The sequence below is a fragment of the Tepidicella baoligensis genome, assembly GCF_013432195.1.
In the GTDB taxonomy this organism is placed as follows: domain Bacteria; phylum Pseudomonadota; class Gammaproteobacteria; order Burkholderiales; family Burkholderiaceae_C; genus Tepidicella; species Tepidicella baoligensis.
On the sequence record NZ_JACCDB010000003.1, the window covers coordinates 111821 to 166147 of the forward strand.

The following is a 54327-nucleotide window of genomic DNA, read 5'->3' on the forward strand; positions in this document are numbered from 1 at the left end:
CCACGCACCCCGAATTCCTGGTGTGTGACGAACCCACCTCCGCGCTGGACGTGAGCGTTCAGGCCCAGGTGCTCAACATCATGAAGGACTTGCAGCGCGAGCAAGGGCTGACGTATCTGTTCATCAGCCACAACCTGGCGGTGGTGCGGCATGTGAGCGACCAAGTGGGGGTGATGTACCTGGGCCGGCTGGTGGAGCTGGCCGACAAGGCCACGCTGTTCAGCCGGCCCAGGCATCCTTATACCCGCATGCTGCTCGATGCCATTCCCAAGTTGCACGACACGGGCCGTGCGCGCACGCCGGTGCAGGGCGAGGTGCCCAACCCGCTGAACCCGCCGAGCGGTTGCGCTTTCCACCCGCGCTGCCCGCACGCCCATGCGAGGTGCAAGGCCGAGCGCCCGGTCATGCAGGATGTCCAGGGCATTCGCGTGGCGTGCCATGCGGTGGAGGAAGGGCGGATCTGATACGCGCCTCAGCGTGGTATGCGCGTCAGCTTCACACCCATGGGTCCCTGGATGGAACCATCGTCCAGCAGGGTCATCACCACCCGGCCCTCGGGCGTGCCCACCTTGATCTTGTCGCCGTCCTTCTCGTAGGTCATCTCGACCTCGGTGCCCATCAGCCGTATGAGCACCTTGCCGTTCGACTGGAAGGTGTAGCGTGTTACGCCCATCGGGTCCTCATAGCTGCCTTCCAGCCCCGAACTGCAGGCCACCAGCCCCGCCGACATGACGGCCGCCAGTGTGCCCACCAGGGCGCGGATGAAACGATGGCGCCGCTCAGTCATTGGCCACCACTTTGCCATCCACGATCTTGACCGGCTGACCGATCTTCAGGGCGGGGTCTTCGGCATGCCGCACGGTTTGCACCGTGCCGTTGTGCAGCCGAACGGTCACGTCGTAGCGGGTTTCCTTCTTGATGGTTTTCTCGATTTCCCGTCCGGCGTAGGCACCGCCCACGGTACCGAGAATTTGGGCCGCAGTGCGGCCACTGCCCTTGCCCACCTGGCTGCCGAGCACGGCCCCGGCCACGCCGCCCGCGACCATGCCGGTCAGTCCGGCTTCGCCTTCGACCTCCACGGTGTTGATGGCCTGCACCACACCGCGGGGATAGCAGTTCTGATGCCGGGCCAGCGTGGGCTGCACAGGGGGGGCGCCGACAGCCTTGTCCACCTTGACGGTCTTGCCGGCGAGCGCCAGCGTGACACTGGCCATGCTGCGCTCGTTCAGCGTGTCGCGCGTGCGGATGGTGTAGGTGGTGGTGTATTCACCGGGTTTGATCTCCTTGAGGACAGGTCGGACGTCGGTGCCGGTCAGGGTGGCCGTGGCTTGGGCCCCTGGCGTGCCGCGCACGGTCAGGGTGATTTCGTGACCACCGGTCCAGCCGGAGGCCTGGGATGCAAAGTAGTCGATGACCGGGGTGGGCGTGGCGGCGGCCACGGCACGCTGGTGCGCGGTGGCGGTCAGCAGGGTCTGGCCGAGCACGGCCTGGGTTTCCGCACTGCCCATACGCATGGTGGCACGCACGGGGCTGTTGTACTTGACCTGGTCACGCAGGCTCAGGGTGTAACTGCCTTCGTAACGGCCGGCACGGGTTTCACGCAAGGTCAGGGCGTTGGCGCTGCCTTCCAGGGTCACGGTCACCGTGGCACCGGCGGTGTCATGGACCTGGAACACGAGTTCGGTGCCGGGCACCAGTTCGGTGACCTGCTGCACCGTGAAGGTCTGGATGGTTGGCTGGGTCTGGGCAGCGGTTTGCTGGGCCCCCAGCAGGGCGGTGAAGGCCAGCAGGCCCGCGATCAGGTAGCGTTGAAGAGTCATGGTGTGTCCATCAAAGGCTCCGGCACAGTTGCCAGATGATCATGCTTATCAAATTAACACTGTGCGTGAGTCGGCTCAAGTGCCGGATCGAGAAAAAAGGCGGGTGGTTACTGGTGTTACATGTGGCTACACCGCAGCGCGTGCAGGGTGCAGGCCGTCCATGGTATCGAGCGCCAGGCAGAGGTCGGCCCAGGCTTTGCCTTTTTCAGCGGGGCTGCGCAGCAGGTAAGCCGGGTGGTAGGTGACCACCACGGGCAAGGACAGCCCGCCCAGGGTGACCCGATGGACCTGACCACGCAACTTGCCCAGGGGCCATTGACGCGCCGCTTCGGGAGACAGGGCGCCGCCCTCGGCGAGCACGGTCTGCGCCGCAAAGCGGCCCATGGCGATGATGACCTTGGGCTGCAACAGCTCCACCTGGCGCAGCAGGTAGGGGCTGCACTGCGCGATTTCCAGCGGGTCGGGGTTGCGGTTCAGGGGCGGGCGACATTTGATCACGTTGGCGATGTAGACCCGATGCTCACGGGTCAGCCCCATGGCCGCCAGCATGCGGTCCAGCAATTGGCCGGCCCGGCCGACGAAGGGCAGGCCTTGGCGGTCTTCTTCCTCGCCGGGCGCTTCGCCAATGATGAGCCAGTCGGGCCGGGGATCGCCCATGCCAGGGACGGCCCGCTGGCGCCGCTGCGCGAGGCCGCATCGCGAGCAGTCGTGAACGGCAGCTTCCAGGGCGGCCAGGTTGGGCAACCAACGGGCCGGGTGGTCAAGGGCGGCGCCAGGTGCGGACGTGGGCACGGGGTGGTTGGGCGGTGGGCGCGTGGGCTCGACGGGTCGGCAGACCGGGTCTGGTACCGCTGTGGCACGACGTTCGTCCTTGGTGGCCGGATCGGATGGGGCTGCGGCGCCCGTACCCACGGCATCTGCGGCGGTTGGCCACCAGATGGGGACGCCCATTTCCTGCAACATCGCCCGGTGGCGGTCGCTCAGCCGGGGCAGGAGCGGCAGGGTGGGGACAGGAGCAGACATGCGGTCAGTGTAATGCGTCGACGTGGCCGCGCATGACGATGGCGTCCTCGCGCCGCGCGCCGTGGTCGGGGTAGTAGCCCTTGCGCACGCCTACGGCTTCAAAGCCGCTCGAGGCGTAGAGGGCCTGTGCGGCCTGGTTGCTGGCCCGGACCTCCAGCCATACAGCGTGTGCCCCGAGGCTGCGGGCCCAGTCGCCCAGCGCGGCCAGCATGCGGCGCGCCCAGCCCTGGCGCTGGTGCAACGGCACGGTGGTGAGGTTGAGCAGGTGGACCTCGCCCACCCCCTGCATGGCGACGAGGTAACCGAGCAGCCAGCGGCCGTCGGGCAGCACCGGGGCGCAAGCCCACGATGGGGGGTCGCTCCGCGGGTCTGGGGTCAGGGCCAGCATCTGCATGGCATGCCCACTCTCCAGGGAGTCGGCGAAGTGGCGCCGGCTCCAGGGGTGGGCGTAGGCGGTCTTGTCCACCTCGGCCACGAGGTCCAGGACCTCGGCGGTCATGGGGGCAAAGCCGGCCCGCTGATAGGGGGCGGGCAGGGCGGCGGGCCAGGGGGTCATGGCGCGTGGGTTCCTGTCGCCGGGTCCCGGGTCTTGAGGGCTTGGAGCCGTTCACGCTCCTGCGTCGTCTGGGCTACCTTGTCGCGTACGTACAGCGGTTGCGCATCGGCGGCCTGCACCGCCGCGCCTTCGGCCCACAGGGCGCCGCTGAGGCGCAACACCGCGGCGGCGGTGGGCCATGCAAGGATCTGAGGCACGCCACGCCAGCCCGTGGGCCAGCGCTCGGCATAGAGGGGGGCGGCATTGCCCGCGAGACAGACGGGGGGAGAGCCACCGCCCATGGGCCAGCCCTCGCCAGTGGCCAGGGCCTCGGGGGCGTACAGGGCAGCGGGGCGGATCAGTTTCAGCGCGCATGAATCGTCCCCACCGGCCATGGGCTCGACGGCCACGTCCGCCACGTACATCTCGTCCATGCGGGCGTCGAGGGCAATGGTGATGAAACCGCCGGGCCACGGGCCCTTGGTCTGCTGCCATTGGGTGAGCGCTGCCTGGGCCACGGCCAGCAGGGTGTGCACCGGGATCACGGGTATGCCCCCCGGTCGCCCGGCCACGGCCAGGCCTTGCACCACCGCGCAGGCCGTGCGCAGGCCAGTGAAGGCCCCCGGGCCGCAGCCGAAGGCGATGGCATCCAGCTCGGCGAGGCGCCAGCCCAGTGCCGCCAGGAGTCGGCGCACGGTGGGCAGGAGCGTGGCCGATGCCCGTGCGCCGCCTTCGGCTTCATGCAGCGCCAGGGGAGGCTGGCCTGCCGCTCCCAGGGCGATGCTCATGCGCTCGGTGCTGGTGTCCAGGGCCAGCACTTTCTGAGGAAGGGTGGAGGTGGGCAGGGTCATGACGGCCGGGTAGGGGGTGGGGCGGAGGTAGCGGCGGACGTAGAGGCAAACGTAGAAGGTGGCGTGGTCGCCGTGACCGATTGGCGTACGGCCGCGTGCACGCCAAAGACGATGCCGACGGTCACCAGGGCCAGTCCAGCCAGCAGGTTGGCGTGCATGGGTTCTCCCAGAAACACCACGGCCCCCAGCGCCGACAGGCCAGGAACCAGCGAGGTGATCATGGTGGAGCGCACCGGGCCGAAGTGGCGCACCATCTGCGTGAAGGTGATGCCCGAAATGACGACGGAACCGATGCCCTGGAAGCCCGCCTGGAACAACAGCTCGCGCCAGGGCGCATGCGCCAGGTGGCTCTGGATCCAGCCCAGAGCGGCCAGCAGACCATACACCGGCACGTAGGTGAGGAAGGCGAACACCGAGATTGCCACCGTGGCTTCCACCGCGGGCAGGCCGTGCTTGCGCGCAATGATGGTGTAGTTGGCCCAGGTGAAGGCGGTCAGCAGGAACAGCAGGTCACCCTTCCACACGTCGCCACCGTCGAAGGCGCTGAGCAGACTGGCGCCGCCGACCAGCAGGTCGCCCGCAACGATCAAGGCCAGTCCCACAGCCCTGGTGGGCGTGATGTGTTCGCGCAGCACCCAGGCCGCCAGCAGCGTGGTCCACAGGGGTAGGCTGCCCGGCATGAGCACCGAGGCGTGGGAGGCGGGCGCAAAGTAAAAGCCGCTGTAGGCCACGCAGGCATAGACCACGCCACCGACCATGCCCACCCCGGCCGTGAGCCGGAAACCCAGCGGTGACAAACCCAGCCAACTGCCGGCGTGGGGTGCGCGCAGGCGCTGCTGCCGCACCATCCACCAGCCGACGGGCAGCAACACCGCACCCGCCCCGACGAAGCGCATGAAAGCGATGTCGAAGGAGGTGAGGGTCTGGTGAGCGGTGGCCCGGGCCACCACGATGAAGGAGGTCCAGATGAGCACCGTGACCACGGCGGCCATCCAGCCCACCGCCCGGGGGCTTAGGCGCTGAAATCCGAAAAACATGCCGCGATTATCGGGTGCCGGGATAATCACCGCATGCCTTCCTCGTTTGCTTGCTTTGTGCGTTGGAAATGGGTTGCGGTCATCGGTTTCTGGCTGGGTGGCTGGCTGAGTCCGTCCTGGGCGTCTGGCCTGCCTCCCGAGGTGCTGGCTGCCTTGCAGCGGGCGCCATTGCCGGCAGAGAGTGTGGCGGTGGTGGTGGCACCTGCCGTGCCCGGGTCGGCACCCTGGATACATCACCGTGCCGATGAAGCGGTGAACCCGGCGTCGGTCATGAAGCTGGTGACCACCTTCGCGGCGCTCGATCTGCTGGGGCCGGCCCATGTCTGGCGCACCACGGTGCATACCGATGCCCCGGTGCGTGATGGCGTGCTCCAGGGGCACCTTTACCTCAAGGGTGGCGGTGACCCGAAACTGGTGTCGGAAAAGCTCTGGCTGCTGATGAGGCGGGTGCAGGCCCTGGGGATTGCACGCGTGGCGGGCGACATCGTGATCGACCGCAGCACCTTTGACGTGCCGGCCGTGGACCCTGGGGCTTTCGACGGTGAGCCGCTGCGGCCCTACAACGCCACGCCCGACGCCTTGCTGGTGAACTTCAAGGCGCAGGTCTTCCAGTTCGTGCCCGACCCCGTGGCCGGCGTGGCGCGCGTGGGCATGGAGCCCCCGTTGGCCGGTGTTCAGGTGCCCGCGTCAGTGCCGCTGACCGGCGGGCCTTGCAACGACTGGCGCGCCGGTCTGCGCGCGGATTTCAGCGACGCCACGCGCCCGCGTTTCGCCGGCGCCTATCCCGCCTCGTGCGGGGAGCGCATCTGGCCGCTGGCCCATCCGGAACCCGATCGGATGACCGCGCGGGCGGTGCAGGGCATGTGGGCAGCCGTGGGTGGCCGGCTCGATGGCCAGGTGCGCACCGGTGTGACACCCCCCGAGGCGGTGGAGCGTCTGGCGCTGGAGTCGCCGCCGCTGACGGAGGTGGTGCGGGACGTGAACAAATTCAGCAACAACGTGATGGCCCAACACCTGCTGCTGGCGCTGGCCCAAGGCCCCGATCGCCCGGCCACCTTCGAGGCGGCGCGTGATCGGATCGCCCAGTGGTGGGTCCAGCGGCTGGGACCCACGGTACCTGCACCCCGGATCGACAACGGTGCCGGTCTCAGCCGGGACGCCCGGATCACCGCGGCGGCACTGGCTCGATTGCTGCAGGTGGCCTACGTCTCACCCATGATGCCGGAGCTGATGTCGTCCCTGCCCGCCAGCGGGCTCGATGGCACGCTGCGGCGCAGCGCCATGGGCGAGGGGCTGGCCCATCTGAAAACCGGCAGTCTGCGCGACGTGCAGGCCCTGGCCGGTTACGTGCACCGCCCGGACGGTCAGCGGCTGGTGCTGGTGGCCATTGTCAACCACCCCAACGCCCGTGCCGCACGTCCCGCCCTCGACGCTCTGGTGCAGTGGGCCGCTCAGCGCTGAACCCACTCCAGGCTCACGCCTGTGGGGCGGGTTCTATGGCCAGGCGGTTGGGTCCTTCGGCCACGGTGGCCTCCAGGGCGCGCTGTGCGCCCACCACCATGTCGGCCGCCAGCCCGTGCAAGGCTTGCGTGGCAGATGGCGTGCGTCCATGTATGCCGATGCTGACGGTCACCCCCGGCGATGCGCAGGTTTGGGCCAAGGTGCGCAGGTCTTCGGCCAGCACGAGCGCGCTGGCCACATCGGCATCGGGCAGTACCGCCACGAACTGGCCACGGGCCCAGTGTGCCAGCACGTCATGGACGCGCATCCGGCCCACCAGCTGACGAGCCAGCGTCCGTTCCATCGTGTCTGCTCGCTCCGGTGCCTGCGCGCGGTGATGCTCGTGTCCGTCGATTTCAATGAACAGCACAGTGACCGGATGTTGCAGCCGGGCGGCCATTGACAGCGTGCGGCCGAGCGCCTCCAACACCGCCGCGCGGCTCAGCAGTCCCGAGGCCGGGTCGTAGAGCGGTACGCCGTCCGCCAGGGCGGGTGCAGGGGGCGTGGCGTTCATGTTTCCATTGTCACCGGCTCACTCGGCGGGGCCGATGTGCAAACTGACCTCGGCAATGCCTTCGACACGTCCGGTGAGTCTGTCACCAGCGACCACCGGGCCCACCCCTTCGGGGGTGCCGGTGTAGATCAGGTCGCCCGGCTGGAGGTGGTAATAGGTGGACAGGTCGGCGATGATTTCGCGGATGTTCCAGATCAGCTTGTCCACGTTGGAGGACTGCTTGGTCACGCCATTGACTTCCAGAGTGATCGCTCCCTGGCTCATCACCACGCCTTCCATGGGCACGATGTCCGTGCACACGGCGCCGTTCTCGATGTCCTTGCCGGTGTCCCAGGGGCGGCCCTTGTCGCGTGCCACCAGTTGCAGGTCGCGTCGGGTCATGTCCAGGCCAGCCGCGTAACCGTAGATCAGCTCATGGGCCTGGTCTTCGCGCACGCGGAAACCGGGCTTGCCGATCGCCAGCACCAGTTCCATTTCGTAATGGTAGTTCTGGGTGCGCGGCGGGTACGGGATGGTGGCCCCGCTTTCCACCAGTGAGCTGGGCGATTTGGTGAAGTAGAAGGGGTTTTCGGTGCTTTTATCGACGGGACGCCCCATTTCGACGGCGTGCGCGTGGTAGTTGCGTCCCACGAAGAACAGGCGGTTGATGGGGAAGCGTTGCGCTGTGCCGCGAATGGGCAGGGATCGAACGGGGGGCGGGGGGAACAGGTAGTGGTTCATGGCGTCAGGGGTTGGACACATGGATGGACGGGCGAACTTCATAGACCCCGAGCTTGCGGTGCAGCGGAGACTCGTCGGCCATGAAGAGGAAGGCGGGTTGATCGGCGCTCAGGTTGCGGAGCGTGACGGCGGTGTAACCCGGGGCGCAGCAGGTGTCGGCCTCCATCAGGGTGAAGGTCTGGCCGGCTCCGTCCACCGTGACTTCGGCGCGGCCTTCGATCTGGTGGAACACCTGGGCCGGCGAGCGTGCGGGCAGGCGCAGCGTCTGTCCGGGTTTGAGCATCAGCGCGTAGAAGCCCAGGATGTTCTCCGCGTCGTCACCCGTTTCGGGGTTGACGTAGGTGACCTGCACGCACTCCTGCTCAGGCTGGTCGGCCGCCAGCGACAACAGCGCGGCGCGGGTATCGGCCCAGGGGTAGCGCAGCATGGGGTAGCGCTTGTCGCTGCGCTGGAACACGGGGGTGGGGACGACGCCGGCGCGCGTCCAGGCGCGGTCGCCGCGGCCGGGCTTGACCTGCTGGCGCTCGCCGTTGACGTGGTAGCTCACTTCCAGGTAATAGGCCAGTGGCAGGTCCAGCACGTCCAGCCAGATCACGGGTTCGTTGCCGTCGTGCCCGTGCTCGTGCCACAGGCCGGTGGGGGTGAGGATGAGATCGCCTCGGCTCATGGGGCACTTCTCGCCGTCCACGGTGGTGTAGGCGCCCTCGCCTTCGACGATCATGCGCACGGCGTTGGGGGTGTGGCGGTGGCTGGGCGCCCACTCGCCAGGCAGCAGCAATTGCATGCCCAGGTACATCGCGGCGCTGGCCTGCATCTTCTCCAGACCGTGGCCGGGGTTGGCGAGCACCAGCACGCGGCGCTCGGCCTTTTCGATCGGGGTCAACTCACCGGCCTTCAGCAGCAAGGGCTTGAGGCTGGCGTAGGGCCAGTGGGTGGCGCGCGTCTGGCGCGTGGGCACGTTCGGGGGCAGTACGCTGCGCAGGCTGGGCCACAGGGGCACCAGGTTCAGCGCCTCGAGTGCGTCGCGGTAGTCCTGCGGCAGGTCTTCCAGTCGGCCAAGTTCTCGCATGTTCGTCTCCGTCGTTTCAGCCCTGTTGCAGGCAGTTGCTCACATTCCAGCCATACAGCCATTCCAACGCATCATAAAAGCGTTCCTGCGGACGGTTTTTCCACATCTGGTTGCGGATCAGGCGCTCCACCCCGGTGGCGTGGTAAATGCGGCCCATTTCGCGGCTGCTCAGCACGATGCGCCCGGTGCGCGGGACGCGGTTCTTCTGGTACAGGGCCAGCGCGGCGGCCCAGTCCTTCCCGGTCACGCGCAGGGCTTCGCCCAGGGTCACGGCGTCTTCCATGGCCATGCAGGCGCCCTGCGCCATGTACTGCGTGGTGGGGTGCGCGGCATCGCCCAGAATGGTCACGCGGCCGAACACCCAGTTTTCGATCGGATCCTTGTCCGCCGTGGCCCAGCGCTTCCAGCTCTTGGGCAACTCGATGAGCTGACGGGCCTTGGGGCTGATGCCCTGGAAATAGCTTTCCACCTCTTCCTTGGAGCCTTCGGTCACGCCCCACTGCTCCTGCTGGCGGCTGTGGAAGGTCACGACCACGTTGTACTGCTCGCCGCCGCGCAGCGGGTAGTGCACCAGGTGGCACTTGGGGCCGGCCCACAGGCTGGCGGCGTTCCACTTCAGCTCGTCGGGAAAGTCGGCCTTGTCCACCACGGCCCGGTAGACCACATGGCCGGTCACGCGGTGCGGGTCGTTCACGTACTGCTGCCGCACCACGGATTTCACGCCATCGGCGCCGATCAAGGCCTGGCCGACCCAGCGCTTGCCGTTCTGGTCGATGGCCGTGACCGTTCCGGCGGCCTCGTCCTGCTCGATGGTTTCGATGTGCGTGTCGGTGAAAAACGCCACCTGCCCGCTGGCCTGTGCGCCTTCCAGCAGCGACAGATGCACGTCGGCCCGGTGGATCACGGCGTAGGGGTTGCCGAAGCGTTGACGAAAGGCTTCACCGGTCTCGATCTTGCCCACCAGGGATTCATCGACGGCGTCGTGCATGACCATGTAGTCGGTGTAGACCGCACGGGCACGCGCCTGTGGCCCCACGCCCAGCGCGTCGAAGGCATGAAAGGCGTTGGGGCCGAGCTGGATACCGGCGCCGATCTCACCGATTGCCGGCGCCTGCTCAAACACCTGTACCTGGAAGCCCTGGTTCACCAGGGCGAGGGCGGCGGCCAGCCCGCCGATGCCGCCGCCGGCGATCAGCACGGGGAGTTCACTGCTCGATGGGCTCATGCGTCGTCTCCTGAGAATCTGTCAAAATATCAGTACACTGACGATTAGTGTAGTAACTATTTGGGGCTTGTGCAAGTGTTTTTGGGTCTTGATTCGAGGTGCAGGCTCTTGCCTGGCATGCCCTAGACTGATGCCTCATGAGCGAGTCCTTGCCTTCTGCCATGCCCGGTTTGAACCACCTGCCTGGTCATGCGATCCGGCGTCTGCACCAGATTTCTGTGGGCATCTTCCACCAGGAGGTGGAAAAACTCAACCTCACGCCGCTACAGTACGGCGCGCTGGTGACCGTGCGCGACCAGCCGGGCGTGGACCAGCGCACCCTGGCGCGTCTGATCGCCCTCGACACCTCGACCACCGCCGGCGTGGTGGACCGGCTCGAAGCACGGGGCTTGCTGGAACGCCAGCTGTCGCCACAAGACCGGCGCGTGCGACGGCTGTTCATCACGAGCCGTGGCATCGATCTGCTCGTGCAGGCCGAGCCGGCCGTTGCGCGTGCACAGGCGCTCATCCTGGCGCCATTGACCCCTGCACAACAGCGTACCTTCATGCGGCTGCTGCAGCGGCTGGTGGAGGAGAACAACGCGTTCAGTCGGGCGCCGAGTGAAGGGGCGGGGTGAGGGAGGTGGGGATTCGAGTGGTCCTCAGCCAGGACTGACCGCCGCATCTGCACGTCAGGCCCGTGCTGTCTTTATCGGTGCGAAAATCCGGGCATGAACGCCCTGAACACCGTTGAATTGATGAACGCCCTGGGTCGGCAGGCCAGGGTCGCTTCGGCGCAGATGGCCAAGGCCGGTGCCGCCTCCAAGGCTGCCGCCCTGCGCGGGTTGGCTTCGCTGCTGCGCGCCAACGTCGCTCAGCTCCAGGTCGAGAACGCCAAGGACCTGGAGCGCGCCCGCGCCGCCGGCCTGGCCGAGCCTATGGTGGACCGGCTCAAGCTCACCCCCAAGGTGCTGGAAACCTGCGCCGAAGGCTGTGAACAGCTCGCTGCCATGCCCGACATCATCGGCGAGATCATGGGCATGAAGCAGCAACCCAGTGGTATCCGCGTGGGCCAGATGCGCGTGCCCATCGGCGTGTTCGGCATGATCTACGAGAGCCGACCCAACGTCACCATCGAAGCCGCCTCCCTGTCCATCAAGAGCGGCAATGCCTGCATCCTGCGTGGCGGCTCCGAGGCCATCGACAGCAACCGCGCCCTGGCCGCGCTGGTGCAGCAGGCGCTGGTGCAGGCGGGCCTGCCGGCCGACGCGGTGCAGCTGGTGCCCACCACCGACCGCGAAGCCGTGGGCCAGCTGATCGCCATGCCGGCTTATGTGGACGTGATCATCCCGCGCGGCGGCAAGGGCCTGATCGAGCGCATCAGCCGCGACGCCAAGGTGCCCGTGATCAAGCACCTGGACGGCAATTGCCACACCTACGTGGACGACCCCTGCGACATCGCCATGGCGGTGAAGGTGGCCGACAACGCCAAGACGCAGAAATACAGCCCCTGCAACGCGACCGAGAGCCTGCTCGTGGCCCGCGGGGTGGCGGCGGCATTTTTGCCGCAGATCGGGGCCATTTACGCGCAGAAGGGTGTGGAAATGCGCTGTTGCCCCGAAGCCAAGGCACTGTTGGCCAGCGTGCCCGGTGCCAACCTGAAGGACGCCACCGAGCAGGACTGGTCAGAAGAATACCTGGCACCGGTGATCAGTGTGAAGGTGGTGGCCGGGGTGGACGAGGCCATTGCCCACATCAACCGCTATTCCAGCCACCATACCGAGGCCATCCTCACCACCGACCACGTGCACGCACAGCGCTTCCTGCGCGAAGTGGATTCGGCGAGCGTGATGGTCAATGCCAGCACGCGCTTTGCGGACGGCTTCGAGTACGGCCTGGGCGCCGAAATCGGCATCTCGACCGACAAGTTCCACGCCCGCGGGCCGGTGGGGGTGGAGGGGCTGACCTCGCTCAAGTACGTGGTGCTGGGTGAGGGCGAGGTGCGCGGCTGAGCCGAGTCAAGCGGGCTTGCCCGCCTGGGTTCGTGCCCATTGCAGCCTCCACTGCGACCCCTGCGCCAGCCCCGTCGCCAGCCATCCAAGGCCGTGGCGTCATGGTGCGTCGGGTCCGAACACGGCATCGAGCCGTTGCAGGAAAGCGGCAGGCACCTGCGCCACCTTCTTGACCTCACGCTGCACGAACACGATGCCCACCTTGCCCCGCGCCACGTCCCGCCCAGTGGCTTTTTCGCGCATCTGGAACGCCAGGTCGAAGCCGTACCGGTTGAAATCTGTCGGCTCCATGGACACGCACATCACCTCGCCATGAAAGCCCTCGGACTGGTACTGCGCGCCGATATCGCCCACCACGATGGGGTGGCCGGCCACATCGCCTTCGCTGTAGCCGAGCGCCTTGAAGAAGCGCACGCGTGCCTCGGACACCAGTGTCAGCAACTGGGCGTTGTCCAGGTGGCCGCCCTGGTTCACATGGCTGATATAGATCTGGATGTCGGTGGTGAAGCGAAAACGCTCCGGCGGCGTGAAGTGCAGGCGAGGCATTTGGTGATGTTGCAAAACGATATCGAAACCGCCATTGTCCTGCAAGGGCATGCCCGCCATATGAAAATCGGCTCATGAACAAGACCCTGAACTCCATCGCCCTGTCCATGCTGGACCTGGTGGCCGTGCGCGAAGGCGGCACCGTGGCCGACGCCTTGCAGATCGCGTTTCGCACCGCACAGCACGCCGAGCGCCTGGGTTTCCAGCGCTACTGGCTGGCCGAGCACCACAACATGGCGGGGATTGCCAGTTCGGCCACCGCCGTGCTGGTGGGATACATCGCGGGCGGGACCCAACGCATCCGCGTCGGCTCGGGCGGGGTGATGCTGCCCAACCATGCGCCATTGGTGGTGGCCGAGGCCTTCGGGACCCTGGCCGAACTCTACCCCGGCCGCATCGACCTGGGGCTGGGCCGCGCGCCCGGCACCGACGGCCTGACCATGCGTGCCCTGCGCCGCGAGCGGGTGGAAACCGAAGACGACTTCCCGCGCGACGTGGCCGAACTGCAGCGACTGCTGGACGACCCGCAACCCGGCCAGCGGCTGATTGCCATGCCTGGTGCCGGGACCAAGGTGCCCATCTGGCTGTTGGGTTCCAGCCTGTTTTCGGCGCAGTTGGCGGCAGAACGCGGCCTGCCGTATGCCTTTGCCTCTCATTTCGCACCACGGTTGCTGCTGCAGGCCCTGGAGCTGTACCGCAGCCGCTTCCGCCCGTCGGCCACGCTCCAGCGGCCTTACGCGGCCATCGGGGTGCCGCTGATTGCCGCGCCCACCGACGACGAGGCCGAGTTCCTGGCCAGCAGCACCTACCAGCGCGTGCTGGGCATCCTGACCGGCGACCGGCGGCGCCTGCAACCCCCCATTCCCCATTTCTGGCAACAGGTGGATGACCGGGCCCGTGCCGCAATCGGCGACTTTCTGGCCGCTGCGGTCATCGGCGGGCCCGACACCGTTCGGGATGGCCTGCAACGCCTGGCCGACCTGACCGAGGCCGACGAGTTCATTCTGGTCAGCGATGTGTACGACCCGGCACTGCGGCTGCGCTCGCTGGACATCGCCGCCAGCGCCATGCGCCCTTGCGCCGATCGGCCTGCGGCGGTCGTCAACGGTTGAGGACGCCGGGAAACGGCGCCCCCCGCTGTGGGGGTTGCCATAATCAAGGGTTTTGCCGTCCGGCCGATGTCGAGACCCTCTCATGATCCAGACACCGTACTACCTCATCGACAAAAACCGCCTGCTGCCCAACCTGGAAAAGATGGCCTGGCTGCGCCAGACCTCGGGCGCCAAGTCCCTGCTCGCCCTCAAGTGTTTTGCCACCTGGGCGGTGTTCGACTTCATGGCCCAGTACATGGACGGCACCACCAGCTCCTCGCTCTATGAAGTACGCCTGGGCCGCGAGAAGTTTCCCGGCGAAACCCACGCCTACTCCGTGGCCTGGGCCGACCACGAGATCGACGAGGTCGTCGGCCATTGCGACAAGATCATCTTCAACACCCTGGGTCAGCTCCGCCGCTTCGATGCGGCCTCGCGCGCCAAGGTGCGCGGGTTGCGGGTGAACCCAGGGGTCAGCTCCTCCAGCTACGATCTGGCCGACCCGGCCAGGCCGTTTTCCCGCTTGGGTGAGCACGATCCGCGCGCCATCGAGCGCGCACTGGGTGAGATCGGTGGCATCAGCGGCTTCATGTTCCACAACAACTGCGAAAACGGCCGGCTGGAGAGGTTCGGTGAATTGCTGGACCATATCGAGCAACGCTTCGGCCACCTCATCCGGCGTATGGACTGGATCAGCTTGGGTGGCGGCATCGCCTTCACCCACCCCGACTACCCGCTGGCGGCGTTCGCCGAGCGGCTCAAGCGCTTTGCTGGCGAGTACGGCGTGCAGGTGTACCTGGAGCCGGGCGAGGCAGCGGTGGCCAACTCCACCACGCTGGAGGTGACCGTGCTCGACACCCTGTACAACGGCAAGAATCTGGCCATCGTGGACAGCTCGATCGAGGCTCACATGCTGGACCTGCTGGTCTATCGCTACAGCGGCCGCATCGAACCCAACCAAGGCGCGCACGAATGGATGGTGTGCGGCAAGTCCTGCCTGGCCGGCGACATCTTCGGTGAATTCCGTTTTGCGCAACCCCTGCAAGTCGGCGACCGTTTGTCCATCGAGGACGCTGCCGCCTACACCATGGTCAAGAAGAACTGGTTCAATGGCGTGAAGATGCCGGCGATTGCGGTGCGCGAACTCGATGGCCAGGTGCGTTTGGTGCGCGATTTCGGCTATGAGGACTTCGCTGCGGCGCTGTCCTGAATCTGCAACCCCTCCGACGAAAGGAACTCGACGACATGAAGCGCAACGTTCTCATCATCGGCGCCGGTGGCGTGGCTCAAGTGGCGGCGCACAAATGCGCCCAGAACAACGACGTGCTGGGCGACATCCACATCGCCTCACGCAAGATCGCCAAGTGCGAGGCCATCATCGCTTCCATCCATGCCAAAGGCAACCTGAAGGTGCCGGGCGTGCTGCAGGCCCACACCATCGACGCCATGGACACCCCTGCCGTGGCCGAACTGATCCGGCGCACCGGCGCGCAGATCGTCATCAACCTGGGCAGCGCCTTCGTGAACATGTCGGTGCTGGAGGCTTGTATCGCCACCGGCGCGGCCTACATGGACACCGCCATTCACGAAGACCCGCTGAAGATTTGCGAAACCCCGCCCTGGTACGCCAACCACGAGTGGAAGCGGCGTGAGCGCTGCGCCGCGGCCGGTGTCACCGCCATTCTGGGCGTGGGCTTCGACCCCGGTGTGGTCAACGCCTATGCCCGCCTGGCCGAAGACCGCTTCTTCGACACCATTCGCAGCATCGACATCATCGACATCAACGCCGGCCGGCATGACCGCTGGTTCGCCACCAACTTCGACCCGGAGGTCAACTTCCGCGAATTCACCGGTACGGTGTATTCCTGGCAGAACGGGCAATGGACCGCAAACCAGATGTTCGAGGTCAGCCAGATGTGGGATCTGCCCGTGGTGGGCCCGCAAAAAGCCTACCTGACAGGCCACGACGAACTGCACTCGCTGGCCAGTCGTTACCCCAAGGCCGATTTGCGCTTCTGGATGGGCTTTGGCGATCACTACATCAACGTGTTCACCGTGCTGAAGAATCTGGGTCTGCTGTCGGAGCAACCGGTGAAAACCGCCGAGGGCTTGGAGGTGGTGCCGCTGAAGGTGGTCAAGGCTGTGCTGCCCGACCCGGCCAGCCTGGCGCCGAGCTACACCGGAAAGACCTGCATCGGTGACTGGGTCAAGGGCAGCAAGGATGGCCAAGAGACCGAAGTGTTCATCTACAACGTGGCCGACCACGCCGAAGCCTACGCCGAAGTAGGCAGCCAGGGTATCTCGTACACCGCGGGCGTGCCGCCGGTGGCCGCCGCACTGCTGATCGCCAACGGCACCTGGGACACGCGCACCATGGTCAACGTCGAAGAACTGGATCCGGTGCCCTTCCTGCGCCTGCTGGACCGCATGGGCCTGCCCACCCGGGTACGCGATGCGCGCGGGGACCGGGCCTGGGATGCCTGAGGGGATAATCCCTCCATGTCAAGCAAACACCGAGTCGTCGTCGGCCTGTCCGGCGGCGTGGATTCCGCCGTCAGTGCCTGGTTGCTCAAGCAGCAGGGTCACGAGGTCATCGGCATCTTCATGAAAAACTGGGAAGATGACGACGACAGCGAATACTGCTCCAGTCGCCAGGACTGGCTGGACGCCGCCAGCGTGGCCGACGTGATCGGCATCGACATCGAGCACGTCAATTTCGCCGCCGAGTACAAGGACCGCGTGTTTGCCGAGTTTCTGCGCGAATACCAAGCCGGCCGCACGCCCAACCCCGACATCCTCTGCAACGCCGAAATCAAGTTCAAGGCCTTCCTGGACCATGCCATGCGCCTGGGGGCCGAGAAGATCGCCACCGGCCATTACGCCCGCGTGCGTCACAACCCAGCAACCGGACTGCACGAGTTGCTCAAGGGCCTGGACCCGCTGAAAGACCAGAGCTACTTCCTGCACCGCCTCAGCCAGGCCCAATTGGCCCGGACGATGTTTCCGGTGGGAGAGCTGCTCAAGACGGAGGTGCGCCGCATCGCCACCGAGATCGGTCTGCCCAACGCCAAGAAGAAGGACTCCACCGGCATTTGCTTCATCGGCGAGCGGCCCTTCCGGGAGTTCCTCAACCGCTACATCCAGAAAGCCCCTGGTCCCATTCGCGACGACCGGGGCCGCGAGATCGGCCAGCATGTGGGGCTGAGCTTTTACACCCTGGGCCAACGCCAGGGCCTGGGCATTGGCGGGGTGAAGGAAGTAGGCGCGGCCAAGGGAGGTGGCGAACATGCCCCCTGGTTCGTGGCCCGCAAGGACGTGCCCGGCAATACGCTGTGGGTGGTCCAGGGCCACGACCACCCCTGGTTGCTCTCGCCCGAACTGGAGGCGCAGGATGCGAGCTGGGTGGCCGGCGAGCCCCCCGCCCCTGGCGTCTACGCGGCCAAGACCCGATACCGCCAGGCCGACGCCGCCTGCACGCTCGTCACAGCCGGTCCCAGCGGCTTCGCCCTCACTTTCGAAGAGCCTCAGTGGGCCGTCACGCCGGGGCAAAGCGCCGTGCTCTACGACGGCGAGGTCTGTCTGGGGGGAGGGGTGATCCACGGAGCCTCCGCCACCCGGCAGCCCGTGCCGAGTGTTCCCCCGGTGGCGATGCGCCGCGGGCGCCGCCGGGTCGTGCCATCTTCCAACGCCTGAGCCGGGTTGCGTCCATGGCCGGCGGTGGCAAGGAGGGGGTGGGTGTCCTCCCGCAGGCGTAAGCCGCCACCCCCCGGTGCTTACTCGATCGCCTTGGTCATGTCCTCCACGACCTTCTTGGCATCGCCGAACACCATCATGGTCTTGTCCATGTAGAACAGCTCGTTGTCCAGTCCGGCGTAGCCCGCGGCCATGGAACGCTTGTTCACGATCACGGTCTTGGCCTTGTAAGCTTCCAGGATGGGCATGCCGTAGATGGGGGAGCCCTTTTGCAGCGCCGCGGGGTTCACCACGTCGTTGGCGCCCAGGATGATGGCCACGTCGGCTTGCCCGAATTCGGAGTTGATGTCCTCCATCTCGAACACCTGGTCGTAGGGCACCTCGGCTTCGGCCAGCAGCACGTTCATGTGGCCGGGCATGCGGCCCGCGACCGGGTGGATGGCGTACTTCACCGTGATGCCTTTTTCGGTCAGTTTGTGCGCCAGCTCCTTGACGGCGTGTTGGGCGCGGGCCACGGCCAGGCCGTAGCCGGGCACGATGATGACCGTCTCGGCATTGCTCAGGATGAAGGCCGCGTCTTCGGCGCTGCCACTTTTGACCGTGCGTTGTACGCCGCCACCAGACGCGGCTGCACCCGCTTCGCCCCCAAAGCCGCCCAGAATCACGCTGAAGAAGCTGCGGTTCATGGCCTTGCACATGATGTAGCTCAGGATCGCACCCGACGAACCCACCAGCGAGCCGGCGATGATCAGCATGGAATTGTTCAGGCTGAAGCCGATGCCCGCGGCCGCCCAGCCCGAATAGCTGTTGAGCATGGACACCACCACCGGCATGTCGGCGCCGCCAATCGGGATGATGATCAGCACCCCCAGCACGAAGCTGATCGCGGTCAGCACGAAAAACGCTGTCCAGTTGCCGGTGAAGGCATAGAAAATACCCAGTGCCAGCACCGCCAGGCCCAGCACCAGGTTGAGCATGTGCTGACCGGCAAACGTGACGGGTGCGCCCTGGAACAGGCGGAACTTGTACTTGCCGCTGAGCTTGCCGAAAGCGATCACCGAGCCGCTGAACGTGATCGCCCCGATGGCCGAACCCAGGAACAGCTCGATCTTGTTGCCGATCGGCATCTCGCCGCCTTTGTCCGCGAGGTTGAAGGCCCAAGGCTCTTCCACCACCGCGAAAGCGATGAACACCGCCGCCAGACCGACCATGCTGTGCATGAAGGCCACCAGCTCCGGCATCTTCGTCATTTCCACGCGACGGGCCAGCACCGTGCCGAAAGCGCCACCGGCCACGAGGCCCAGCACGATCCAGCCCAGCCCGGAGACCGCGTCCACCGACATGGCCTGCGCCAGCGTGACGATCAACCCCACGGTGGTGAGGATGGCAATCCCCATGCCGGTCATGCCGAACATGACACCACGGATCGAGGAGGTGGGGTGGCTCAGGCCCTTGAGTGCCTGGATGAAGCACACCGAGGCCACCAGGTACAACAGAACGACGAGGTTCATGCTCATTGGGCGGCTCCTTCAGCAGCGGGGGCCTTGCGTTCCTTCTTCTTGAACATCTCGAGCATGCGCCGCGTCACCAGGAAGCCGCCGAACACGTTCACCGCCGCGAGCGCCACGGCGAGCACGCCCATGGTCTTGCCCAGGCCCGTTTCGGTCAGCGCAGCGGCCAGCATGGCCCCCACGATCACGATGGCGGAAATGGCGTTGGTCACGGCCATGAGCGGCGTGTGCAGCGCTGGTGTGACGTTCCAGACCACGTGGTAGCCCACGTAGATGGCCAACACGAAGATGATGAGGTTGAAAACGATGGGAGAAATGGCATCCATGGGTAAGCTCCTCGGTTAGCTGCGCTTGACTTCGCCGCCCTGGGTCATCAGGCAGGCCACCACGATGTCGTCATCCATCGGCACCTGGACGGTGGTGGCGCCCTTGGGGCATATGAGTTTCAGAAAGTCCAGCACGTTGCGGGCGTACAGCGCCGAGCTGTCGGCGGCCACCAGGGCGGGAAGATTGGTTTCACCGATGATGAACACCCCGTGCTTGCGCACCGTCTGGCCGGCTTCGGTCAGCGGGCAGTTGCCGTCGGTGCCGTTGGGCCCTTTGCCGGCCGCGATGTCCACGATCACCGAGCCCGGCTTCATGCTCTTGACCATGTCCTCGGTGATGAGCACCGGCGCGGGCCGGCCCGGGATGAGCGCGGTGGAGATGACCACGTCGGCCTGCGCCACGCGCTTGGCCACCTCGGCTTTCTGACGGTCCAGCCAGCTTTGCGGCATGGGGCGCGCGTAACCGCCCACACCCTCGGCGGCTTCCTTCTCTTCGGCTGTTTCGTAAGGCACGTCGATGAACTTGGCGCCCAGCGACTCCACCTGTTCCTTGACCGATGGACGCACGTCAGAGGCTTCGATCACGGCGCCCAGACGCTTGGCGGTGGCAATCGCTTGCAAGCCCGCCACGCCCACGCCGAGCACGACGACGCGTGCGGCCTTGATGGTGCCTGCCGCCGTCATGAGCATAGGAAACAGGCGCGGGTACTGGTTGGCTGCCAACATCACCGCTTTGTAGCCGGCGATGTTGGCCTGGCTGGACAGCACGTCCATGCTCTGCGCGCGCGTGGTGCGGGGGGCGGCTTCCAAGGCAAAGCTGGTCAGGCCGGCCTGGGCCAGCGCGGCGAGGCCCTGGGCATCGAAGGGGTTGAGCATGCCCACCAGGGTGGCGCCAGGCTTCATCAGCGCCAGCTCGTTGGCTTGGGGTGAACGGACTTTGAGCACCAGCTCACAGCCCAGAGCGGTGGCTGCATCCACCACCTCGGCCCCTGCGGCGCGGTAGGCCTCGTCGGTGGCGCTGGCGGCCAGCCCGGCACCGGACTGTACAAGCACTCGATGCCCTTGCGCCACCAGCTTCTTGGCCGTCTCGGGTGTCACAGCCACACGGGTTTCACCCGCCATGGTTTCGGCGGGAACGCCTATCTGCATATGAGTCTCCTCACTCGCTGAAATGTCAACAACCTGACTTCGCCCCGAGCGTAACCGCTTTTTCGACGGCTGTGCTGTCAGCGCCACGACATCTGCTGCGCAAACGAAGCCCGACTTGTATCAGCCATCGATGATATGTGGGTGTTTTCCGATGCAGCCAGTCCTCGCGATAATCCCCGACATGCAAGAACGTTGGAAACCCAGTGTCACCGTGGCCGCCCTGATCGAGCGCGAGGGGCGTTACCTGCTGGTGGAGGAGCATACCCCCGAAGGACTGCGGCTGAACAATCCCGCCGGGCATCTGGATCCGGGCGAGGGTCCGCTGGAGGGTTGCGTGCGCGAGGTGCTCGAGGAAACCGCCCATCGCTTCACGCCCACGGCTTTGCTGGGCATCTATCTTTCGCGATTTCAGCGTCCCGCCACCGGCGAGGACATCACCTATGTGCGCTTTGCCTTCTGCGGCACGGTGGGTGAGCCGGTGCCTGGCCGCGCGCTCGACACGGGCATCGTGCGTACCGTGTGGCTGACCCCCGACGAGATCCGGGCCAGCCGCGAGCGGCATCGCAGCCCGCTGGTGCTGCGGTGCATGGAAGATCACCTGGCCGGGCGGCGTTACCCGCTCGAGCTGATCCACACCGACCCTTCCGTTCTGGCCTTGCGCTGATCGCCACCCAGAGACCCGCATGGCCCTCAAATCCACCATCTTCAAGGCCAACCTGCAGGTGGCCGACATCGACCACAACTACTACGCCGACCATGTGCTGACGCTGGCCCGCCACCCCAGCGAGACCGACGAACGCTTGATGGTGCGGCTGGCCGCGCTGGCGCTGAACGCGCACGAACTGCAGGACACCTGCGGGGGCGACGGTACGCTGGCCTTTGGCGCCGGGCTGTCCGACCCTGACGACCCGGACGCCCACCTGAGCGACTTCACCGGCCGCAAGCGGCTGTGGATCGAGGTCGGTCAACCCGAGGACAAGCCCCTGGCCAAAGCCTGTAGCCAAGCCGATGCCGTGCGCGTGTATGCGTTTCACCACGCCGCCGAGGTGTGGTGGAAAGGCATCGAAACCAGGCTGACGAGGCTGGACAAGCTGCAGGTGTGGCGCTTGCCCACCGAGGCCGCCCAGGCGCTGGCCGGTCTGGCCGAACGCAGCATGCAGCTGCAGGCCACCGTGCTTGACGGGGTGTTGACAATGAGCAGCAACCGGGGCAGCGTGGCACTGGAGCCGCTGCGCTGGAAGTAGGCGACGGAACCCGGTTCAGGACAGGGCTCGGACCAGCGCGGCCAGCGCCGCGGTCTCGGCGCGCAACACACGGGGCCCCAAGCTGACTGGGACGAAGCCCGTGGCCCGTAGCGTTTGCTCCTCGGCCGGGCCCAGTCCACCCTCCGGCCCATGAACCAGACACAGTGCGACGGCAGGGTCGCGGGGGATGGCCTGTGAAAGTGGCCGACTGTCTGCGGCCAGCGACAGCACGCCCCGCCACACCCCAGGAGCGGGCGGCGCCTGGCGCAGCCAGTCGTCCAGCGTGCGCACCGGATGGATGGTGGGCACCCGGTTGCCGCCGCATTGCTCGCAGGCGCTCACCGCCACCGCCTGCCAGTGGGCCTGTTTCTTGTCGGCCCGCTCACCCTTGAGGCGCAGCACGGTGCGCTCAGTCATCAGCGGCTGGATACCGGCCACGCCCAGCTCGGTCGCCTTTTCCACCAGCCAGTCCATGCGCTCGTTGGCGGGCATACCAACGGCCAGCTGGACGGTTCGTAACGGTTCTCGCTCCACGGCCTGATGGGCCTGCACCTGCACCTCCACACGGCTGCGGCCCATGCGCAGCACGATGGCCGTCCATTCGCCCCCCGCCACCGGGTCGCCGAACAGGGTGAGCGCATCGCCAGGCTGCAGGCGCAGCACCTGCACGTGGCGTGCGCCCTCGGGCGTGAGGGTCAGCACTTGGCCAGGGTGCAAGGCTTCGGGGTGGTGGATGCGGGGCATGCTCTGTTTTACACGCGACCGTAGGCGAAGCCGCTGGCGGCCTCCCAGCCTTCGATCTGATCGATCAGTCGCAGCAAGGGCGTGAGTTCGCGGTAGCGCGCCGCCGTGTTGCGGATGTAGAGCAGGAAGCGCGGTGCGTCGGCCAGGTACTGGGGCTTGCCGTCGCGCAGCGTCAGGCGCGCGAAGATGCCCGCCACCTTGAGGTGGCGTTGCAGCGCCATCCAGTCCACGGCCCGGTAAAAGCTGCCGAAGTCCTCGCTCCAACCGTCGAAGTCCAGCAGGCCGGTTTTACGTGCCTGTTCCCAGTAGCGGATGGTCACGTCCAGCACCATGTCCTCCTCCCAGGTGAGGAAGGCGTCACGCATCAGGCAGGCGATGTCGTAGGTCACCGGGCCGTAGACCGCGTCCTGGAAATCCAGCACCCCCAGTCGCCGGGCCGGATCGGAGGGGTCGAAGCCCTCACGTGGCAGCATCAGGTTGCGGGGCATGAAGTCGCGGTGCACGAACACGCTGGGCGCGGCCAGGTTGCGCTCGACGATGCGGGCAAAGGTCTGGCTCAGCAAGGAGCGGGTGGCGTCGTCGAGGCGGCGGCCTTTGTGCTGTACCAGATACCAGTCCGGGAAGAGTTGTAGCTCGCGCTGCAGCAAGGCGGCGTCGTAGGGCGGTAGCACGCCGGGTCGGGAGGCACGCTGCCAGGTCAGCAAGGCCGCGACAGCGTCTTGGAAGTAGGGCAGGGCTGCGGCTGGTTGCTCCGGGTTCAGCGCGGCCAGCAGGGGCTGGTCGCCCAGATCGGTCAGCAGCATGAAGCCCAGGGATTCGTCCCAGGCCAGTACGTGCGGTGCCCGCACGCCCGCCTCCTGCATCAGGCGGGCAACCTGTACAAAGGGGCGGCAGTCTTCCTTCTCGGGTGGGGCGTCCATGATGATGTGGCTGCCGGGTGCGTCGGTGCGGTCCACGCGCAAGTAGCGCCGAAAACTCGCGTCAGCCGAGGCCAGGCGCACGGTGGCTGGGTCGATGGCGTGCTTCGGGGCGATGCCAGTCAGCCAGTGGCTGAATGCGGCGGCGCGCTCCGCGTCATTCCAGCTCACGGTCCGGGCGGTGGCAGAAGAGGGGTGGGTCATGGCAGTGAACGCCTGTGGGGGCTCGTGGATAATTGCCGGTAATTCTACGGAGGCCATCGTCTCGCGCCCCGAGTTCAGAACCGCATTTGTCCATGCCTGCTGCTTCGCCCGCCGCGCGTCCGATCGCTTTACAATGCCTGCCCTCCGTGTCCCGCTGGGTGTTGGCCGCCTGTGGCTGTCTGCTGTTGAGCTGGGGCGGGCTGGCTCAGGGACAGGGTCTGACGCTGCAACTGAGCGATCGACTGCAGGAAACCCTGCCCGAGGCCGTGCGCGAACAGACGCCGGTGTTCGTATCGGGTCAGCGCATCCATGGCCGGACCGATGAGCGGGTCGTCGTCGAGGGTGAGGCCGAATGGCGCCGCCACGATCTGGTGATTCGTGCCGACCGGCTGGAGCACCAGCGCGAGGACAACAAGGCCATCGCCACCGGCAATGTGCGCATCAACCGCGCAGGGGACGTGTTCGAGGGACCGGCGCTGGAGCTTCAGCTCGACACCTACCAGGGAGTTTTCGATCGGCCCCGCTTTTCCTTTCTGCTCACGGGCGGGCAGGGTGATGCCGAGCAGGCGGAGTTTCTGGGCAAGGACCGGATGGTCGCGCACCGGGTTCGCTACACCACGTGTCCCCGCCCGGCAGCAGAGGCCTGGGAGCCGGACTGGTATGTCAGCGCCAGCCGCATCGAGTTCGACCAGGCCGAGGAGACGGCTACCGCCACCAACGGCGTGCTGCGTTTCAAGGGGGTGCCGTTGCTGGGCTCGCCCTGGGTCAGTTTTCCGTTGTCGGACCGGCGCAAGTCCGGCGTCCTGCCGCCGACCATCAACCTCGACAACCGCAGCGGCCTGGAAGTCACGGCGCCCTACTACCTGAACCTGGCCCCGAACCGCGACGCCACGCTCTACCCCACGGTGATGAGCCGGCGCGGCTTGGACTTGGGAGGTGAATACCGCTATCTGGAGCGCAGCCACGCCGGCATCGCTCGTGCCAGCTACATGCCGAACGACCGGCTGCGCCAGGAAGACCGCTGGGCCGTGTCGCTCAAGCATGAGCACCGGCTCCCCGTCGGCGGCCCGCTGGGGACGGTCGGCTTGCGGATCGACCACAACCGCGTGAGCGATGACAACTACTGGCGCGACTTTCCGCGCAGCAGCACCTCACTGACCGAACGCCTCCTGCCCAGCGACGTCGTGCTGACTGGTGGCCGGGGCGACTGGTCCTTCAGCGCCGGGGCCTATCGTTGGCAGACCCTGCAGGATCCGGATGCCCCGATCGTCGCACCCTACGACCGGTTGCCTTCGCTGGCCGTGGCCTACCGGCCCATGGGCCAGCAGTGGGGCGGTGCCGACGGCTGGTCTTGGGCTTTCCTGGGAGATGTCACGCATTTCCGCACCGACCGGGCCGCCACGATCGGCGATCGGAATCGGGTGACCGATGTGAACGGGACGCGCTGGCTGGGGACGGTCCAGATCGACAAAACCTGGCAGACCCCTGGGTGGTACCTGCGTCCGGGCCTGCGGGTGCATGCACGCCAGTACCGCTTCGATGAAGCGGTGGGGCCGCTGGGGGCGCGTGAGCGCAGCCAAGGTTATGTGATCCCGACGGTCTCGCTCGACGGGGGACTTTTTTTCGAGCGTGATGCCTCCGTCTTCGGCCGAGAGGTGCTGCAGACGCTGGAGCCGCGCCTGTTCTACACCGCCACGCCCTACCGCGAGCAGGGCTACCTGCCGGTGTACGACAGCTCGGCGCTGGACTTCAACCTGGCGACGATCTTCACCTCCAACGCCTTTGGTGGTGACGACCGGGTGGCCGACCTCAACGCCCTGACGCTCGGTGTGACCTCCCGCCTGCTGAGTCCACAGACGGGAGCCGAATGGCTGAGTTTCGGGGTTGCCCAACGCATCCGCCTGCGTGACCAGCGTGTGGTGCTGCCCGACCAGGAGCCGATCAGCGAACGGCTCAGCGACGTGCTGTTCGGTGGCTCCCTCAACTGGACGCCCGAATGGTCCTTCGGCGGTACCGTGCAGTACAACCCCAAGAACCGTGAGTCGGTGCGGACCACGCTCAGCGGGCGTTACAACCCAGGCAACTATCGCGTGGTGAGCGCCGCTTACCGCCTGCAGCGTGGCGAGAGCGAGCAGCTCGATCTGGGTTGGCAGTGGCCGCTGCGCGACTTGCTGGGAGGGCCGCGTGCCCTCGATCTCGGGGCCGGCCGCGGGCTGGGCCCTGGCCACTGGTACAGCGTCGGCCGACTCAATTACAGCCTGGAGGATCGCCGCATCGTGGATCTGATCGCGGGCTTCGAATACGACGCCGGCTGCTGGATCGGCCGCATCGTGCTGGAGCGCCTGCAACAAAGCTTCAGCAGCGCGAACCAACGCATCCTGTTCCAACTCGAATTCTCGGGGTTTTCGCGCATCGGCTCCAGTCCCTTGCAGACGCTGCGTGAGAACATCCCGCGTTACCAATACCTGCGCGAGCAGATCAATCCGCCGAGCCGTTTCGAGCGTTATGACTAAGTCACATCAGCAATCCATGTTGCGCCGCGCGTCGCGCCTAGCCACTCTGGGCGCCGTCTTGTCCAGTGCGCTGGTCACTGGTTTCGCCTTCGCGCAGGCCGCAGCGCCTGCGGTGCGGGAGGTGGACCGCATCGTCGCGCTGGTCAATTCCGAGCCCATCACCAGCGGTGACGTGCGTAACCGCATGGCCCGCATCGAGGCCCCCCCCGGCGAGGCACTGCCTCCCCCGGACGAACTGGAGCGGCAGGTGTTGGAGCGCCTGATCCTCGAACGCACCCAGATCCAGTGGGCGACGGAGATCGGTATCCGGGTCGATGAGGCGACCTTGAACGATGCCGAAGCGTCGGTGGCCCGCCAAAACGGACTGACCGTGCCGCAACTGCATGAACGCCTCGCCGCCATCGGCATGACGCCGGCGAGCTTCCGGGCCAATCTGCGCAACGACATCCTGTTGCAGCGGGTGCGCGAGCGTGAAGTGGAGAGGCAGGTTCGGGTGACCGAACTCGAGATCGATAACTACCTGCGTGAGCAAACGGCCACTCGCGCGCTCGAGCAGACGGCCCTGCATCTGGCCCAGGTGCTGATCGCTCTGCCGGACAGCCCCGATGCCGCCACCCTGGCCCAGCGCGAAGCGCTGGCTCGTGAGGTGGCGCGGCGCGCCCGTGCCGGAGAGGATTTTGCGGCGCTGGCGCGTGAATTTTCCGACGGCCCCGAGCGTGCCGCCGGCGGCCAGATGGGCCTGCGCACCGCCGACCGCTATCCCAGCCTGTTTGTCGAGGCCACCCAATCGCTGCCCAAAGGCAGCGTGGTCGGGCCGCTGCGCAGCGGGGCCGGGTTCCATGTCCTGCTCGTGCTGGAAAACCGCAACCTGAACCTTCCGCCCACCCACGTGATCCAGACGCGTGCCCGCCACATCTTGCTGGTGCCGGGCTCGCCTGCCGAGGAAGAAGCCATGGTTCGCCGCATGCGGGAGTGGCGCGAACGGATCGAATCTGGCCAGGCCCGCTTCGACGTGCTGGCCCGAGAACACAGCCGCGACGGCAGCGCGAGCGAAGGTGGCGACCTGGGTTGGACGCAGCCCGGTCAGTTCGTGCCCGAGTTCGAGCAAGTCATGAACCGGCTGGCGCCGGGGCAAGTCTCGGAGCCGGTGCGTTCCCGTTTCGGTCTGCACCTGATCCAGGTGGTCGAACGCCGGGAGGCCGAACTGCCCATGCGCGAACGCCGCGAGTGGGTGCGCAATGTGCTGCGTGAGCAAAAGATCGAGGAAGCCTATGAGGCCTGGGCGCGCGAGTTGCGGGCCCGGGCCTTTGTGGAGTACCGCGAGAACGATCGGTGAAGCGCGCCGTTGCTCCACGGGTGGGGCCACATCAGCCCCGCAAGCGTTTCGGCCAGCATTTCCTGACCGATCCGGCCATCATCGACGCCATCGTACGAGCCATCGGGCCCCGTCCGGGAGATGCGATGATCGAGATCGGCCCGGGCTTGGCGGCGCTGACCCAGCCGCTGGTCGAACGCCTCGGCCACCTGACGGTGATCGAGCTGGACCGCGATCTGGCTGCACGCCTGCGCCAGCATCCGCAGCTCACGGTGGTCGAGTCCGACGTGTTGCGTGTCGATTTCCGCCGCCTGTCGGTACAAGGGCTCGCGTCTGCCGTGCCGGGTGCGCGGTTGCGCATCGTCGGCAACCTGCCCTACAACATCTCCAGCCCCATCCTGTTTCACCTGCTGCCGGTGGCGGACGTGGTGCAGGACCAGCACTTCATGTTGCAGAAGGAGGTGATCGACCGCATGGTGGCGGCGCCGGCGACGGCCGGCTACGGCCGGCTCAGCGTGATGCTGCAATGGCGTTATGAAATGGAGGACGTGCTGTTCGTGCCGCCCGAAAGTTTCGAGCCGCCGCCCCGGGTGGACAGCGCGGTGGTGCGGATGGTGCCGTACCATGTGCCGCCCAGAGTGGATGTGCCCACCTTGGAGTCGCTGGTGCAAGCCGCTTTCTCGCAGCGCCGCAAGCTGCTGCGCCACACCCTCGGCCGCTGGTTGGAGGCCAGGGGCTATGCCGGGGATTTCGATCTGCAACGGCGCGCCGAGGAGGTGGCCGTGAGCGAATACCTGTGCCTGGCCCAGGCGGTGGAGGCAGCACCACCGCCCGAAAGCCAGGGGCTCAGGCTGCCGTGAGCCAGTAGCCGGCGTTGAAGGGGCTGCTCATGCGCAGCGCCTGAGGGCTGACATCCACCAGCTTGTCGGTGAGCAAGGGCTCTTCGGTGGCGGCCAAGTCGGCCGCCTTCGGGGCACGGGCCACGGAGAAGGAGTAGAAGCAGCGGAACGGTACCTTGCGGTCGCTCCAGTAGTCGGCCACGTCGCGGAAGATGTCGAGCAGCTGCTCGCGGGCTTCCTTGTCGAACTTCGGCCCAGTGGGGATATGCTCCAGCACCACGATGAAGCCGGTCTGTGGGCCCGACTTGTGGACCACGTCGGTCATGCTGTCGTAGAGCGCATCGAAGTTCTTGCCGTTTTGCACGGGCAAGGTGTATTGTTCGGCCACCAGATCGATCACGTCCTGCTTGCTCTGGGCGCTGGCCAGGTTGGCGTACAGGAAGTGGTGTCCGAGCTGTTCGGCGGCGGCCTCCAGGTCCTTGACCGTGTAGGCGCGAATCGACTGCACGATGTTGGTTCTCACATTACGAAGCGGTGTGTCCATCTCCGCGGTTCTTCCAATGGTGAAACGTTAGAAAAGCGAGACTGGTCGGGGCACGGCGCGGGCGGCTGCAAGCCGTCTTGCCAGCGTCTTGGCCCGGCGGGTAGGGCGTGTCGGCTCTGTCGAGGCGACACGGGTAAACCCTGAAATTCAAGGGCGCAAGTGTGCCCGATCCGGCCCCAAAAAGCAAGGGGGCGGCAGCAGAAACCGGGCCGCCCCCAGGGGTTGCCGAAGGACTCAGGCGCCGTCGTGAGAAGGGGTGGGGCCATCGACGGCCCGCGGGCCTACGTTGGCCTCCGCGACGGTCAGTGCCGTCATGTTGACGATGCGCCGCACGGTGGCGCTGGCGGTGAGGATGTGAACCGGTTTGGCCACACCCAGCAGCATGGGGCCGATGGCGATCCCGCCTCCCGCCGCTGTCTTGAGCAGGTTGTAAGCGATGTTGGCGGCATCGATGTTGGGCAGCACGAGCAGGTTGGCATCGCCCGCCAAGGTGCTGCGCGGCATGATGCGCTGGCGCGCCAGGGCGTCGAGCGCGACGTCGCCGTGCATCTCGCCGTCCACTTCCAGCCAAGGTGCCTGTTCGCGCAAAATGGCGAGTGCTTGACGCATTTTGGCGGCAGAAGGCTGGTCGGAAGAGCCAAAATTCGAATGCGACAGCAGTGCGGCTTTGGGGGTGATGCCGAAGCGCATGACCTTGCGCGCCGCCATCTGCGTGATTTCGGCCAGCTGTTGCGCCGTCGGGTCGTAGTTCACGTGTGTGTCCACCAGAAACAACTGGCGGCCGGGCAGCATGAGCGCGTTCATGGCTGCATAGCACAGCGCGCCCGGTCGTTTGCCGATCACCTGGTCGATGTATTGCAGGTGCATGGGGGTGGTGCCCCAGGTGCCGCAGATCAGGCCCTCCACGTCGCCGCGGCGCAGCAGCATGGCGCCGATCAGGCTCAGGCGGCGCCGCATCTCGATCTTGGCGAGCTGTTCGGTCACGCCCCGGCGCTCCATGATCTGGTGATACGTCTGCCAGAGTTCGCGGTAGCGTGGGTCGTATTCGGTGTTGACCACGTCATAGTCACGCCCTTGCTGCAGGCGCAGGCCGAATTTTTCGATGCGCTGGGCGATGATGGCCGGGCGTCCGATCAGCGTGGGCCGGGCCAGCCCTTCGTCCACCACCACCTGGCAGGCGCGCAGCACGCGCTCTTCCTCACCTTCGGCGTAGGCGATGCGCTTGTGCTGGGCGCGCTTGGCGATGTTGTAAACCGGCTTCATCAGCGTGCCGGATGCAAAGACGAAGCTTTGCAGCTTGTCCCGGTAGGCATCCATGTCGGTGATCGGGCGCTGGGCCACGCCGCTGCGCGCGGCCGCCTCAGCCACCGCCGGCGCGATCTTCATCATCAACCGCGGGTCGAAGGGCTTGGGAATGAGGTAGTCGGGGCCGAAGGCCAGCTTTTCACCCACGTAGGCGGCCGCCACCACCTCGCTTTGCTCGGCCTGGGCGAGCTCGGCGATGGCATGCACCGCGGCGATCTCCATCTCGTCGGTGATGGTGGAAGCCCCGGCGTCCAGCGCTCCACGGAAGATGTAGGGGAAACACAAAACGTTGTTGACCTGGTTGGGGTAGTCGGTGCGGCCGGTGGCCATGATGGCGTCGTCGCGAACGGCCTTGACCTCCTCCGGCAGGATCTCAGGCGTGGGGTTGGCCAGCGCCAGGATGAGAGGCCTGGGGGCCATCTTCGCCACCATCTCCGGTTTGAGCACGCCACCGGCGGACAGGCCCAGGAAGATGTCGGCGCCCTCGATCACCTCGGCCAGCGTGCGCTGGTCGGTCTTTTGGGCGAACTGGGCCTTGTCCGGGTCCATCAGCTCGGTTCGACCTTCGTAGACCACCCCGGCCAGGTCGGTCACCCAGATGTTTTCACGCGGGATGCCCAGCTTGACGAGCAGCCCCAGGCAGGCCAAAGCCGCCGCGCCTGCTCCGGAGGTCACCAGCTTGACTTTTTTGAGGTCCTTGCCGACCACCTTGAGGCCGTTGAGGATCGCCGCTCCCACCACGATGGCGGTGCCGTGCTGGTCGTCGTGGAAGACCGGGATCTTCATGCGTTCGCGCAGTTGGCGCTCGACGTAGAAGCAGTCCGGGGCCTTGATGTCTTCGAGGTTCACGCCGCCGAAGGTGGGCTCCAGGGCGGCGATGATTTCGACCAGCTTGTCCGGGTCCTTTTCGTTGATCTCGATGTCGAACACATCGATGCCGGCGAACTTCTTGAACAGCACGCCCTTGCCTTCCATCACCGGCTTGGCGGCCAGCGGTCCGATGTCGCCCAGGCCCAGCACGGCGGTGCCGTTGGTGATCACGGCCACCAGGTTGCCCCGGCTGGTGTACTTGAAGGCGTTGACCGGGTCGGCCACGATTTCCTCGCACGGCGCAGCCACGCCGGGCGAATAGGCCAGCGCCAGGTCGCGCTGGTTGGTGAGCTGTTTGGTGGGAGCGATGGCCACCTTGCCGGGTGTGGGGGACTCGTGGTATTCGAGCGCCGCGCGGCGCAGTTCGGCGCGCTTGTCTTCCTGGGGTTGCGACATGGGGGTGTCTCCGTCATGTGAAATGAAGGGCCGCATGGTGGAGCGGGCGCGTCGAATATTGTAGGCTGCCCCTCTGTTTTACGTGATGTGGGCAACCCGTAGTCCGTCATCCGAGCGCCGCGCCCAGGCTTTTTCGTGGAAAAAGTAGGCCACGGCCTGTACCGTAGGCTCCAGCACGCTCAGGGTCAAGGCGGCCCAGAGCTGTCCGGTGACGGCGTAGGCAACCCCAGCGGCTACCAGGATGTGCAACAGGTAGTAACTGCCCGTCTTGAGCAGGTCGCGACGGTGGTGGCGGGCAAAGGCACGGATGCGGGCCATGGAACACTCCTCGTGATGGTTGGATGAGACCTATGGTAAGCCTTTGATTTAGAAATTTCCAATCGAAAAATACTATTCGATTGATATGCAACATCCCAGGTTCTTGCCTAAAAATGCCTTTTTATTGATCTATTTAATAATATTAATTGATAATAAAGGTATTTTTCTTGGGCTGCTTGGGGTGCAAGCGGCATCAAAGCGGTTGCAACGCCGCGGTCATCGGTTTATTCTGAAAAAAGGACGGGGAGTTGACCCTCCTTGGTCCCTCCCGCCACCGAACGCAGGTTCTTGCCTCGTTCTTCACCGTGTGGTGGGCGATCGTTCAACGGCCAACGGGTCGCTTGAGTTTTTTGTGGATCGGTGCTTCGGCGCCGGTCGACCGACCGCGGTGCCCGCCCTCAGGCGCTGACGTGGTCTGGCGTGTCACCGGTTCGTTATGAACCGAGCCCGCCACTCGAAACAACGCATGGCATGACCAGTACGGACAACACCGAAACCCCTCTATTGACGACTTTTCGATTCCGCAGCGTCCGGCAAAGCGACGGCGCTGCCTTGTGGCACCTGGTGCGGGCCACGGGCACGCTGGAAGTCAATTCCCCCTACTTCTACGTGCTCTTCGCCACCGATTTCGGCGCCACCTCCCTGCTGGCCGAGACGCCGGAAGGAGAAACGGCCGGTGCCGTGATCGGATACCACCCGCCTTTGCAACCCGAAACCGCCTTCGTCTGGCAGGTCGGTGTCCATCCCCGTTGGCAAGGCCAGGGGTTGGGGTTGGCGTTGCTGCAGCGTTGGCTCGCCTTACCGGCCAATGCCCGCTGTCGCTGGGTCACTGCGACGGTGGCTGACGACAACGCCGCCTCACAGGCGCTGTTCCGCCGGCTGGCCCGGGCATACCGCACCTCCTGCGAGGTGCGTCCTCACTTCACGCCCGACCTGTTTCCCATCGATCACCCTGCGGAGCCCTTGTTCCGTGTCGGGCCGATCGATCGTGGCACTCCGGTGCCTGTCTGAACTGGCGCGGTTCGTGCGCCTCGTCGCGCGTGGCTTGGCCTGTGAGGCCCGGGCCGCGCCATTCACCCCAGGAGAAAGGAGATCCGATGAACACATTCGAACAGCATGAATCCGAGGTACGCGGCTACTGCCGCAGCTTTCCGGCCGTTTTCAGCAGCGCCAAGGGCGCCTGGATGACCGACACCGAAGGCAAGCGCTACCTGGACTTTTTCGCCGGGGCCGGCGTGCTGAACTACGGCCACAACCCCGACAAGATCAAGCAGGCCCTGCTGGGCTACCTGATGCGCGACGGCATCACCCACACGCTGGACATGTACAGCGAGGCCAAGCAACGCTTCATCGAGCGGTTCCATGAAGTGATCCTGCAACCGCGCGGCCTGAACTACAAGTTTCAGTTCCCCGGCCCCACCGGCACCAACGCCGTGGAAGCCGCTCTGAAACTGGCCCGCAAGGTGACCGGGCGTGAGCAGGTGGTGGGCTTCACCAATGCCTTTCACGGCATGACGCTGGGCGCCCTGGCCGTGACGGGCAACGGCTTCAAGCGTGCCGGTGCCGGCGTGCCGCTGAGCCACAGTGCCTCGGTGCCTTTTGACGGTTACCTGGGCGCCGAGACCGACACGCTGGACTACTTCGAAGCCCTGCTGAAAGACAGTGGCAGCGGCATGGACACGCCGGCGGCCGTGATCGTGGAGACGGTGCAGGCCGAAGGCGGCGTGAACGTGGCCAGCGTGGAGTGGCTGCAGCGTCTGCGCCGCATCACGGCCGAACACGGGATCGTGTTGATCGTCGATGACATCCAGGTCGGCTGTGGACGCACCGGGCGTTTCTTCAGCTTCGAGGAAGCCGGCATCGTGCCGGACATCGTCACGCTGTCCAAGTCGCTGTCGGGCTATGGCCTGCCGCTGGCGCTGGTGTTGATCAAGCCCGAACTCGACCAGTGGGCCCCGGGTGAGCACAATGGCACCTTCCGTGGCCATTGCCCGGCCTTCGTCACCGCCACGGCCGCGCTGCAGTTTTGGCAGAACGACGCACTCGCGCAAAGCGTGCAGAAAAAGGCGGGTCTGGTCGAGCGACGGCTGCAGGCCATGGCCCAGCGGCTGACGCCCGAGGCCAAGGTTCGGGGACGCGGCCTGATCTGGGGCATCGAATTCGACGATCCGACGCTGGCGGGCCGGGTCTCGCAGGCCTGCTTCGAGCGCGGGTTGATCATCGAAACCGCCGGTATCGACGACCAAGTGCTCAAGCTGCTGCCCAGCCTCACCATCACCGAACAGGAGCTGGCGCATGGTCTGGACGTGATCGAGGACGCCCTGCGTGCGGTGCTGGGCCTGCCGGCGGCCAGCGCGCATGCCGCCGAACCCGCCCTGGCCCAGGCCGCCTGACCCCTTTGCGCATCATCCAAGGAGAGCAAGCATGATCGTGAAACACCTGGACGACGTGATCGGCACCGCTGCCGATGTGGACACCGAAGGCTGGAACAGCCGGCGCTTGATCTACAAGGACGCCGGCGTCGGCTATTCGGTGAACGACACCATCATCAAACCCGGCACCGAGCACGAGTTCGAATACAAAAACCATTTCGAAACCGTGTACTGCATCGAAGGCGAAGGCGAGATCGTGGACCTGGCCACCGGTGTGACCCACCCCATCCGGCCCGGTACGCTGTATTGCCTCAACCAGCACGACCGGCACATTCTGCGTGCCAACAAGGGCACCCACATGCGCATGGTGTGCGTGTTCAACCCGCCGCTGACCGGCCGTGAAGTGCATGACCAAACCGGCGCGTATGCGCTGGCCGATTGAAAGGAACTGTGCCATGACGACATCGACCCCGACCATGGGCATGGCTGCCCGCAGCGCCCAACTCAGCAGGCCCCGCGCCGACGACCGCTACCCTTCACGCTTCGGCAACGAGGTGCTGATCACCCGCCGGCTCGATCCGGTGGTGTGGGGCCGCGCGGAAGACGGCCCCCTGAGCGAAATGGAGCTGAATTTCTACACCGACAACGGCTACCTGCATTTCGAAGACTTGCTCACCCCGGCAGAGGTGGAGAGTTGCCTGCAGGAACTGCAGCGCCTGCGTGCAGACGAGTCCGTCAAGAGCGCCGACGAAGCCGTGATCGAACCTGGCAGCGGGGAATTGCGCTCCCTGTTCGCGGTGCACCGCAGCAGCGAGGTGTTGCGCCGCCTGGCCAACCACCCGAAACTGGTGGCGGTGGCCCGGCAACTGTTGGGCAGCGAGGTGTACATTCACCAGTCCCGCATCAATTACAAAGGCGGCTTTCGAGGCAAAGAGTTCTACTGGCACTCCGACTTCGAAACCTGGCACGTCGAGGACGGCATCCCGAACATGCGCATGGTGAGCTGCTCGATCGCGCTCACCCCCAACACACCCTATAACGGCCCGCTGATGATCATTCCGGGTTCGCATCAGCGCTACGTGAGCTGTGTGGGGGCCACGCCCGAAAACCATTACAAGGCTTCACTCAAGCAACAGGAGATCGGCGTCCCCGACGACGTGAGCCTGACGCAGCTGGTGCAGGACTTCGGCATCACCGCACCCATCGGCCCGGCCGGCTCGGTCACCTTCTTCGAGTGCAACGTGATGCACGGCTCCAACTCCAACATCACGCCGCTGCCGCGCAGCAACGTGTTCATGGTGTTCAACAGCGTGCACAACACCCCGGTGGACCCATACTGTGGGCTGGCTCCGAGGCCGCCGTTCATCGCCGAGCGTGAGGACTTCACGCCCGTGGGGGCAGGCAGCTGAGGCGACAACCCCACGTCGGTGATCTGCTGGCCCCGGTGCACCTCCGCACGGCTGGGAACAGGACGACGCAGGACATCGGCAGCGATACAGACGTGGGGTCTGCGGCGACAGGGTGCGCCGACGAAGTTCAGACGGAAGGCGGATCGATCTCGGCCATCTGCAGGATGGAGCCGACGATGTCGTTCATGGTGATGATGCCCACCATGTCGTTGCCTTCCATGGCCAACAGGCGGCGCAGCCTCATGTTGACCATCATGCGGGCGGCGTATTTGACTTGCGCCTGGGCGCTGATGGTGAGAGCCGGTTTGGCGCACACGTCGTACACGTTGATGAGGTCGATGTCGCCCTCCTCGGCCACGATGGTCTTGAGGATGTTGGTGTAGGTGATGATGCCGTACACGTCGTGCGCGTCGCGGCGCTCCACCACCAGCGATTTCACGCGCCGGGCTTTCATGGTCTTCATGGCCTCGCGAAGGGGGGCCATGGGAGAGATGGTGGCAACGTCGCGCACCATGAGGTCTTGCACTAGCATGGTTGGGGCTCCTAGATGTCGTCCTTGATGCGGTTCTCGAACTGGTGGATCTGCGTCATGTCGATCCCGGTGATGTGCTCCAGCGGCAGGGTGAACACCACCCCGCGCGACTGTTGATCAAGCTCCAGCTCCTTGCTGATGTTCTTGAGCACCTGCACCGACAGTTTTTTTTCGAGCACGAACACCAGCACCGACTGGCTGCCCTCGACGGTGAGGCCGAAGAAGGTTTTCTTCTCCTTGGCGCCGATGCCTTTGCCGCCCAGGATGGTCACGCCGCTGGCACCGCTGCGGCGGGCCACGTCGATGGCTTGCTCCTCCAGCTCCTCGGCGAGGATGGCCACGAGCACGGAAAACTTCATGCGGATGCTCCTTCTTGCTTGAACCGCTCCACATAGATGGCGTAGAGCATGACGGTCAGAATGGGGAAGATGGACGCGAACGCGATCAGGCCGAAGCCGTCGATCAGCACGTTGCGCCCCTCGATGCTGCTGGCCAAGCCGATGCCCAGGGCTGTGACCAGCGGTACCGTCACTTCCGAGGTGGTGACCCCACCGAGGTCGAACGCCAGGGGAATGATGTACTTGGGCGCCAGCCAGGTCAAGACGATGACCAGAATGTAGCCGCCCATGATGTAGTAGTGGATGGAGTCGCCGGTGATGATGCGGTGCACGCCCACCGTGAGGCCGATGGCCACCCCGAGCGCCACCAACATGCGGATGCGGCTGGCCTGCAACTTGCCCTTGGCGGCTTCTTCGGCTTGCTGGCCGATGGCCATGAGCGCCGGTTCGGCCATGGTGGTGGCGAAACCGATGGCAAAGGCAAACAGATAGACCCAGGCAAAGGTGTCGAGCTGGATCAACTGCGCCGCCATGCTGCGCCCGACCGGGAACAGGCCGAGCTTGAGTCCCACCACGAAGGCATACAAGCCCACGATCACCAGCACGAAACCACCCGCTACCTTGTGCAGGTGGGCAATGGGTTTGCGGATCACCGCGTACTGGAAAAACAGAATCACCGCGATGATGGGCAGTACGTCGCGGAACATCAGCAGCAGATCCGTCACCATGACCAGCAGCCAGTGTCGTGCGGCAGCCTCGCCCTCGGCGGCCGCCGCTGCGAGTGCAGCGGCTTCAGCAGGGGCTTCGGCGAAACGGTACACATAGATGCCGTACAGTTGCACCGTGATCATGGGCACCATCACCGCCAGCGCCACCAGGCCAAAGCCGTGCAGCAGGGGATGGCGGCCGCGGATGGACATGGCCAGGCCGATGCCCAGGGCCGCCACCAGTGGCACCGTGACGATGTTGGTGGTCACGCCCCCGGAGTCGTAGGCCAGCCCCACGATCTCCTCGGGGGCGAAGAAGGTGACCAGCACCACCAGCACGTAGCCCACGATCATGTACCAGTGCAGAGACTGCCCCAGCACCGTGCGCACGATGCCTACCGCCACGACCACGCCCACCGAGGCGGCGACCAGCAGCCGCAGCGTCCAGCCATGGATGCGCCCTTCACTGATGAGTTCGGCCTGAGAGGCCACGGCGATCAGCGCCGGCTCGGCCACCACGGCCGCAAAGCCCAGGCTGAAGCCAAATACCATCAGCAACACCAGCGAACCCTTTTGGGTGAACTGGTTGGACAGGTTCTTGCCAATGGGAAAGATGCCCAGCTCCAGCCCTTGCAGGAACACCGCCACACCCACCGCCACTATGAACAGCCCGATCACCATGGACAACAGGCCCGGGGGCACTTCCTGGATCACGGCAAACTGGAAAAAGCCGACCACCAGCACGATGGGCAGCAGGTTGCGCAAGGCGTGCAGCAGCAGATGCCAGAAGGCGGTGAGCTGGTTCAATGGGCGGTGTCTCCGGTTGTCGTGCAGAACCCATCCGCTGGGGCAGGTCGATTGAGTTTATACGCAACCAGAACGCCGTTCTGGCCTGGCTGCAAGCAGGCTGTCAAGAGGAGCTGCAATAATGCCGACTCATGAAATTCCTCCGTTTTTCCGACATCTGCGCCAGCGGACAGGCCGCCGGCAAGCGCGTTTTCATCCGGGCCGACCTCAACGTGCCCCAGGACGACGAAGGCAACATCACCGAGGACACGCGCATCCGCGCCTCGCTGCCCGCGATCCAGATGGCTCTGGGAGCCGGTGCGGCGGTGATGGTCACCTCCCACCTGGGCCGCCCGACCGAGGGCGAGTTCCGCCCCGAGTACTCCCTGGCCCCGGTCGCCCGGCGTCTGGGCAAGCTGCTGGGCCGTGAGGTGCCGCTGGTGGCCGACTGGGTGGACGGCGGCTTCGAAGTCAAGCCCGGCGAAGTGGTGTTGCTGGAAAACTGCCGCTTCAACATCGGCGAGAAGAAGAACTCACCCGAACTGGCCGCCAAGCTGGGCAAGCTGTGCGATATCTTCGTGCACGATGCCTTCGGCACCGCCCACCGGGTCGAGGCCACGACCTATGGCATCGCCGAAACCGCGCCGGTGGCCTGTGCCGGCCCGCTGCTGGCCGCCGAGATGGATGCCATCTCCAAAGCGTTGGAGAATCCGCGCCGGCCGCTGGTGGCCATCGTCGGCGGCTCCAAGGTGAGCACCAAGCTGTCCATCCTCAAGACGCTGGCGTCCAAGGTAGATCAGCTCATCGTGGGCGGCGGCATCGCCAACACCTTCTTGCTGGCGGCGGGCAAGCGCATCGGCGACTCCCTGGCCGAGCCCGAGATGGTGCGCGAGGCGCAGCAGGTGATGGACTTGATGAAGGCGCGGGGCGCCGAGGTGCCGCTGCCGGTGGATGTGGTGGTGGCCGACGAGGTGTCGGCACTGGCGCGCGCCAACCGCGTGTCGGTGGACGAAGTCGGTCCGCACGACCGCATCCTGGACGTCGGCCCCAAGACCTCGGCCAAACTGGCCGACATCATCGCGCACGCGGGTACCATCGTCTGGAACGGACCGCTCGGCGTGTTCGAAATCCCACAGTTTGCGGGTGGCACCAAAATGCTGGCGTCGGCCATCGCGCATTCGGACGCGTTTTCGATCGCCGGTGGGGGCGACACGCTGGCCGCCATTGCCAAGTTCCACATCGAGGACGACATCGACTACATCTCCACGGGTGGAGGGGCCTTCCTGGAGGTGCTGGAAGGCAAGACATTGCCGGCTTTCGAGGTGCTGGCCAAGCGCGCCTGAACATCCACCACCCGCTGCCCCGCAACCCCATGCCTGCCCGTGCCACCAAGATCGTTGCCACCCTCGGCCCCGCCTCCAGCGATCCCGATCTGCTGGAGGCCATGATCCGTGCCGGTGTCAACGTGGTACGGCTCAATTTCTCGCACGGCAGCGCGGACGACCATCGGCAGCGCGCCCGCTTGGTTCGCGAGGCTTCGCACCGGGCGGGCCGGGAAGTGGCCATCATGGCCGATCTGCAGGGCCCCAAAATCCGGGTCGGCAAGTTTGCCGAGGGACGGGTCCAGCTGGAGGCGGGTCAAGCCTTTGTGCTGGATGCCGACCGCACCGAGCCGGGGAATGCCCAAAGCGTCGGGCTGGACTACAAGGAGCTGCCGCGCGACGTACGCCCAGGGGACACCCTGCTGCTCAACGATGGGCTGATCGTGCTCAAGGTGCTGCGCGTGGAGGGCGCTGCGGTGCACACCGAGGTGGTGGTGGGCGGCGAGCTGTCGAATAACAAGGGCATCAACAAACAGGGCGGCGGGCTGACGGCCCCCGCGCTCACCGCCAAGGACATGGAGGACATCAAGATCGCCATGGCCTTGCAGGCCGACTACGTGGCGGTGAGCTTTCCCAAAAGCGCCACCGATATGGAGCTGGCCCGCCAGCTGTGCCAGGTGGCCTGCCCATCGGGTCACAAGCCGGGGCTGATAGCCAAGATCGAGCGCGCCGAGGCCATCCCCGAGCTGGAAAACATCCTGCGTGCGAGCGACGGCATCATGGTCGCGCGCGGCGATCTGGCCGTGGAGGTGGGGCATGCCGCCGTGCCGGCGCTGCAAAAGCGCATGATCCGTCTGGCCCACGAACACGACCGTTTCGTGATCACCGCCACGCAGATGATGGAGAGCATGATCCATGCGCCCGTGCCCACGCGCGCGGAAGTCAGCGACGTGGCCAACGCCGTGCTCGACGGCACCGACGCCGTGATGCTCAGCGCCGAGACCGCCGCCGGCAAGTACCCGCTGCAGACCGTGCGGGAAATGGCGCAGATCTGCGAAGCCGCCGAGAAGGCCGATCACCACGAGCTGGAATCGGATTTCATGGGCAAGCGCTTCCACCGCATCGACCAGTCGATCGCGATGGGTGCGCTGTTCACCGCCTCGCACCTGGGGGCCAAGGCGATCGTGGCCTTGACCGAGTCCGGCTCCACCGCGCTGTGGATGAGCCGGCACAAGGTCAACATCCCCATCTATGCCGTCACCTCCAAGCTGGCGACGCAACGCCGCATGACGATCTACCGCAACGTGCGGCCCCTGCTCATGGACACCAGCGCCGACCGCGACACCGCGCTGCGGCAGGCCGAGAACTACCTGATGGAACGCGGCATCGTCAAGCCGGGCGACATTTACGCCATCACCTGCGGCGAGCCCATGGGCACACCAGGCGGCACCAACATGCTCAAGCTCTGCAGCGTGCGCGGCTGAGCGGCCCCGCGTCAGGCCCCGGCGCCGAGCGCGGGGAAGATCTTGACGAGCCCCCCGGCCATCACCTCCACGGCGAGGGCGGCCAGAATCAGGCCCATGAGCCGGGTCATCACGTTGATGCCGGTCTTGCCCAGGACCCGGGCGATGGGTTCGGCCAGGGTGAAGCACACCGCCGTGGCCAGGCCAATGACCACCCCGTAGCCCACCAGGGCGGCGTGCTGCCAGAAGGTCTGGGCCTGGTCGGCGTAGATCACCACGGTGGACATGCTGGCCGGGCCCGTGAGCAACGGAATGGTCAGCGGCACCACGGCAATGGAAGCGCGTGCGGAGGCGTCGTCCACCTCGTCTTGGGTGGTCTTGGCCTCGGCCGGCTGGGCGTTGAGCATGGACAAAGCAGCGGTCAGCAGCAGCATGCCGCCGCCGACCTGGAAACTGGCCAGCGAGATGCTGAAAAACTCCAGGATTTTCAGGCCCAGCACGGCGGCGGTGGCGATCACCGCGAAGGCGCTGAACGACGCGGTGAGCACGGTGCGGCGCCGTTGCGCCTTGGAGAACCCTTGCGTGTAATGGATGAAGAAGGGCACGATCGCCAGCGGGTTGACGATGGCCAGCAGGGTGATGAGCGGCTTGAGGTCCATCGAGGCGGGGGGGAGTCAGCAGACGCTCAGGTCAGGCTGGGGCAGGGTATCCAGACCCGGTCGGGCCAACAGGTAGTCCTGGAACAGCGTCACCCCCATGTCGCGCAGAGTGTGGAGTTCGGCGCGGGTTTCGATGCCCTCGGCGATGACTTCGCAGCCCAGTGATCGGCAGGTGCCGATGACGCCGCCGACGATGGCGCGCCGGACCGTATCCTGGTCGATGTCGCGCGTCAGCGCCATGTCGAGCTTGACGATGTGGGGCTGGAACTGGGCGAGCAGGTTCAGCCCGGAGTAGCCGGCCCCGAAGTCGTCGATGGCGGTGAGGAAGCCGCGCTGCTGGTAGTCCTTGATGATGCGCAGGGCATGGTCTGGATCGCGCATCCGCTCGGACTCCGTCATTTCGAAGATGAGGCGTTCTGGCGGGAAGTCGACTTTGCGTGCCGCTGCCAGGGTCAGGCGGATGCAGGTGGCCGGTTCATAGACGGCATTGGGCAGAAAATTGATCGACAGATGCGATTCCATGCCCAGGCGTTTGGCGGTTGAGATGGCGAGCACACGGCAAGTCTGGTCGAAAGTGTAGAGCTGGTCGGGCCGCACGGCGGCGATCACCTCGCCGGCGGAGGCGCCCTGGGCACCCCGGATCAGCGCCTCGTAGGCGAAGACCTGGCGCGCCTGCACGTCCACGATGGGCTGGAACGCGATCTTCAGCTCCATGTTCAGGGGCTGCGCGTCGCGACAGCGGATACAGCCGAGGAGCTCGTCGTCCGCGTCGTCAAAGAATTCGTTGAGGTACATGGGCGTCGGTCACATGGGTGTGGGAATTGGAGGGACTATAGCTTGCCCTCAGCAGATGCGTGGCAGCGGATCGCCCGCCAGCCAGTGCACCAGCCGGCGGCCACCGAGGCGGGTCTGCATCTGCACGAAGCGCCGCTCGTCGGACACCACGGCGCCGATCTGTGCGGCCTCCCTGCCCAGGGGGTGGGCGCGCAGGGCCCGAAGCGCTTGCGGGGCCAGCTCGGCCGGGCAGAGCACGATCATGCGGCCTTCGCAGGCCATGTCCAGCGGGTCCAGGCCGAGCAGTTCGCAGGCGGCGGCCACGGCCGGGCGCACCGGAATGGCCGCCTCTTCCAGCACCATGCCGACACCGGACTGGTGGGCGATCTCGTTGAGCGTGGCCGACAGGCCGCCGCGCGTCGGGTCGCGCAGCACATGCACCTCGGGGACGGCTTGCAGCAGATCGGCCACGAGGCCGTGCAGGGCCGCGGTGTCGGACACGATGGGAGTGGCCAGCCCCAGCGATTCGCGGGCGCACAGGATGGCCAGGCCATGTTCGCCGATGGGACCGGTGACAAGGATGTGGTCGCCGGGCCGGGCGCGCGCGCCGTGCACATCGACGCCGTCACGCAGCACGCCCACGCCGGTGGTGGCGATGTAGACGCCACCGCCCTGCCCGCGCGGCACGACCTTGGTATCGCCCGTGACCACGGGCACACCCGCCGCGCGCGAGGCACGGGCCATGGACGCGACGATGCGCTGCAGGTCCGCGAGCGCCAGCCCCTCCTCCAGAATGAAGCTGGCCGAGAGGTAGAGCGGCTGCGCGCCCATGGCGGCCACGTCGTTCAGGGTGCCATGCACCGCCAGGCAGCCGATGTCGCCACCGGGAAAGAACAGTGGGGAGACGACGTGCGCATCGGTGGCCATGACGAGCTGGCCTCGGGGGGTGGGCAGCACGGCCCCGTCGTTGCCGGCGTCCAGGTGCGGGTTGCCCAAGATCTGCACGAACAGCTGTTGCACCAGTTGCGTCATGGCCCGGCCGCCGGCGCCGTGGGTCAGGTCCACATGGCCGTGGGTCAGGTCCAGCGTGGGGGCGAAGAAGTCGGTGCGGGCGGTCATGCGGGCTGGGTGGTGCTCTGGGGAGGCGTGGCGGGCGGGTCGCGCCAGCGCCCGTACTGGTAGTGCGCCGCGCAGGCGCCTTCGGCCGACACCATGCAGGCGCCGATCGGGTGTTCCGGTGTGCAGCCGGTGCCGAAGATGCGGCAGTCCTGGGGCCGCTTGTCGCCGCGCACGATGGCGGCGCATTCGCAGGCCTTGTGGTCGGACACGGGCCGGTAGGCGAGGCCGAAGCGGCGTTCGGCGTCGAAATCGGCATAGGCGTCGGCCAGCCGCAGCGCACTGTCGGGCAGGCTGCCGAGGCCACGCCATTCGAAGGACTCGCGCCGCGTGAACACCTGCTGCATCAGCGCTTGGGCCTTGGCGTTGCCCTGACGGGTGACGGCGCGGGTGAAGGCGGTCTCCACGCGGTGCTGGCCCTGGACGATCTGGCGCAGCAGCCACCAGATCGCCTGCAACAGGTCCAGCGGCTCGAAACCGGCGATCACGATGGGCTTGCGGTGCTGGCGGGCCACGGCCTCGTAGGGGGCGCTGCCGATCACGGTGGACACGTGGCCGGGACCGATGAAGCCGTCGATGACCGCGGGCTCAGGCCCACTGAGGATGGCGTGCATGGCCGCCGGCGTGAGCACATGGTGGCACAGCACCGAGAAGTTGCGCAGCCCTTCGGCGTGGGCTTGGAGTACGGCTACCGCAGTGGGGGGCGTGGTGGTTTCGAAGCCGATGGCCAGGAACACCACCTGTTGCTGCGGATGTTCCCGCGCCCACTGCAGGGCCTGCAGCGGCGAGGTGAGCATGCGCACCTGCGCACCCAGCGCCTGGGCTTTGCGCAGCGTCAGGCGGTCCGAGGCTGGCACCCGCAACACGTCGCCGTAGGTGAACAGGGTCACGCCGGGCCGCTGCGCCAGCGCGATGGCCTGGTCGATGCGGCCGATAGGCAGCACGCAGACCGGGCAACCCGGTCCATGGATGAGGCGCAGGCGTGGGGGCAGCAAGTCCTGCAGTCCATGGCGTGACAGGGCATGGGTGTGGCCGCCGCAAAACTCCATCACGCGCACGTCGCGGTCGGGCGGCATGGCCTGTGCAATGGCGTCGGCCAGGCCCTGCGCCAGACGGGCATCGCGAAAGGCGTGCATGAGATGGGGAGGTGACTCCGTGGCGGGGTTCATGGCAAGGGTGGGGGCAGGGGGTCGAACTGGAGTTCACGTATCAGGGCCAGCGTGGCCAGGGCTTCAGCCTCGTCGATCACTTGCAGGGCAAAGCCCACGTGCACGATCACGTAGTCGCCCACCTGCACCCCGTCGAGCAGGGCCAAAGACACCCGCTGGCGCACGCCGTCCAGCTCCACCCAGGCGTCTTGGGGCGGGAGCAGTTCAACCACGCGGGCAGGGACAGCCAGACACATGGCTCAATGGTAGGCCAGAACCAGCCGGGCCACCACGGCCTGCCCGTAGGCGATGGCGGCATCGCCCGGCGGCAGGCGCCGTGGCAACAGGCAGCGCAGGCCGGCGCGGGTGAGGCGATCGAGCAGGGCACTGCGCAACAGCCGGTTGTGCAGGCAGCCACCGCCCAGCGCGACGGTGTCGGTGCCTGCCTGCGCCGCAGCGTTCATGAGCCAGGTGGCGAGGCCTTCGGCCAGTGTGGCCTGGAAGCAGGCGGCGCCTGCGTCGGCGTCGGGTGTATTGGCCAGATGGTCCAGCAACGGGCCGAAATCGAGTCGTTCCGGCTGGCCAGGGGAGGTATGTTTTTGCCAACCTCCGGTTAAAGGTGGCCAGGGGCCGTGGCGTTGAGCGGCGGCTTCGAGGGCTTGCGCGGCAGCGGCCGGGTGCGCTTGCCGGTGGCACAGGCCCAGCAACGAGGCGGCCGCATCGAACAGCCGGCCCAGACTGGTCGAGGGGGGGCAGCGCACGCCTCGGTCGAGCAGGTGCAGCAGTGGCTCGGCCATGCCGGCCGGCCCATGAGCACGGGCGTGGGCCAGCGCCCTGTCGGCATGGCCCAGCCGGTGCAGCGCGGCCACGGCCAGGCGCCAGGGTTCGCGGCTGGCGGCGTCGCCACCCGGCAGGGGCAGTGGACTCAGATGGCCCAGCCGGGTGGCGTGCGGGCCATGCAGGCGCAGCAGCTCACCGCCCCAGGCCTGGCCATCGGTGCCCAGGCCGAAGCCGTCCAGGGCCAGCCCCACGAGGTCAGGGGCCGGTTCGGACGGCGCGTGCTCGGCCCACACCGCCGCGAGGTGGGCGTGGTGGTGCTGTACGGCCAGCGTGGGCACACCCGCTTCGGCGGCCAGGGCTTGGCCCAGCCGCGTGCTGGGAAAGTCCGGATGCAGATCGTGGGCCAGGGTGTGTGCGGGCGAGCCTTGGGAAGCCAGTTGTTGCCAGCCGGTCTGGGCTTGGGCGGTGTGCTGCTCGCAGGCCGTTGCGTCGTCCAGATCGAGTGGCGGGCGGCTGAGCTGGGCGAATCGCGCGGCGGCCACGCACACGGTGGCCTGAGAGAGTGCACCGAGCGCCAGCACGGGTGGCCCGGGAGGCAGCGGCAGGTCGTCGATCCAGGCGTCGGCCACAGCGTGCTCGGGAGGTCAGGCGGGTGGCGCGGGCCGCCCGGTCAGCGGACCGTCGCGAGCGGGGCCAGGCGCAGAGCCGCCTGCAGCCACGCCAGCCAGTCGTCCATGCCCTCGCCGGTGGTGGCCGACACGCGGATGATGCGCAGGGCTGGGTTGACACGTCGCGCATGGGTTTCGGCCTGGGCCACATCGAACGATAGGTGCGGTAGCAAATCGCACTTGTTGAGCAGCATCACGTCGGCGCTGCGGAACATGTCGGGGTATTTGAGGGGTTTGTCCTCGCCTTCGGTCACGGAATGGATGACCACCCGATGAGCCTCCCCCAGGTCGAACGCGGCGGGGCAGACCAGGTTGCCCACGTTCTCGATCATGAGCAGCCCGCCACGCGGCAGGGGCAAGGCGGGCAGGGCCTGGGCCACCATGCGGGCGTCCAGGTGGCAACCCTTGCCGGTGTTGATCTGCAACGCCGGCGCACCGGTGGCGCGAATGCGCTCGGCGTCCAAGCCGGTCTGCTGGTCCCCCTCGATGACCGCGACCGGCACCCGGCCGGCGAGTTGCTCGATGGTCTTGACCAGCAAGGTGGTCTTGCCCGACCCCGGGCTGGACACGAGGTTCAGCGCCAGCACGCCCAGCCCCGCGAAGGTGGCGCGGTTGATGATCGCCTGCCGGTCGTTGCGGGCCAGCAGGTCCTGTTCGATCTGTACCAGGCGCGGTTCGGGTGCCAGTGTCACATGGGTCACATGGGCATCCGCGTGGTCACGATGATGTTCGTGGGTATGTCCGTGCGCATGAACATGCCCGTGGTGGTCATGTGAGTGGTCGTGGGCAGGGTAGGTGTGGAAGGTGGCGCCGTCGCCGCCACAGCCGCAGGTGGTGCACATGGAGGTCTCCCGGTTCATTCCACGTCCAGATCGCGGACGCGCAGTTCGGTGCCCGACAGCACCTGCATCGGCAGGTGGCCGCAGGCCATGCATGCATCGTACAGCGTGGAGAGCGCCTGCTGCCGTCCACAGGCCGGGCAAGCCCCCTGAGCGGCCACGGGCAGCAGCACCAGTTCGGCGCCTTCGGCGCAGGTGCCGTGGCTGGCGGCGTCGAAGGCCAGCGCCAGCGCCTGCGGCTCCACGCACGACAGATCGCCCACCTCCAGCCGCACCACCCGGGCCCGCTGGAAGCCCTGAGACAAGGCCGCCGATTCGATCAGGCGCACCATTTCCTCAGCGAGGGACAGTTCGTGCATGCTGCAAGGATAAGCCGGTTTGGCTGGTGTGTTGAAGTGCGTGAGAGTTCGAAATCGATTACCCTAGAAAAAACGGAGGCAAGCCCATGGGCCAGGCCGGTGTGCAATCACCCCTGTATGTGTTCGAGAAGTTCGATGCCGGCATCGTGCTGCTCAACAAGCGGCGCGAGGTGGTGGGCATGAACGACTATGCTCGCAGCGTGTTGCCGGTCGATCGGATGCAGCCCTTCGACCGCTTCGTGCTCGACTTTCACCCCGAGCGCTCGCGTGCCAAGGTCAACTTCATGCTGGATCAGGCCAGCGGTTGCCCGGTGGCGAACAACCTGCCGATGACCATGATCATCAACATTCCGGAACAGGTGTTGCTGATCAAGGTTTCCCGCATCACCGACGCCAGTCAGCGGCTCACAGGCTATGCGCTGGTGTTCTACGACGTGACGCAGATCGTCAGCCAGGACGATCCATCGTCCCATGCCAGCGCACGCCGGCTCAACCGCATACCGACCGTCGCCAACCAGAAGATCGCCTTCGTCAACACGACGGACGTGTGCTGCATCGAGTCCGACGGCCATTACTGCCGGGTACTCACCCCCGAGGGCTGGCATTTCTGCAACCTCAGCATCAGTGATCTGGAAGCCCGGCTCGACCCGGAGCAGTTTGTGCGCGTGCACCGCCGCTTCATCGTACGGCTCGGGGCGATCGAGTCGTTGGTGCGGGACGGCAGCAAGACCCGCATTCAACTGCATCGGCATCCCAAGGTGGCCGTACCTGTCTCGCGGACCGAGGTGACCCGCCTGCGCGAACGCTTGGGGTTGCGAGGCAAAACCTAGCGCGACGACAGCTCCGGATTTTCCCTGATTGCGCGAAACCGCTGGGCTTGATCTCGTCGTTTCGTGCAGCTCAGGCTGCAATTCGTGCGAGATTTTCGCGTTTCAGGTTTTTCTGGGGCTCAAAACCCATGGCTATACAGGGTCATGCCCTGGGCGTAGACTGATTTTGCATTGACAAAAATCAATTTCCCCCCCCGAAAACGAGGAGACGCCATGATTCCACCGAGCTTCGAATACCACGCGCCGCGCTCCGTCGGCGAAGCGGTGGCCCTGCTGGGCCAGTATGGGTCGGATGCCAAGCTGCTGGCTGGTGGCCACAGCCTGCTGCCGATGATGAAGCTGCGCTTCGCGCAGCCGGCACACTTGATCGATATCAACCGCATCCCGGAGCTGCGCGGCATCCACGAAGAAGGCGACACGGTGGTGATCGGCGCGATGACGGTCGAGAACGACCTGATCAACTCCCCCATCCTCCAGGCCAAGGTGCCGCTGCTGGCCGAGGCGGCCAAGCTGATCGCCGACCCGCAGGTGCGCAACCGCGGCACCATCGGCGGCGACATCGCGCACGGTGATCCGGGCAACGACCATCCAGCGCTGTCCCTGGCCTGCAACGCTAGTTTCGTGCTCGAAGGCCCCAACGGCCGGCGCACGGTGGCGGCGGACGGCTTTTTCCTCGGCACTTACATGACGTTGCTGGAGGAGACCGAAGTGATGGTCGAGATCCGCGTGCCCGCCTTCGCGCAGGGCACCGGCTGGGCTTACGAAAAGCTCAAGCGCAAGACGGGCGACTGGGCCACCGCCGGCTGTGCGGTCGTCATGCGCAAGAGCGGCAACACCGTCAGCCACGTCCGCATCGCACTGACCAATGTGGCGCCGACCGCGCTGCGGGCCGAGGCCGCCGAGCAGGCGGTGCTGGGCAAGGCCCTGACGCCCGACGTGCTGGAGGCCGCCGCGCAGGCCGCGATGGCGATCTGCGAGCCGGCCGAGGACCTGCGCGGCGACGCCGAATACAAGACCGCGATGGCGGGGCAGATGGTCAAGCGCGCGCTGACCAAGGCCTTCGCCCGTTGCCAGTGAGCCCCACGCCCAGGAGACGACCATGCCCAAGAAATTGATTTCCGTTACCGTCAACGGCAAAGTGCAGGAAAAGGCCGTCGAGCCGCGCACGCTGCTGATCCACTTTCTGCGCGAGGAGCTGAACCTGACTGGCGCACACATCGGCTGCGAAACCAGCCACTGCGGCGCCTGCACGGTGGACATCGATGGCCGCAGCGTCAAGAGCTGCACCCACCTGGCGGTGCAGTGCGACGGCTCCCAGGTGCTGACCGTGGAAGGCCTGGCCAACAAGGGTGTGCTGCACGCGGTGCAGGAGGGGTTCTACCAGGAGCACGGTCTGCAGTGCGGCTTCTGCACCCCCGGCATGCTGATGCGCGCCTACCGCTTCTTGCAGGAGAACCCGAACCCCACCGAGGCCGAGATCCGCATGGGGATGAGCGGCAACCTGTGCCGCTGCACGGGCTACCAGAACATCGTCAAGGCCGTGCAGTACGCCGCCCGCAAGCTGCAGGCATCGGCCACCGCCACCGCCTGAACGCCCACCGATACGGAGAACCGCACATGAACGCACCCGTCAATTCCGTCGAGGCCCGCGAAGTTGCGCTGGCCGGCATGGGCGCCTCGCGCCTGCGCAAGGAGGATGCCCGCTTCATCCAGGGCAAGGGCAACTACGTCGACGACATCAAGCTGCCCGGCATGCTGCACATGGACATCGTGCGCTCGCCGGTGGCCCACGCGCGCATCAAGCGCATCAACAAAGAGGCCGCGCTGGCCATGCCCGGCGTGCACGCCGTGTTGACGGCCGACGACCTCAAGCCGCTGAAGCTGCACTGGATGCCGACCCTGGCCGGCGACGTGCAGGCCGTGCTGGCCGACGGCAAGGTGCACTTCCAGATGCAAGAGGTGGCCATCGTCATCGCCGACGACCGCTACATCGCCGCCGACGCGGTCGAGGCGGTGGAGGTCGAGTACGACGAGCTGGACCCGGTGGTGGACCCCTACGCCGCCCTGGCCCCGGATGCCCCGGTGATCCGCGAGGACCTGGCCGGCAAGACCGAAGGCGCACACGGCAAGCGCGAACACCACAACCACATCTTCACATGGGAAGCGGGCGACAAGGCCGCGGCCGATGCCGCATTTGCCAACGCACCGGTGACGGTGAGCCAGCACATGTATTACCCGCGCGTGCACCCCTGCCCGCTCGAGACCTGCGGCTGTGTGGCCAGTTTCGACCCGGTGCGCGGCGAACTGACGACCTGGATCACCAGCCAGGCCCCGCACGTGGTGCGCACCGTGGTGTCCATGCTGTCCGGCGTGCCGGAATCCAAGGTCCGCATCATCAGCCCGGACATCGGCGGCGGTTTCGGCAACAAGGTGGGCGTGTACCCCGGCTACGTGTGCGCCATCGTCGCGTCCATCGTGCTGGGCCGTCCCGTCAAGTGGGTGGAAGACCGTGTGGAGAACATCTCCACCACCGCCTTCGCCCGCGACTACCACATGGACGGCGAGCTGGCCGCCACCGCCGACGGCAAGATCCTGGGTCTGCGCGTCAACGTCGTGGCCGACCACGGCGCGTTCGACGCGTGTGCGGACCCGACCAAGTTTCCCGCGGGCCTGTTCCACATCTGCTCAGGCTCGTATGACATCCCGGCCGCGCACTGCTCGGTCAAGGGCGTCTACACCAACAAGTCGCCGGGCGGCGTGGCCTACCGCTGCTCGTTTCGCGTCACCGAGGCGGTGTACCTGATCGAGCGCATGGTGGACGTGCTGGCGCAAAAGCTGGGCATGGACAAGGCCGAGATCCGCGCCAAAAACTTCATTCGCAAGGAACAGTTCCCCTACACCAGCGCCTTCGGCTTCGAGTACGACAGCGGCGACTACCACACGGCGCTCAAGAAGGTGCTGGACGCGGTGGACTACCCCGCCCTGCGCGCCGAGCAGGCGGCCAAGCGCGCCGACCCCAACAGCCCCACACTGATGGGCATCGGCCTGGTCACCTTCACCGAGGTGGTGGGCGCCGGCCCCAGCAAAATGTGCGACATCCTGGGCGTGGGCATGTTCGACTCGTGCGAGATCCGCGTGCACCCCACCGGCAGCGCGATCGCCCGCATGGGCACGATCACGCAGGGCCAAGGCCACCAGACCACCTACGCGCAGATCATCGCCACCGAGCTGGGCATCCCGTCCGAGGTGATCCAGGTGGAGGAAGGCGACACCAGCACCGCGCCCTACGGGCTGGGCACGTACGGTTCGCGCTCCACACCGGTGGCTGGGGCCGCCATCGCGATGGCGGCGCGCAAAATCCACGCCAAGGCGCGCAAGATCGCCGCGCACATGCTGGAGGTGAACGAGGCCGACCTCGACTGGGAAGTCGACCGCTTCAAGGTCAAGGGCGATGACTCCAAGTTCAAGACCATGGCCGACATCGCCTGGCAGGCCTACCACCAGCCGCCCGCCGGCATGGAGCCGGGCCTGGAGGCGGTGCACTACTACGACCCGCCGAACTTCACCTTCCCCTTCGGTATCTACCTGTGCGTGGTGGACATCGACCGCGCCACGGGCGAGACCAAGGTCCGCCGCTTCTACGCGCTGGACGACTGCGGCACGCGCATCAACCCGATGATCATCGAAGGCCAAATCCATGGCGGCCTGACCGAGGGCTTCGCGGTGGCCATGGGCCAGCAGATGCCGTACGACGCGCAGGGCAATTTGTTGGGCAACACGCTGATGGACTACTTCCTGCCGACGGCCGTCGAGGCGCCGAAGTGGGAGACCGACTACACCGTCACACCCAGCCCGCACCACCCGATCGGTGCCAAGGGCGTGGCCGAGTCGCCGCACGTGGGCTCGATCCCGACCTTCACCGCCGCCGTGGTGGACGCCTTCGCCCACGTCGGCGTCACCCACCTGGACATGCCGCACACCTCGTTCCGCGTCTGGAAGGCGCTCAAGGAACATGGCCTGGCCCTGTAAACCGAAGGATTCAACATGGAAGTCAAACTCGACAAGCAGTACCCACTCGATGTGGATGCCGAGCGAGCGTGGAAGCTGCTCTCGGACCTGAAGGCCACGGCCGCTTGCATGCCGGGTGCCGAGATCACCGAACAGCTGAGCGACACCAGCTACAAGGGTTGCGTGAAGGTCAAAGTGGGACCGGCAACCGCCCAGTTCGGTGGCACGGTCGACGTGCTGGAAAAGGCAGATGCCGAGCGCAAGGTGGTCATGCGCGGCAAGGGCGCCGACAAGGGCGGCTCGTCTGCCACCATGGATCTGACGGCGGTGATCGTGCCCGATCCCGACAACCCGTCGCACTGTGTGCTCAACGGCAGCGCAACGGTCATCGTCAACGGCAAGTTCGCCCAGTTCGGGGGCCGCATGATGGTGCAGGTCTCCGACATGATTCTGAGCCAGTTCGTGGAGAACTTCCGCCAGACCGCACTGGCCATGCCGGCCCCAGCGAAAGGGGCGGCTGGTGCCGCGGCGGCCCATACAACGACCGAAGAAGCTGCAAGTCCCTCATCAGGTGTCCGCGCGGACGCTGTGGCTGCATCCAAGGCGGCGCCGGTGGTGGCGAAGGAAATCAACGGCCTGAGCATCTTCTGGCGCTTGGTGAAATCGTGGTTCCTCGGCCTGTTCGGCCGGCGCACCTGACGGGAGGCTACCGACGATGTCCAGCACCGGCCAGGCCCAGCTGCGTCAGCAGTTGCAGCGTGCGGGCTACCTCGCCGACGAGGCGTTGGCCACCACGCTGTGGCTGGCGCGTACCCTTCAGCGGCCCCTGCTGCTGGAAGGCGATGCCGGGGTCGGCAAAACCGCCTTGGCCGCCGCCTTGGCACGGGCCGAGGGCGCCGAGCTGGTGCGCTTGCAATGCTACGAGGGCCTGGACATGGCGCAGGCCGCCTACGAATGGAATTACGGGCGCCAGCTGATGGCCATTCGCCTGAGCGAAGCAGGTTCCAATCGTTTACGCGAGACCGATCTGTTCACCCGGGACTATCTGATGGAGCGGCCGCTGCTCAAGGCGCTGAGCACCGAAACAGCCTGTGTGTTGCTGATTGATGAGGTCGATCGCGCCGATGCGGCCTTCGAAGCGTTCCTGCTCGAGACCTTGGCCGAGTACCAGCTCACCATCCCCGAACTGGGCACGGTGAAAGCGCGGCAGGTGCCCACCGTGATATTGACCAGCAACGGAACGCGCGAGCTGTCGGATGCCCTGCGCAGGCGCTGCCTCTACCACTACCTCGACTACCCCACGCTGGCGCGTGAAATGGCCATCGTCCGGGAGGCTCTGCCCGATGCCGATGGCCGCCTGGTCGAGGAGGCGGTGACTTTTGTACAGCGTCTGCGCCAAGAAGACTTGGCCAAGACCCCCGGGATTGCCGAAACACTGGATTGGTTGCGTGCTCTGCACGGCATGCACTGGAGTGCCCTACCAGAAGACATGACCGCACTCCTGACCACCCTGGGCTGTTTGCTCAAGACGCGCGAAGATCGGTTCGCCATCGGTGAAGACCGCGCGCGACAGCTGATTGAAGGTCGCCGCACCGTGGGCGTGGCTGAAAAAACGCCCAGTCTGACGGGGGTCACATGATGTCCACTTTGCCAAAGCCGGTTGGTGAACGCCTGGCGGGGTTTGCCCAGTTCTTGCGCGATCACGGGCTGCCGGTGGGACTCACCGAGCAGCAGGCGATGTTGCAGGCGGCGCACGTCTTGGGCGCCACGCAGGCCCGTGGGCTCGAGGCGGCGTGGCGCGCCATCGCATGCAGCAACGCCCGGCAGTGGAAGCAGTGGCCGGAGCTGTTCGAGCGGTACTGGTATCCGCATCGGCTCAAAGGCACGGTGAAGGTCAGCGGCGCCACGCGCCCGCGGCGGGATCTGCGCCAGGCGGTAGCCAATTTGAAGCAGACAGGTGACGAGGGTGGGCAGATCCCCGGTGCCTCTCCAGCGGCCATGGCGGCGGCCGACCACGCCTTCGGTGTGGGCGAGAGCGCCGAGGCTGACGCGCCCCGTAGCATGGGAGGGGCTGCACGCACCGATGCGCTGCACGACCGGGCCCACCAGATGTGGATGCCCGACGACCTGCATGCACTGCAGCGGTTGGCCCAGGACATTCACCAGCACATGCGGCCCCGGCCCACCCGGCGCTGGCAAAGCCACCCCGCCGGGCAACGGCTGGCCCTGCGCGCCACCCTGCGTCGCAGTGTGCCTCACGGAGGTTGGCCGTTGACGCCGGTATGGCAGCGGCCACAGACCCAACCGCCCCGGCTGTTTCTGTTGGTCGACGTGAGCCGCTCCATGGAGTCGCACGCGGCATTCTTTCTGCGCGTGGCGCGTGCCTTTGCCCGCTGTGCCGATGCGC

55 protein-coding genes and 1 pseudogene (2 of these 56 only partly in view) are annotated in these 54327 nt (G+C 66.3%); 26 read left to right on the plus strand and 30 right to left on the minus strand.

Annotated elements, in window-relative coordinates; all coding sequences use genetic code 11:
* On the plus strand, positions 1-464 hold the final stretch of the coding sequence (locus HZS63_RS05150) for an ABC transporter ATP-binding protein (RefSeq protein ID WP_180682984.1). It extends 580 nt beyond the left edge of the window; the window shows 464 of its 1044 coding nt (coding positions 581-1044); the start codon falls outside the window, past its left edge; the stop codon is at positions 462-464.
* A gap of 8 nt (positions 465-472) precedes the next feature.
* Here HZS63_RS05150 and HZS63_RS05155 read toward each other — a convergent pair whose 3' ends face one another.
* From HZS63_RS05155 to HZS63_RS05180, 6 genes are all read right to left on the minus strand, one after another.
* Entirely contained in the window at positions 473-787 is a 315-nt protein-coding gene (locus HZS63_RS05155) for a hypothetical protein (RefSeq protein WP_180682985.1), read from the minus strand.
* Positions 780-1820: an outer membrane lipoprotein gene (locus HZS63_RS05160; protein ID WP_180682986.1), complete on the minus strand. Its 1041-nt coding sequence runs from the start codon at positions 1818-1820 to the stop codon at positions 780-782. The genes HZS63_RS05155 and HZS63_RS05160 overlap by 8 nt, the downstream gene beginning before the upstream one ends.
* A gap of 126 nt (positions 1821-1946) precedes the next feature.
* Complete coding sequence (locus HZS63_RS05165; RefSeq protein WP_180682987.1) at positions 1947-2843, minus strand: uracil-DNA glycosylase; 897 nt, start codon at positions 2841-2843, stop codon at positions 1947-1949.
* Between the two features lie 4 nt (positions 2844-2847).
* Complete coding sequence (locus HZS63_RS05170) at positions 2848-3399, minus strand: GNAT family N-acetyltransferase (protein WP_180682988.1); 552 nt, start codon at positions 3397-3399, stop codon at positions 2848-2850.
* Positions 3396-4229 (minus strand): tRNA (adenosine(37)-N6)-threonylcarbamoyltransferase complex dimerization subunit type 1 TsaB, encoded by an 834-nt coding sequence (tsaB, locus tag HZS63_RS05175; RefSeq protein WP_180682989.1) that lies wholly within the window; start codon positions 4227-4229, stop codon positions 3396-3398. Before tsaB ends, HZS63_RS05170 begins: the two co-directional genes overlap by 4 nt.
* On the minus strand, positions 4226-5266 hold the full coding sequence (locus HZS63_RS05180) for a DMT family transporter (protein WP_180682990.1): 1041 nt from the start codon (positions 5264-5266) through the stop codon (positions 4226-4228). Before HZS63_RS05180 ends, tsaB begins: the two co-directional genes overlap by 4 nt.
* A gap of 33 nt (positions 5267-5299) precedes the next feature.
* Here HZS63_RS05180 and dacB point away from each other — a divergent pair, with 33 nt between their 5' ends.
* The gene (dacB, locus tag HZS63_RS05185; protein WP_180682991.1) at positions 5300-6727 is read left to right on the plus strand and encodes a D-alanyl-D-alanine carboxypeptidase/D-alanyl-D-alanine endopeptidase; all 1428 of its coding nucleotides are present in this window, start codon (positions 5300-5302) and stop codon (positions 6725-6727) included.
* Positions 6728-6740: 13 nt separating this feature from the next.
* Here dacB and HZS63_RS05190 read toward each other — a convergent pair whose 3' ends face one another.
* Genes HZS63_RS05190 through HZS63_RS05205 form a run of 4 tightly spaced genes read right to left on the minus strand, consistent with a single transcriptional unit; the run spans position 6741 to position 10294 of the window.
* Positions 6741-7280, minus strand: a complete 540-nt coding sequence (locus tag HZS63_RS05190; RefSeq protein WP_180682992.1) for a diguanylate cyclase domain-containing protein — start codon at positions 7278-7280, stop codon at positions 6741-6743.
* A gap of 18 nt (positions 7281-7298) precedes the next feature.
* Complete coding sequence (locus tag HZS63_RS05195) at positions 7299-8000, minus strand: fumarylacetoacetate hydrolase family protein (protein ID WP_180683160.1); 702 nt, start codon at positions 7998-8000, stop codon at positions 7299-7301.
* A 4-nt stretch (positions 8001-8004) separates the two neighbouring features.
* Positions 8005-9069, minus strand: coding sequence for a cupin domain-containing protein (locus HZS63_RS05200; RefSeq protein WP_180682993.1), 1065 nt, complete (start codon positions 9067-9069; stop codon positions 8005-8007).
* Between the two features lie 16 nt (positions 9070-9085).
* Entirely contained in the window at positions 9086-10294 is a 1209-nt protein-coding gene (locus tag HZS63_RS05205; RefSeq protein WP_180682994.1) for a 3-hydroxybenzoate 6-monooxygenase, read from the minus strand.
* A gap of 137 nt (positions 10295-10431) precedes the next feature.
* On the opposite strand from HZS63_RS05205, the gene HZS63_RS05210 reads away from it, so the two are divergent.
* Together HZS63_RS05210 and HZS63_RS05215 are read left to right on the plus strand one after the other, a co-directional pair.
* Positions 10432-10911, plus strand: coding sequence for a MarR family winged helix-turn-helix transcriptional regulator (locus HZS63_RS05210; RefSeq protein ID WP_180682995.1), 480 nt, complete (start codon positions 10432-10434; stop codon positions 10909-10911).
* A gap of 93 nt (positions 10912-11004) precedes the next feature.
* Complete coding sequence (locus tag HZS63_RS05215; protein ID WP_180682996.1) at positions 11005-12285, plus strand: glutamate-5-semialdehyde dehydrogenase; 1281 nt, start codon at positions 11005-11007, stop codon at positions 12283-12285.
* Between the two features lie 99 nt (positions 12286-12384).
* Here HZS63_RS05215 and HZS63_RS05220 read toward each other — a convergent pair whose 3' ends face one another.
* Entirely contained in the window at positions 12385-12831 is a 447-nt protein-coding gene (locus tag HZS63_RS05220) for an acyl-CoA thioesterase (protein ID WP_180682997.1), read from the minus strand.
* Between the two features lie 74 nt (positions 12832-12905).
* Between HZS63_RS05220 and HZS63_RS05225 the strand changes: the two genes are divergently transcribed.
* The 4 genes from HZS63_RS05225 (at position 12906) to mnmA (ending at position 17615) form a co-directional block, all read left to right on the plus strand.
* Positions 12906-13943, plus strand: a complete 1038-nt coding sequence (locus HZS63_RS05225; protein WP_180682998.1) for an LLM class flavin-dependent oxidoreductase — start codon at positions 12906-12908, stop codon at positions 13941-13943.
* 82 nt (positions 13944-14025) lie between these two features.
* Positions 14026-15132, plus strand: coding sequence for a carboxynorspermidine decarboxylase (locus tag HZS63_RS05230; RefSeq protein ID WP_180682999.1), 1107 nt, complete (start codon positions 14026-14028; stop codon positions 15130-15132).
* A gap of 35 nt (positions 15133-15167) precedes the next feature.
* Positions 15168-16406, plus strand: coding sequence for a saccharopine dehydrogenase family protein (locus HZS63_RS05235; protein WP_180683000.1), 1239 nt, complete (start codon positions 15168-15170; stop codon positions 16404-16406).
* A 15-nt stretch (positions 16407-16421) separates the two neighbouring features.
* On the plus strand, positions 16422-17615 hold the full coding sequence (mnmA, locus tag HZS63_RS05240; protein ID WP_180683001.1) for a tRNA 2-thiouridine(34) synthase MnmA: 1194 nt from the start codon (positions 16422-16424) through the stop codon (positions 17613-17615).
* 80 nt (positions 17616-17695) lie between these two features.
* Here the strand turns inward: mnmA and HZS63_RS05245 are convergent, their stop codons facing one another.
* Genes HZS63_RS05245 through HZS63_RS05255 form a run of 3 tightly spaced genes read right to left on the minus strand, consistent with a single transcriptional unit; the run spans position 17696 to position 20601 of the window.
* Entirely contained in the window at positions 17696-19132 is a 1437-nt protein-coding gene (locus HZS63_RS05245) for an NAD(P)(+) transhydrogenase (Re/Si-specific) subunit beta (RefSeq protein WP_180683002.1), read from the minus strand.
* A complete protein-coding gene (locus HZS63_RS05250; RefSeq protein ID WP_180683003.1) occupies positions 19129-19452 on the minus strand; it encodes an NAD(P) transhydrogenase subunit alpha part 2 in 324 nt (107 codons plus the stop codon). The genes HZS63_RS05245 and HZS63_RS05250 overlap by 4 nt, the downstream gene beginning before the upstream one ends.
* Positions 19453-19467: 15 nt before the next feature.
* Complete coding sequence (locus HZS63_RS05255; protein ID WP_180683004.1) at positions 19468-20601, minus strand: Re/Si-specific NAD(P)(+) transhydrogenase subunit alpha; 1134 nt, start codon at positions 20599-20601, stop codon at positions 19468-19470.
* Between the two features lie 181 nt (positions 20602-20782).
* Between HZS63_RS05255 and HZS63_RS05260 the strand changes: the two genes are divergently transcribed.
* Both HZS63_RS05260 and HZS63_RS05265 read left to right on the plus strand, forming a co-directional pair.
* Positions 20783-21265, plus strand: coding sequence for an NUDIX hydrolase (locus tag HZS63_RS05260; protein ID WP_180683005.1), 483 nt, complete (start codon positions 20783-20785; stop codon positions 21263-21265).
* A 19-nt stretch (positions 21266-21284) separates the two neighbouring features.
* Positions 21285-21845, plus strand: a complete 561-nt coding sequence (locus HZS63_RS05265; protein ID WP_180683006.1) for a YaeQ family protein — start codon at positions 21285-21287, stop codon at positions 21843-21845.
* 15 nt (positions 21846-21860) lie between these two features.
* Here HZS63_RS05265 and HZS63_RS05270 read toward each other — a convergent pair whose 3' ends face one another.
* Positions 21861-22589 carry a 16S rRNA (uracil(1498)-N(3))-methyltransferase gene (locus tag HZS63_RS05270; protein ID WP_180683007.1) on the minus strand — a complete coding sequence of 243 codons (729 nt, stop codon included), beginning with the start codon at positions 22587-22589 and terminating at the stop codon, positions 21861-21863.
* An 8-nt stretch (positions 22590-22597) separates the two neighbouring features.
* Entirely contained in the window at positions 22598-23710 is a 1113-nt protein-coding gene (locus HZS63_RS05275; RefSeq protein WP_180683008.1) for an aminoglycoside phosphotransferase family protein, read from the minus strand.
* 92 nt (positions 23711-23802) lie between these two features.
* Between HZS63_RS05275 and HZS63_RS05280 the strand changes: the two genes are divergently transcribed.
* The 3 genes from HZS63_RS05280 to rsmA are packed head-to-tail and all read left to right on the plus strand — an operon-like array spanning position 23803 to position 28398.
* Positions 23803-26223 (plus strand): LPS-assembly protein LptD, encoded by a 2421-nt coding sequence (locus HZS63_RS05280; protein WP_180683009.1) that lies wholly within the window; start codon positions 23803-23805, stop codon positions 26221-26223.
* A gap of 16 nt (positions 26224-26239) precedes the next feature.
* On the plus strand, positions 26240-27559 hold the full coding sequence (locus HZS63_RS05285) for a peptidylprolyl isomerase (protein ID WP_180683010.1): 1320 nt from the start codon (positions 26240-26242) through the stop codon (positions 27557-27559).
* The gene (gene rsmA / locus HZS63_RS05290; RefSeq protein WP_343039952.1) at positions 27556-28398 is read left to right on the plus strand and encodes a 16S rRNA (adenine(1518)-N(6)/adenine(1519)-N(6))-dimethyltransferase RsmA; all 843 of its coding nucleotides are present in this window, start codon (positions 27556-27558) and stop codon (positions 28396-28398) included. The genes HZS63_RS05285 and rsmA overlap by 4 nt, the downstream gene beginning before the upstream one ends.
* 127 nt (positions 28399-28525) lie before the next feature.
* Here the strand turns inward: rsmA and HZS63_RS05295 are convergent.
* The 3 genes and pseudogenes from HZS63_RS05295 to HZS63_RS05305 form a co-directional block, all read right to left on the minus strand.
* Positions 28526-28921, minus strand: a pseudogene (locus HZS63_RS05295) (barstar family protein); the annotation flags it as partial.
* Between the two features lie 234 nt (positions 28922-29155).
* Positions 29156-31492, minus strand: a complete 2337-nt coding sequence (locus tag HZS63_RS05300; RefSeq protein ID WP_180683012.1) for an NADP-dependent malic enzyme — start codon at positions 31490-31492, stop codon at positions 29156-29158.
* Positions 31493-31570: 78 nt separating this feature from the next.
* Positions 31571-31810: a DUF2061 domain-containing protein gene (locus HZS63_RS05305; RefSeq protein WP_180683013.1), complete on the minus strand. Its 240-nt coding sequence runs from the start codon at positions 31808-31810 to the stop codon at positions 31571-31573.
* 471 nt (positions 31811-32281) lie between these two features.
* Here HZS63_RS05305 and ectA point away from each other — a divergent pair, with 471 nt between their 5' ends.
* The 4 genes from ectA (at position 32282) to thpD (ending at position 35591) form a co-directional block, all read left to right on the plus strand.
* Positions 32282-32821, plus strand: coding sequence for a diaminobutyrate acetyltransferase (ectA, locus tag HZS63_RS05310; RefSeq protein WP_180683014.1), 540 nt, complete (start codon positions 32282-32284; stop codon positions 32819-32821).
* Positions 32822-32907: 86 nt separating this feature from the next.
* Positions 32908-34203, plus strand: coding sequence for a diaminobutyrate--2-oxoglutarate transaminase (gene ectB / locus HZS63_RS05315; protein ID WP_180683015.1), 1296 nt, complete (start codon positions 32908-32910; stop codon positions 34201-34203).
* A 31-nt stretch (positions 34204-34234) separates the two neighbouring features.
* Complete coding sequence (locus HZS63_RS05320; RefSeq protein ID WP_180683016.1) at positions 34235-34624, plus strand: ectoine synthase; 390 nt, start codon at positions 34235-34237, stop codon at positions 34622-34624.
* A 40-nt stretch (positions 34625-34664) separates the two neighbouring features.
* Entirely contained in the window at positions 34665-35591 is a 927-nt protein-coding gene (gene thpD / locus HZS63_RS05325) for an ectoine hydroxylase (RefSeq protein ID WP_219339102.1), read from the plus strand.
* Positions 35592-35718: 127 nt separating this feature from the next.
* Here the strand turns inward: thpD and HZS63_RS05330 are convergent, their stop codons facing one another.
* The 3 genes from HZS63_RS05330 to HZS63_RS05340 are packed head-to-tail and all read right to left on the minus strand — an operon-like array spanning position 35719 to position 37975.
* Positions 35719-36123, minus strand: a complete 405-nt coding sequence (locus HZS63_RS05330; RefSeq protein ID WP_180683018.1) for a CBS domain-containing protein — start codon at positions 36121-36123, stop codon at positions 35719-35721.
* 11 nt (positions 36124-36134) lie between these two features.
* Entirely contained in the window at positions 36135-36482 is a 348-nt protein-coding gene (locus tag HZS63_RS05335) for a P-II family nitrogen regulator (RefSeq protein ID WP_180683019.1), read from the minus strand.
* On the minus strand, positions 36479-37975 hold the full coding sequence (locus HZS63_RS05340) for a DUF1538 domain-containing protein (RefSeq protein ID WP_180683020.1): 1497 nt from the start codon (positions 37973-37975) through the stop codon (positions 36479-36481). The genes HZS63_RS05335 and HZS63_RS05340 overlap by 4 nt, the downstream gene beginning before the upstream one ends.
* Positions 37976-38106: 131 nt before the next feature.
* Between HZS63_RS05340 and HZS63_RS05345 the strand changes: the two genes are divergently transcribed.
* Complete coding sequence (locus HZS63_RS05345) at positions 38107-39297, plus strand: phosphoglycerate kinase (protein ID WP_180683021.1); 1191 nt, start codon at positions 38107-38109, stop codon at positions 39295-39297.
* A 29-nt stretch (positions 39298-39326) separates the two neighbouring features.
* On the plus strand, positions 39327-40760 hold the full coding sequence (pyk, locus tag HZS63_RS05350; protein ID WP_180683022.1) for a pyruvate kinase: 1434 nt from the start codon (positions 39327-39329) through the stop codon (positions 40758-40760).
* A gap of 11 nt (positions 40761-40771) precedes the next feature.
* Here the strand turns inward: pyk and HZS63_RS05355 are convergent, their stop codons facing one another.
* Genes HZS63_RS05355 through HZS63_RS05390 form a run of 8 tightly spaced genes read right to left on the minus strand, consistent with a single transcriptional unit; the run spans position 40772 to position 47082 of the window.
* Positions 40772-41398: a MarC family protein gene (locus tag HZS63_RS05355; RefSeq protein WP_180683023.1), complete on the minus strand. Its 627-nt coding sequence runs from the start codon at positions 41396-41398 to the stop codon at positions 40772-40774.
* 15 nt (positions 41399-41413) lie between these two features.
* On the minus strand, positions 41414-42193 hold the full coding sequence (locus HZS63_RS05360; protein ID WP_180683024.1) for an EAL domain-containing protein: 780 nt from the start codon (positions 42191-42193) through the stop codon (positions 41414-41416).
* Positions 42194-42241: 48 nt separating this feature from the next.
* Positions 42242-43291 carry a hydrogenase expression/formation protein HypE gene (gene hypE / locus HZS63_RS05365; RefSeq protein WP_180683025.1) on the minus strand — a complete coding sequence of 350 codons (1050 nt, stop codon included), beginning with the start codon at positions 43289-43291 and terminating at the stop codon, positions 42242-42244.
* On the minus strand, positions 43288-44457 hold the full coding sequence (gene hypD / locus HZS63_RS05370) for a hydrogenase formation protein HypD (protein WP_246316172.1): 1170 nt from the start codon (positions 44455-44457) through the stop codon (positions 43288-43290). Before hypD ends, hypE begins: the two co-directional genes overlap by 4 nt.
* Positions 44454-44693 carry a HypC/HybG/HupF family hydrogenase formation chaperone gene (locus HZS63_RS05375; RefSeq protein WP_180683026.1) on the minus strand — a complete coding sequence of 80 codons (240 nt, stop codon included), beginning with the start codon at positions 44691-44693 and terminating at the stop codon, positions 44454-44456. The genes hypD and HZS63_RS05375 overlap by 4 nt, the downstream gene beginning before the upstream one ends.
* Before the next feature lie 3 nt (positions 44694-44696).
* A complete protein-coding gene (locus tag HZS63_RS05380) occupies positions 44697-45845 on the minus strand; it encodes a Kae1-like domain-containing protein (RefSeq protein ID WP_180683027.1) in 1149 nt (382 codons plus the stop codon).
* A gap of 41 nt (positions 45846-45886) precedes the next feature.
* Positions 45887-46726 (minus strand): hydrogenase nickel incorporation protein HypB, encoded by an 840-nt coding sequence (gene hypB, locus HZS63_RS05385; protein ID WP_180683028.1) that lies wholly within the window; start codon positions 46724-46726, stop codon positions 45887-45889.
* Positions 46727-46740: 14 nt separating this feature from the next.
* Entirely contained in the window at positions 46741-47082 is a 342-nt protein-coding gene (locus HZS63_RS05390; protein ID WP_180683029.1) for a hydrogenase maturation nickel metallochaperone HypA/HybF, read from the minus strand.
* An 86-nt stretch (positions 47083-47168) separates the two neighbouring features.
* Here HZS63_RS05390 and HZS63_RS05395 point away from each other — a divergent pair, with 86 nt between their 5' ends.
* The 7 genes from HZS63_RS05395 to HZS63_RS05425 form a co-directional block, all read left to right on the plus strand.
* The gene (locus HZS63_RS05395; protein ID WP_180683030.1) at positions 47169-47912 is read left to right on the plus strand and encodes a LytTR family DNA-binding domain-containing protein; all 744 of its coding nucleotides are present in this window, start codon (positions 47169-47171) and stop codon (positions 47910-47912) included.
* Between the two features lie 213 nt (positions 47913-48125).
* The gene (locus HZS63_RS05400; protein ID WP_180683031.1) at positions 48126-48989 is read left to right on the plus strand and encodes an FAD binding domain-containing protein; all 864 of its coding nucleotides are present in this window, start codon (positions 48126-48128) and stop codon (positions 48987-48989) included.
* Positions 48990-49011: 22 nt separating this feature from the next.
* Positions 49012-49503 (plus strand): (2Fe-2S)-binding protein, encoded by a 492-nt coding sequence (locus HZS63_RS05405; RefSeq protein ID WP_180683032.1) that lies wholly within the window; start codon positions 49012-49014, stop codon positions 49501-49503.
* Between the two features lie 26 nt (positions 49504-49529).
* Positions 49530-51941: an aerobic carbon-monoxide dehydrogenase large subunit gene (locus HZS63_RS05410; RefSeq protein WP_180683033.1), complete on the plus strand. Its 2412-nt coding sequence runs from the start codon at positions 49530-49532 to the stop codon at positions 51939-51941.
* 15 nt (positions 51942-51956) lie between these two features.
* Positions 51957-52619, plus strand: coding sequence for an SRPBCC family protein (locus tag HZS63_RS05415; protein ID WP_180683034.1), 663 nt, complete (start codon positions 51957-51959; stop codon positions 52617-52619).
* A gap of 16 nt (positions 52620-52635) precedes the next feature.
* Positions 52636-53559, plus strand: coding sequence for an AAA family ATPase (locus HZS63_RS05420; RefSeq protein ID WP_180683035.1), 924 nt, complete (start codon positions 52636-52638; stop codon positions 53557-53559).
* Positions 53559-54327 carry the 5' portion of a VWA domain-containing protein gene (locus tag HZS63_RS05425; RefSeq protein ID WP_180683036.1) on the plus strand. Its footprint extends 401 nt past the window's final position, so 769 of the gene's 1170 nt are visible here — the first part of the coding sequence; it begins with the start codon at positions 53559-53561; its stop codon lies off the right edge, out of view. The genes HZS63_RS05420 and HZS63_RS05425 overlap by 1 nt, the downstream gene beginning before the upstream one ends.

Excerpts from the sequence above, each read along its gene's own strand:
- HZS63_RS05345 (WP_180683021.1), top strand. The coding sequence starts at position 38,107 with ATGAAATTCCTCCGTTTTTCCGACATCTGCGCCAGCGGACAGGCCGCC.
- HZS63_RS05405 (WP_180683032.1), top strand. The coding sequence starts at position 49,012 with ATGCCCAAGAAATTGATTTCCGTTACCGTCAACGGCAAAGTGCAGGAA.
- HZS63_RS05225 (WP_180682998.1), top strand. The coding sequence starts at position 12,906 with ATGAACAAGACCCTGAACTCCATCGCCCTGTCCATGCTGGACCTGGTG.
- HZS63_RS05410 (WP_180683033.1), top strand. The coding sequence starts at position 49,530 with ATGAACGCACCCGTCAATTCCGTCGAGGCCCGCGAAGTTGCGCTGGCC.
- HZS63_RS05205 (WP_180682994.1), bottom strand. The coding sequence starts at position 10,294 with ATGAGCCCATCGAGCAGTGAACTCCCCGTGCTGATCGCCGGCGGCGGC.
- HZS63_RS05280 (WP_180683009.1), top strand. The coding sequence starts at position 23,803 with ATGCCTGCTGCTTCGCCCGCCGCGCGTCCGATCGCTTTACAATGCCTG.
- HZS63_RS05215 (WP_180682996.1), top strand. The coding sequence starts at position 11,005 with ATGAACGCCCTGAACACCGTTGAATTGATGAACGCCCTGGGTCGGCAG.
- pyk (WP_180683022.1), top strand. The coding sequence starts at position 39,327 with ATGCCTGCCCGTGCCACCAAGATCGTTGCCACCCTCGGCCCCGCCTCC.
- HZS63_RS05265 (WP_180683006.1), top strand. The coding sequence starts at position 21,285 with ATGGCCCTCAAATCCACCATCTTCAAGGCCAACCTGCAGGTGGCCGAC.
- hypE (WP_180683025.1), bottom strand. The coding sequence starts at position 43,291 with ATGACCGCCCGCACCGACTTCTTCGCCCCCACGCTGGACCTGACCCAC.
- HZS63_RS05300 (WP_180683012.1), bottom strand. The coding sequence starts at position 31,492 with ATGTCGCAACCCCAGGAAGACAAGCGCGCCGAACTGCGCCGCGCGGCG.
- HZS63_RS05160 (WP_180682986.1), bottom strand. The coding sequence starts at position 1,820 with ATGACTCTTCAACGCTACCTGATCGCGGGCCTGCTGGCCTTCACCGCC.
- HZS63_RS05250 (WP_180683003.1), bottom strand. The coding sequence starts at position 19,452 with ATGGATGCCATTTCTCCCATCGTTTTCAACCTCATCATCTTCGTGTTG.
- HZS63_RS05180 (WP_180682990.1), bottom strand. The coding sequence starts at position 5,266 with ATGTTTTTCGGATTTCAGCGCCTAAGCCCCCGGGCGGTGGGCTGGATG.
- HZS63_RS05375 (WP_180683026.1), bottom strand. The coding sequence starts at position 44,693 with ATGTGTCTGGCTGTCCCTGCCCGCGTGGTTGAACTGCTCCCGCCCCAA.
- dacB (WP_180682991.1), top strand. The coding sequence starts at position 5,300 with ATGCCTTCCTCGTTTGCTTGCTTTGTGCGTTGGAAATGGGTTGCGGTC.
- HZS63_RS05335 (WP_180683019.1), bottom strand. The coding sequence starts at position 36,482 with ATGAAGTTTTCCGTGCTCGTGGCCATCCTCGCCGAGGAGCTGGAGGAG.
- HZS63_RS05400 (WP_180683031.1), top strand. The coding sequence starts at position 48,126 with ATGATTCCACCGAGCTTCGAATACCACGCGCCGCGCTCCGTCGGCGAA.
- HZS63_RS05170 (WP_180682988.1), bottom strand. The coding sequence starts at position 3,399 with ATGACCCCCTGGCCCGCCGCCCTGCCCGCCCCCTATCAGCGGGCCGGC.
- thpD (WP_219339102.1), top strand. The coding sequence starts at position 34,665 with ATGGCTGCCCGCAGCGCCCAACTCAGCAGGCCCCGCGCCGACGACCGC.
- HZS63_RS05285 (WP_180683010.1), top strand. The coding sequence starts at position 26,240 with ATGTTGCGCCGCGCGTCGCGCCTAGCCACTCTGGGCGCCGTCTTGTCC.
- HZS63_RS05230 (WP_180682999.1), top strand. The coding sequence starts at position 14,026 with ATGATCCAGACACCGTACTACCTCATCGACAAAAACCGCCTGCTGCCC.
- hypB (WP_180683028.1), bottom strand. The coding sequence starts at position 46,726 with ATGTGCACCACCTGCGGCTGTGGCGGCGACGGCGCCACCTTCCACACC.
- HZS63_RS05210 (WP_180682995.1), top strand. The coding sequence starts at position 10,432 with ATGAGCGAGTCCTTGCCTTCTGCCATGCCCGGTTTGAACCACCTGCCT.
- HZS63_RS05190 (WP_180682992.1), bottom strand. The coding sequence starts at position 7,280 with ATGAACGCCACGCCCCCTGCACCCGCCCTGGCGGACGGCGTACCGCTC.
- HZS63_RS05275 (WP_180683008.1), bottom strand. The coding sequence starts at position 23,710 with ATGACCCACCCCTCTTCTGCCACCGCCCGGACCGTGAGCTGGAATGAC.
- HZS63_RS05220 (WP_180682997.1), bottom strand. The coding sequence starts at position 12,831 with ATGCCTCGCCTGCACTTCACGCCGCCGGAGCGTTTTCGCTTCACCACC.
- HZS63_RS05390 (WP_180683029.1), bottom strand. The coding sequence starts at position 47,082 with ATGCACGAACTGTCCCTCGCTGAGGAAATGGTGCGCCTGATCGAATCG.
- hypD (WP_246316172.1), bottom strand. The coding sequence starts at position 44,457 with ATGAACCCCGCCACGGAGTCACCTCCCCATCTCATGCACGCCTTTCGC.
- HZS63_RS05360 (WP_180683024.1), bottom strand. The coding sequence starts at position 42,193 with ATGTACCTCAACGAATTCTTTGACGACGCGGACGACGAGCTCCTCGGC.
- HZS63_RS05255 (WP_180683004.1), bottom strand. The coding sequence starts at position 20,601 with ATGCAGATAGGCGTTCCCGCCGAAACCATGGCGGGTGAAACCCGTGTG.
- ectB (WP_180683015.1), top strand. The coding sequence starts at position 32,908 with ATGAACACATTCGAACAGCATGAATCCGAGGTACGCGGCTACTGCCGC.
- HZS63_RS05420 (WP_180683035.1), top strand. The coding sequence starts at position 52,636 with ATGTCCAGCACCGGCCAGGCCCAGCTGCGTCAGCAGTTGCAGCGTGCG.
- HZS63_RS05305 (WP_180683013.1), bottom strand. The coding sequence starts at position 31,810 with ATGGCCCGCATCCGTGCCTTTGCCCGCCACCACCGTCGCGACCTGCTC.
- HZS63_RS05415 (WP_180683034.1), top strand. The coding sequence starts at position 51,957 with ATGGAAGTCAAACTCGACAAGCAGTACCCACTCGATGTGGATGCCGAG.
- HZS63_RS05165 (WP_180682987.1), bottom strand. The coding sequence starts at position 2,843 with ATGTCTGCTCCTGTCCCCACCCTGCCGCTCCTGCCCCGGCTGAGCGAC.
- HZS63_RS05270 (WP_180683007.1), bottom strand. The coding sequence starts at position 22,589 with ATGCCCCGCATCCACCACCCCGAAGCCTTGCACCCTGGCCAAGTGCTG.
- HZS63_RS05235 (WP_180683000.1), top strand. The coding sequence starts at position 15,168 with ATGAAGCGCAACGTTCTCATCATCGGCGCCGGTGGCGTGGCTCAAGTG.
- HZS63_RS05200 (WP_180682993.1), bottom strand. The coding sequence starts at position 9,069 with ATGCGAGAACTTGGCCGACTGGAAGACCTGCCGCAGGACTACCGCGAC.
- HZS63_RS05395 (WP_180683030.1), top strand. The coding sequence starts at position 47,169 with ATGGGCCAGGCCGGTGTGCAATCACCCCTGTATGTGTTCGAGAAGTTC.
- HZS63_RS05330 (WP_180683018.1), bottom strand. The coding sequence starts at position 36,123 with ATGCTAGTGCAAGACCTCATGGTGCGCGACGTTGCCACCATCTCTCCC.
- HZS63_RS05155 (WP_180682985.1), bottom strand. The coding sequence starts at position 787 with ATGACTGAGCGGCGCCATCGTTTCATCCGCGCCCTGGTGGGCACACTG.
- HZS63_RS05355 (WP_180683023.1), bottom strand. The coding sequence starts at position 41,398 with ATGGACCTCAAGCCGCTCATCACCCTGCTGGCCATCGTCAACCCGCTG.
- HZS63_RS05320 (WP_180683016.1), top strand. The coding sequence starts at position 34,235 with ATGATCGTGAAACACCTGGACGACGTGATCGGCACCGCTGCCGATGTG.
- HZS63_RS05260 (WP_180683005.1), top strand. The coding sequence starts at position 20,783 with ATGCAAGAACGTTGGAAACCCAGTGTCACCGTGGCCGCCCTGATCGAG.
- mnmA (WP_180683001.1), top strand. The coding sequence starts at position 16,422 with ATGTCAAGCAAACACCGAGTCGTCGTCGGCCTGTCCGGCGGCGTGGAT.
- HZS63_RS05195 (WP_180683160.1), bottom strand. The coding sequence starts at position 8,000 with ATGAACCACTACCTGTTCCCCCCGCCCCCCGTTCGATCCCTGCCCATT.
- HZS63_RS05245 (WP_180683002.1), bottom strand. The coding sequence starts at position 19,132 with ATGAGCATGAACCTCGTCGTTCTGTTGTACCTGGTGGCCTCGGTGTGC.
- ectA (WP_180683014.1), top strand. The coding sequence starts at position 32,282 with ATGACCAGTACGGACAACACCGAAACCCCTCTATTGACGACTTTTCGA.
- tsaB (WP_180682989.1), bottom strand. The coding sequence starts at position 4,229 with ATGACCCTGCCCACCTCCACCCTTCCTCAGAAAGTGCTGGCCCTGGAC.